This window comes from Ectothiorhodospira mobilis, assembly GCF_016584115.1.
In the GTDB taxonomy this organism is placed as follows: Bacteria; Pseudomonadota; Gammaproteobacteria; order Ectothiorhodospirales; family Ectothiorhodospiraceae; genus Ectothiorhodospira; species Ectothiorhodospira mobilis.
In genome coordinates this window covers 1-57,671 of sequence record NZ_NRSK01000013.1, presented here as the reverse complement: position 1 = coordinate 57,671, position 57,671 = coordinate 1, and the positions used below count along the sequence as shown (strand labels likewise).

Below are 57,671 nucleotides of genomic sequence, written 5' to 3'. Positions count from 1 at the left end.
CATAGCCGTCCATGGCGGCGTTGTCATGCCCCGGGACGGCGATGGGGGAGGGGATGTCCCGGGCCGTAACCCGCCCCAGGGCGTCCATGAGGGGCACGGACGTCTCCTCCCGGAGGGGGTGAACGTCGTCCAGGATGCGTTCCCGGGCCTGTTCCAGGGTGAGGGCTTCGGGAGCGCAGTCGTCGGGGTTCCGGATCCCTGCAGGGATGGCGTTGGTGTGGGTCATGGCAGTGGTGTCCTTTCGGATTAAGCGGAGTGGAAATCATCCCCCCGTGCGGTTCATGCGATGCAGGATGCGGGTCTCCCCCGGGGCGTGGAACCCATGGTCCCGGGGCTTGTGGCGCAGCGCTCCCAGGATGGCCTTCTCCAGGGCCTGCCGATCCCCGGGGCGGTTGCGCAGGACCCGTTTCAGGTCCACGGCCCCGGAATGGCCCAGGCAGGGCAGCAGCCGGCCGTCCGCCGTGAGACGCACGCGGTTGCAGCCGGCACAGAAGTCGTGGCTCATGGGGGCGATGAATCCCACCCGGGTGGGATGCCCCCCCAGGCGGAAGTAGCGCGCAGGCCCGCCCGTGTCCTCCAGGGTGGGCAGCAGCGGGAAGTGCGCCTCCACCCGGGCGCGCACCGCGTCCGCCGTCAGCGCATCGCCGCCGCCGGCACCGCCCCCCAGGGGCATGCGCTCGATAAAGGCGATGTCCATGGTCCGGTCCCGGGCAAAGGCCACCAGCTCCGGGATCTCGTCCGCGTTGACCCCGTGCTGGATGACGCAGTTGAGCCGCAGGCCCTTAAAGCCCACCCCCCGGGCGGCCTCGATGCCGGCCAGTACCCGCTCCAGGCAGCCGCCGCGGGTGATCTCCCGGAAGCGATCCGGGCGCAGGGTGTCCAGGCTGATGTTGAGCCGCCGCACCCCGGCCACCCGCAGGGGCAGGGCCTGGTGCACCAGCTGCGTCCCGTTGGTGGTGAGTACCAGTTCCCGCAGTCCCGGCAGCAGGGCCAGGTCCCCCAAAAGCCCCAGGGCCCCGCGGCGCACCAGGGGCTCACCGCCGGTGACGCGGATCTTGTCCACTCCCAGGTCGGCGAAGGCCGCCGCCACGGTGTGGATCTCCTCCAGGGTGAGGATCTCCTGGCGGCGCAGAAAACGGGTGCCCTCGTCCATGCAGTAGCCGCAACGCAGGTCGCAGCGGTCGGTGATGGACAGGCGCAGATAGCGGATGCGACGGCCGAAGGGGTCCTGCAGCGATGCGGTCATGGGGGCGGACTCGCTTCAGGCTCCGGGGTTGGCTGGGGGCGGTCCCCGGCGGATGGGGGGGGATTCACCCGCGGCATCTGCGAATGATGTGCTGCTGAGGCGGGGGGATCCCGCAGCACCGCCTCCAGATGCCGGCGGTCCGCCTCGGTGTTGATGTTGTCAAAGGCCCGGGGATGGTGCGAGAAATCCGCCATCACGGCCCCCTGGGCCAGGAGCCACTCCCCGGCCCGGCGCCCGCCCCGGTGCAGGTGTTCCTGCAGGTCGGGGTGCAGGGCCGAGGCCAGCAGGGCGAACAGGGGTTGCAGGCGCGTGCCGTCGTGGGCCACCGCCGCCGGCGCCCCGGTTCGGCGCCGGGCGGCCTCCAGCCGGGCCACCAGGTCCCGGGGGGGGCGCGGGCAGTCGCAGGGGCAGGTGATCACCCAGGGGGTGTCCGCAAGGGCCAGGGCGGCACTCAACCCGGCCAGGGGGCCGGCGTGGCCGGTGACGGCATCCCCCACCACCGGGTGGCCGAAGGCCGCATAGGCCGGTCCGTGGCGGTTGGCGCTGATGAGCACCCGGTCCACCTGGGGGGTGAGGCGGTCCAGGGCCCAGGCGGCCATGGGCCGGCCCGCCACGGACACCAGTCCCTTGTCGCGACCGTCCATGCGCAGGCCCCGACCGCCGGCCAGGAGGATGCCGGTGAGGGCGTGAGGGGGGAGAGGCATTGGGGTTTCGATATCCGGAATAAGGTTATGCCGGATTGTAACCTGTTTTGTGTCCTTGCGGAATCGCAAGAGGCCGGGCGGTGTGGACGGGACGCAGCCCGGGCCCGGGGATTCAGGGCAGGAGGGTGAGCCAGAGGGGCAGGGTGAGGGTGGCCCCCAGGGTGGTGGCGGCGATAAGGGCGGCGACGATGCGGCCGTCCCCGCCCATGCGTACCGCCAGGATGTAGGCCGAGGAGGCGGTGGGCAGGGCCGCCAGCACCAGGGCGGCGGCGAAATAGGGCCCCTGGAGCCCGGTCCAGGTGGCGCTGGCAAAGGCCACGGCGGGAACGGCCATCAACTTCACCAGGCCCAGGTAGAGCACGGCGGGCACGTGCCCCCCGAGGCCGGACAGATGCAGCCCGGCGCCGGCGGCGATGAGCCCCATGGGCAGGGCGGCCTGGCCGAGGAAGTCCAGGGTGGTGGCGGCCATCTGCGGCAGGGGCCAGCCCGCCAGGGACCAGGCCAGACCGGCGAAGGTGGAGAGCACCAGGGGGTTACGCGCCAGTTCCCGCAGCAGCCCCTGCTGCCCGTGGCGGGCCAGGGCCCATACGGCCCCCAGGTTGGCCAGGGGGACCATGAACCCCGCCAGGATGGCGAAGGCAGCCACACCCCGGTCGCCGTACAGCCCGCCGAGGATGGCGAAGCCGATGTAGGAGTTGAAGCGGAAGGCACACTGGAAGGCGGAGGCGAAGTCCTGCCGCGAGAGCCCCGTCCAGCCCCTGCCCAGCCAGGCCAGCAGCATCCCCGCCGCCAGGGACAGGGCCCCGGTCTGGATCATGCCTGCGGCGTTGCCCAGTTCCAGGGGGCGACCCGCCAGGGAGCCGAACAGCAGGGCCGGGAAGAGGATATGGTAGATGAGCCATTCCAGGTCCGACCAGAAGCCCTGCCCCAGCCCCGCCCAGCGCCGCAGGACGGCCCCGGCGGCCAGGAGCAGGAAGGTGGGGACAAGCAGGGCGAGGGCGGTCAATAGGCCGTCTCCGCGCGGGTGTCCCCGGGGGCCTCGATGCCCCGGCGCAGCAGCAGGGTGCCGCTCTGCCGGTACAGGTCGGTGAGGGCCTGGCGGTGGCGGATGATGGCCTCCATCTCGTCCAGGCGGCTCTCCAGCAGGTCCCGCTGGGCCTGGGCCACGGCCAGGGCGGTGCCGCTGCCCACGCGAAAGCGGGTCTGTTCCGTCTCCAGCACCTGCTCCTGCAGGATGCGGGTCTGGCGGGTGGCGGCGATCTGCTCCCGGGTGCGGTTGGCCTCGTACCAGGCGTTCTGCACGTCCAGGGCCGTCAGCTGCTCCATGTGGTACAGGGATTCCCGGGCCTGCTCCCGGGACAGCCGGGCGCGGCGGGCGTCGGCCTCCCCGGCGCGATTGCCCAGGGGGTGGGAGAACTGCAGGCCCAGGCTGTAGTCGTAGCCCTCGTCGTCCACGGCGCGCCAGGCGGAGCCGAAGCTGTCGGCGTAGCCGCTCTGGCCCAGGGTGATGAACAGGTCCAGCCGGGGCAGGAGCCCCTGGCGGGTGCGCACCACCTCCAGCTCCCCCCGCTGCAGCTGCAGCCGGGCCTCGTTCAGGTCCGGACGCAGGTCCATGGCCAGCTGGAGATGGGCCGCCATGGGTTCCAGGGGGGGGACGTCGGGGGTCGGGGTGTCCTCGGCCTGGATGCGGCTGTCCCAGCGGGCCGCCGGCGGGTTGATGAGCTGCAGCAGACGGATGCGGGCCCGGGCCCGCTGGGAACGGGCATCGATGAGCCCCTGGCGGCGCAGGGCCACCTCCGCCAGGGCCGAGGTCTCCTCGGTCTCGGGGCGGTCGCCCACGCGGATGCGCTGGCGGGTCTCCTCCAGTTGCCGGCGGGCCACCTCCAGGGATTCCTCGAAGATGGCGGTGTTGCGGCTGGCCAGGACGTAGTCCCAGTAGGCCTGCTCCACGTCCGCCACCAGGGATTCGGCGAAGCCCCGGAAGGCATAGCGGGAGATGGCGGTGTCCACCCGGGCCTGGCGCAGGCTGGCCAGGTTGGACTCGATGCGCGCCCCTTGCAGCAGGGCCTGGGTGAGGGTGAGTCCGGCGCGGGAGGTGAACTGCTCGGTGGTGCTGATCTGGTCCCGGCGCTCGCTGCGGCTGGCGCTCAGGGTCAGTTCGATGTCGGTGCCCGTGGGCAGGGTCTGGCGCAGACCCGCCTCGGCCTGTTCCCGCTGCGAGAGGCTCACCGCCGGCGGCCGGTTCACCTCGCTGAACTGGCGTACCGATTCCTCCCGGGAGGCACTCATCTCGGCGAAGAGTTCCGCATCGAAGACGGCCCGCTCCACCGCCTCGAAGGTGCCGGTGATGGCGGGCTGGAGCTGTTCCGCGGCCAGGGAGCGGTTGTGCCGCAGGGCCAGGAGCACGGCGTCTTCCACGGACAGGGTCAGCCCCTCACCGGATGCGGCGGACGGGGGGTCCCCGTCCGGCAGGCCCAGCTCCACCGCCTCCCCGGCCGGGCGGGGCGCCTGTCCCTCCGGTTCCAGTGGGGCGTCCAGGGAGGGTGGCGCCGGGACCGTGTCCTGTTCTGCCGGGGCCGTCACGGGGATCAGCAGGAGCAGGCCGAGCCCAAGGGCCGTGGGGCCACCGGACGGGGTCCTGCGAGGTCTTGCGGGGATGCGGGTACGGGTCATGGGCGTTCGCCGTCGGGCCGGGGAGGGCCAGGATCGGGATGGAACAGGGTGTAGAGCACCGGCATCAGCAGCAGGGTGATGGCGGTGGAACTGATCAGCCCGCCGATGACGGCCCGCGCCATGGGGGCCTGGGTCTCGCCCCCCTCGCCGGCACCGATGGCCAGGGGGATGAGGGCGAGGATGGTGGTGAGGGCGGTCATGAGGATGGGGCGCAGGCGCCGCCGTCCGGCCTCCCGCACCGCGTCCATGGATCGCAGCCCCTCCACCCGGTGCAGGCGGGCGCTCTGGTCCACCAGCAGGATGGCGTTGTTCACCGAGATCCCCGCCAGCATGATGATGCCGATGAGGGACTGCACGTTCAGGGTGGTGCCGGTGAGCAGCAACAGGGCCACCACGCCGATGAGGCTCAGGGGCACGGAGAACATGACGATGAAGGGATCCCGCAGGGACTCGTAGAGGCTGGCCATGACCATGTACACCAGGGCGATGGCCACCACCAGGGCCAGCCCCAGTTCCCGGAAGGCCTTTTGCTGCTCCTCGAAGTCCCCGGCGAAGGTGATCTCCACGTTGCGCGGCAGGGGGATGCCGTCCACGGCCGTGCGCACGTCCGCGACGATGGAGCCCAGGTCGCGGCCGGCGATGTTGGCGTAGACGGTGTTGGTGCGCTGCTGTTCCTTGCGCTCGATCTCCAGCGGCGCCCGGTCCGGTTCCAGATGCACCAGGGCGCGCAGGGCCACGGGGTCGCCGTCGGGTCCGGGCAGGGTGATGTCCAGCACCTCCTCCAGGTCCATGGCCTCGGCGTCCTCCAGTTGCACCCAGATGCGGGTCTCCGTGCCCCGGTCCCGGTACTGTCCGGCGCTGCTGCCGCTGAGGGCGGTCTCCAGGGTGCGGGCCACCTGGGAGACGCTCACCCCCAGGTCCGCCGCCCGCTGCCGGTCGATGCGCACCAGGCGCTGCTCCCGGGTCTCATCCCGGCTCAGGCGCACATCGGTGATGCCGTCGATGGGCCGGATGCGGGTGCGGATCTCCTCCGCCACCCGGTCGATGGCCTCCAGGTCCAGTCCGCGCACCTCCAGGCTCAGGCGTTCGTCATCGCCGCCCCCGCCCATGCGCAGCATCATCCCCTGGCTGGCCCGCACCCGCACCACGGCGCCGGGGATGCCCGCCAACTCCCGGCGCAGCAGGGCGGCGATCTGGCCGGTGGACCGGGATCGCTGTGCCTCGGACACCAGGGAGATGCGCAGTTGCGCGGTGGAGGGGGAGGTGGAGCGGTAGCTGGAGGCGCCGACGCTGGTGACCAGGTTCTCCACCTCGGGGACGTTGCGTTCCACGATCGCCTCCATGCGCCGCACGGCGGCGTCCAGGATCTCCAGGCGCGTGCCGGGCTCCATCTCCACGCTGATGCGCAGTTCCCCCTCGTCCGAAGGGGGCATGAATTCCGTACCCAGGGTGGGGATCAGGGCCAGGGAGCCCAGAAAGAGCCCGGCGCTGGCGACGATGATGGACCAGCGCCGGGCCAGCACCCGGTCCAGGGCGCGCAGATAGCCCCGTTCCAGGGCAGAGAGGATCCTCCCCGCCCGATCGCTCAGGCGCCGGGCGGTGCCGGAGAGGGGGCGCGGACGCACCGTGGCCCGGCGCCCCATGAGCATGGGCACCAGGGTGAGGGCCACCAGCAGGGAGCAGAACAGGGCGAAGGCCACCACGAAGGCCAGCTGCTTGAACAGCACCCCGGCCAGTTCCTGGGCGAAGAACATGGGGGTGAAGATGGCCAGGGTGGTGAGGGTGCTGGCGGTGACGGCGGCGGCCACGTCGCCGGTGCCGGCGGTGGCCGCCCGGTCCGGGGCCAGGTCCTCCTCGGCGCGGCGCCGGGCGATGTTCTCGATGACCACGATGGCGTTGTCCACCATCAGACCCACCCCCAGGGCCAGCCCCCCCAGGGTCATGAGGTTGAGGGTGAAGCCGCCGAAGTGGATCAGGCCGAAGGTGGCGATCACCGACACGGGGATGGCGGTGGCGGCCACCAGGGTGTAGCGCAGGTGGCGCAGGAAGAAGAGCAGCACCAGCACCGCCAGGCTGCCGCCGTAGAGGATGGAGCGGCTGACGTTGGCGATGGAGCGTTCGATGAAACGCGAGCTGTCGATGGCCACGTCGATGGCCAGCTGGGGAAAGTCCCGGTTCAGGCGCTCCACCGCCGCGCGCATGGCCCGGGCCACCTCCACGGTGTTGGCGTCGGACTGCTTGCGCACCGCCAGGCGCACCCCGGGGGTGCCGTTGATGCGGATCAGGCGGGTGATGCGCTGGTGGGTGTCGTGCACCTGGGCCACCTGGCGCAGGCGCACCGGGGCCCCGTCCCGGTACTGGATCACCAGGTCGCGGATCTGCTCCAGGTTTTCGAACTCCCCCGGGGTCTGCAGCCTCAGGTCCATGTCCCCGCGGCTGATCTGCCCCGCCGGGACGGTGACGTTGGCGTCCCGCAGGGCCTGGCGGAGGGTCTCCAGGCCCAGTTCCAGGGCCCGCAGCCGTTGCGGGTCCACCTCCACACGGATCTCCCGTTCCAGTCCCCCCCAGACGTCCACGGCAGCCACACCGGGTACCCGCTCCATGCGGGGACGGATGAGATCGTCGATGATCTGGCGCAGTTCGATGGGGTCCAGGTCCGCCGCCACCCCCACCAGCATCACCGGGATATCGGAGCTGTCGAAGCGGCGGATCTGCGGCCGCTGGGCGTCCTCGGGCAGATTGTCCAGGATGCGCTCCAGGCGGTCGCGCACGTCGTTGGCGGCGGTATCCAGGTCCGTGCCCCAGCCAAAGGAGACCCGTACGCTGCTGCTGCCCTCCGACGAGGTGGAGGTGACCTCCTCCACCCCGGGGACGGCGGAGACCGCCTCCTCCACCGGGCGGGTGATGAGCTCTTCCATCTCCTCGGGCCCGGCGTTCTCGTAGCTGGTGACCACCGACAGGGTGGGGAAGCTGAGATCCGGCAGCAGATCGATGGGCAGACGCAGCAGGGACATGAGCCCCAGGGTGACCACGATGGCGGTCACCATGGAGGTGAAGACGGGGCGGGGGACGGTGAAGCGGGCGGGATTCATCAGCGCACGCCCTCGATGAGCACCTCATCCAGTTCCCCCAGGCGCAGGCGGGTGCCATCGGTGAGCAGATGCCGTCCCAGGGTCACCACCCGGCCTTCCAGTCCGGGGGAGCGGATCTGCACGCGACCCTGCGTCTCGATGCCCGTCTCCACGGGGACGAAGCGGGCCACCGGTCCCGCATCCATCTCCTCCACCCGGAACACCCCGCGGCGCCCGTCCCGTTCCACCAGGGCCTCCACCGGCACCACCGTGGCCCGCTCCACCGTGCGCGTGCGCACCTGCACCTCGGCGAACATCCCGGGGCGCAGGCGCTCGTCGTCATTGGGCACGTGGATCTCCACCAGGGCCTGGCGCGAGGTCTCGCTGAACTCGGGGGCGATACGGGCCACCTCCCCGGCAACGCCCATCCCGGGGTGGGCGGCCACGGTGATCTCTGCCGGCTGGCCCACCGCCAGCCGGGCGTAGTCCCGTTCGGTGACGTGGATCCGCGCAATCAGGGACTGCAGGTTCACCAGGGTGAGGATGGGGGTATTGGCCTGCAACAGGCTGCCCGGGTCCACCAGGCGTTCCCCCACGCGCCACGGGCCGGCCCCCGCCTCCACGTCGGCGTGGATGCGGGTGTAGCCCAGGCGGATGCGGGCGTTACGCAGGGCCGCCTGGCGCTGCTGCACCTGGGCCCGGGCCAGCATCACCTGGGCCTCCTTGGCCTCCACCTCGGTGGCGGCTGTCTCCAGTTCCGCCTCCGAGGCGATGCGCTGCGCCCGCAGCTCCCGGGTGCGGGCCAGTTCCTTGCGCGCCAGGGCCAGGGCCGCCTCGCTCTCCTGCAGGGTGGCCCGGGACACGGCCAGCTCCGCCTGGGCCTGTTCCAGTTCCTGCTGGAACTCGTCGTCGTCCAGCTCCGCCAGCAACATCCCCGGGGTGATCACATCGCCGATGTCCCCATGCAGGCGTTCCAGTTCCCCGGTGACCCGGGTGGCGATCTCCACGCGATGGGCGGCCCGCAAGGTGCCGGTGAAATGCAATCGCTCCGTGATGTCCGTCTGCTGCACCGTTGCGGCGGCCACGGTGACCGTCTGGCTGCCGCCTCCGGTGCCGGCCCCCGTGTCCGGGTCCGGACGCCCCATCCACCACAGGAACAGGGCCAGGATCGCCAGGGCAGTGGGGATGACGAGGAGTGCGCGTCGCATGGGCGGGTTCACGTCCGTTGAAGGGAATGGACCCCGGGGGACGTCCGTCGAGGAAACGGGGTCCGGCCGGGAGGGGACCGATGCATGGGAGAGATGAACGCACGAGGGCGGGCCCGGTTGACCCGGGATCCGCGGCGGGATGCCGTCCATCTGGAACGGATCGAAAGTATAGGGCGGCGACCGGGCCCGGGCCAAGGGGCCCGGCCGCCGCGACGGGCGGGATCAGCGCCGGCGGTAGCAGTCGAAGGCCCGTTCGATCTCCTCGGGGTCCAGATCGGCGCAGTTGGCCATGCCGTCCTGGGTGAGGATGGCCTCTTCCTCCTGCTGCCATTGGCGCACCTCCGCCTCGGTGGCCCGGGGCATGAACCAGCCGGTGGCGGCGAACAGCAGGCCGATGAGCGGCGAGATCCAGCAGATGAAGGCGAAGGGGGCATAGACCAGGGTGGGGATGCCCAGGGCCCCGGCGGTGAAGGCGGCACCGGCCCCCCAGGGGATCAGCGGGTTGATGAGGGTACCGCCTTCCTCCACGGAGCGGGACAGATTCAGGGTGGACAGCCCCTGGCCCCGGTAGACCGGCGCGAACATGCGCCCCGGCAGGGCGATGGAGAGATAGGGGTCGCCGGAGATGACGTTGGTGCCGGCGGCGGCGCCGGTGCTGGCCAACACCAGGGAGAAGCGGCCGCGCACGGCCCCGATGATGGCCTTGAGGATGGCCTCGACGCTGCGGGTCTGCTCCAGGATGCCGCCGAAGGCCAGGGCGATGAGCACCAGGGAGATGGTCCACATCATGGACTGGATGCCGCCGGTGGTGAGCAGGTTGTCCACCGAGTCCACGCCGGTCTGGCTGACGAAGCCGTCCTGCATGGCCATCACCGCCTCCACAGGCCCGACGCCCTGCACCAGCATGGCCATGAGGGCCCCGGTGACGGCCCCCAGAAAGAGGGTGGGCAGCACCGGGAAGCGGGTCACCGCCAGGGCCAGCACCAGCACCGGCGGCAGCAGCAGGACCGGATGCAGTACGAACTGGTTCTCCAGCCCCGTGAGGATGGCATTGATGCGGGTGGGGTCCAGGTCGCTGCCACTGAAGCCGGTACCGATGACCCCATAGAGGACACCGCCGATGAGCAGGGCGGGCAGGGAGGTGGCCATCATGTTGCGGATGTGGCTGAACAGATCGGTGGAGGTGACCGCGGGGGCCAGGTTGGTGGTGTCCGACAGCGGCGACATCTTGTCGCCGAAGAAGGCGCCGGAGACGATGGCGCCGCCGGTGAGGGCCATGGGGATGCCCAGGCCCTCGCCGATGCCCACCAGGGCCAGGCCCACGGTGCCCACGGTGCCCCAGGAGGTGCCCAGGGCGATGGAGATGACGGCGGTGAGCAGCATGGCGGTGAGCAGAAACAGTTCGGGGGTGATCAGCTGCAGGCCGTAATAGATCAGCAGCGGCACCGTGCCGGAGAGCACCCAGGTGCCGATGATCATGCCCACGGTGACCAGGATGGCCACCGACTGCAGGCCGATGTGCACCACATGGTAGAGGCCGTTTTCCATACGCCACCAGCGGATGCCGCGGGCCCAGCCCAGCAGTCCGGTGAAGGCGATGCCCAGGGTCAGGGGGACATGGGGCACGAAATCGTCGAAGGCGACGATCTGCAGCAGCATGAGGGTCATCGTGAAGACGATGGGGAGCAGGGCGATGGTGAGATTCGGGAGGGGGATGCGAGGCAGTTCAGTGTCTTGGGATGGGCAGGTCATGTGGACTCCATATGGCCAATGATTCGGTTATTATGCCCGAATGCTCGAAATTATGAAAATTTGACAACCAAAAGGCATAAAAACCGGCCGGAAGGTGCCCCCCACCCGGTCCGGCCGGTACAATGCCCTGCCGATCCCGAGAGCCGTCCCATGCCGTTTCATCCGTCCCTGCCACGCATTCGGCGCCTCCCCTATCCGGGGGACGGTGCCCGGTTGCTGGAGGCCATCGCTCATCGCCCCTGGTCCGTGCTGCTGGACAGCGGCGGCGCGGGTGCGGGGTTTCCCCGGGGACGCTACGATCTCCTCTGCGGCGATCCCTTCATGACGGTGGTGAGCCGCGGCGGGGTGACCCGGGTGCGCCGCCGGGACGGATCGGCATGGGAGAGCCGGGATGACCCCCTGCAGGTGCTGCGCCGTGTCCTGGGGGAGCCCCTGGCCCCGCTGGAGGGGCTGCCCTTTGCCGGCGGCGCCGTGGGCTATCTCGGCTATGAGCTGGGATACCGCCTGGAGGGGTTGCCCCTTGCGCCGGTCGAGCCCGGGACTCTGCCGGAGATGGCCCTGGGGATCCATGACTGGTGCGTGGTGGTGGACCACCGGGAGACCCGGGCCTATCTGGCCACGCGGGGGCGGGACCCGGCCACGGCGCGGGTCTGGCCGGACCTGGTGGAGCGTTTCTCCCGGCCCGCAGTGCCCCGGGAGAGCGCGCCCCTGCGGGCCCGCGCTCCCCTGATCACTGACCTGGAGCCGCAGGACTACGCGACCCGGTTCGCGCAGGTGCAGCGTTACATCCGCGACGGGGACTGCTACCAGGTGAATCTGGCGCGACGCCTGGAAGGGGCCACGGACGGGGACCCCTGGAGGGGGTACCTGGCCCTGCGGCGGCAGAGCCCGGCCCCCTTCGGGGCCTATCTCAACCTGCCCTGGGGGCAGATCCTGTGCAATTCCCCGGAGCGCTTCCTGCACCTGCGCCACGGGGCGGTGGAGACCTGTCCCATCAAGGGCACCCGGCCCCGTGGGGGGACCGCCGCCGAGGACGCCGATCTGCGCCGGGCGCTGTGGGAAAGCCCCAAGGACCGGGCGGAAAACGTCATGATCGTGGACCTGCTGCGCAACGACCTGGGACGCAACTGCGCCACCGGCAGTGTGGCGGTGCCCTCCCTGTTCCAGGTGGAGAGCTACGCCCGGGTGCATCACCTGGTAAGCACGGTCACCGGCTGCCTGGCCCCGGGGCGGGATGCCCTGGACCTGCTACGGGGCGGTTTTCCCGGCGGTTCCATCACCGGCGCCCCCAAGCGCCGCGCCATGGAGATCATCGCCCAACTGGAACCCCATCGGCGGGATGTGTACTGCGGTGCCATCGGCTACATCGGGTTCGACGGGGCCATGGACACCAACATCGCCATCCGCACCCTGGTGCATACCCGGGGCCGGATCCGCTTCTGGGCCGGCGGGGGGCTCACCCATGGCTCCGAGCAGGAGGCGGAATACCGGGAGACGGTGGACAAGGCGGCGGCCCTGCAGGCGCTGCTGCGCCCCGGCTGATCACACACTGCCCGGATGCGGGGTTCAAGGATGCCCCGTTTGCGGCCGATAACACGGAAAACGGGGTGCGCCCCGCGCCCTGACGCCGTTTTCACGAAGAGAATCGAGACCATGCTGCAGAACCTGAAGATACAGAGCCGGCTGATCCTGTTCGCCCTGCTGGGCCTGATCCTGGTGGGGGGCGGTCTCACCGTGGTGTCCTATCTCTCCGGCGCTGATACCGCCCGCACCCTGGTGAACCATACCCTGCTGAAGAAGGCGGACGGGGATCTGCGGGCGGCGCGGGTCTACCTGGAAAGGTACTACGGCGGGGTCGGGGTCTCCGGGGGGGCGTTGGTGGATGCGGAAGGCCGCCCCCTGGACGGTCGCCACGAGATGGCCGATGCCTTCAGCAGCGACCTGGGTCTGGTCTTCACCCTGTTCACCCGGGATGGACAGGATTTCCGCCGCGTGGTCACCAGTGTCGTCGGTGACAACGGCCGCCGGGCCGTGGGCACGGTCCTGGACCGGGACACCCGGGCCTATCAGGCCGTGATCGATGGCGAACGTTTCGTGGGGCATTCCAGTGTCCGCGGCGAACCCCATCTCACCGCCTACGAACCCCTGTTCGACGCCCGCAACCGCGTCATCGGCATCATGGGTCTGGGCATCCCCACCACGGAGGCCGAGGCCATCGTCAACAACGGCCTGGACAGCATGCTGCTGCGCATGCTGGGGGTGCTGATCCTGGTGCTGGCCCTGGGTGGTTTCGGGGCCTTCCTCTTCGCCCGCAGCCTGGTGAACCCCATCCGCAAACTGTCCCGGACCCTGCATGGCATGGCCACCGGCAGCGGCGATCTGACCCAGCGCCTCCAGGTCCAGGGCAACGACGAACTGTCGGATCTGGCCCGGGGCTTCAATGCCTTCGCCGAGCGGGTGCATGAACTGGTGAAGCAGGTGGCCGGCGCCACCGCCCAGCTCTCCAGCGCCGCGGAACAGCTCTCCGCCACCTCGGGGCAGACCCGGGAACAGGTGCAGCGCCAGCACTCGGAGACGGATCAGGTGGCCACGGCCATGAACGAGATGACCACCACCGTGCAGGAGGTGGCGCGCAACGCCTCCCAGGCGGCCCAGTCCGCCCAGGAGACGCAGCAGGAGACCCAGGCGGGGCGTCAGGTGGTGGACAAGACGGTGCACTCCATCGAGAACCTGGCCAAGGAGGTGGAGAACGCCGCCGAGGTGATCCACCGCCTCTCCGCCGACAGCGAGGAGATCGGCAAGGTGCTGGACGTGATCCGGGGCATCGCCGAGCAGACCAACCTGCTGGCCCTGAACGCCGCCATCGAGGCGGCCCGGGCCGGGGAGCAGGGGCGTGGCTTTGCCGTGGTGGCGGACGAGGTGCGCACCCTGGCCAGCCGCACCCAGGACTCCACCACGGAGATCCAGGAGATGATCGAGCGTCTGCAAAGCGGTGCCAGCGGCGCCGTGCAGGTGATGGAGCAGGGGCGCAACAAGGCCCGGGAGAGTGTGGATCAGGCCGGCAAGGCGGGGAGTTCACTGCAGACCATCGAGCAGGCCATCCACAACATCAACGACATGAACGCCCAGATCGCCAGTGCCGCCGAGGAGCAGTCTGCCGTGGCCGAGGAGATCAACCGCAACATCACCAGCATCAGTCAGGCCACGGAGCAGACCTCAGGCAGCGCCAACGAGATCAGTTCCGCCAGCGAGGAACTGGCGCGCCTGGCCACGGAGCTGCAGGGCCGGGTGTCCGGCTATCGGGTCTGAGGGGACTGCGGGGTATCCGCCGCGTCCATGAGCGTGGCGGTCAGTTCCGCCAGGGCCTGGGCCCGGGCGCGGGATTCCAGCCCGCCGGCCCCGGGGGTCAGGCGGGACCAGTCCGGGTGCAGCCGGGCGCGGCGCAGGGGGGGCGGGAGCCGGCCACGGCGCCAGGCATCGTCGGTGGGGGTGTCCAGTTCCAGTGCCTTTTCCGTGCCGTGGCCGCGGCGGGACAGGGCCCGGGCCAGCTGGCGGCCGCGCAGGGCCAACAGGCGCAGGGTGGCGTCGCCGGGACGCAGTTCCCGGCGACCCCGCAGGCGCTGGGCCAGGCGGCGGCCGAGTCCCGGGGTGTGCCCCGCCAGGGCGCCGGCGGTGGCCCCGGCGGCGGTGCCCGCGCCCAGGGTCGTGCCCAGGGCCAGGACGTCCACCGCCAGCCCCACGGCGGCCCCCACGGCCGCACCCTCGCCGGTGCGCAGGCCGTAATGGCCCAGGGCCTCGGGGGTGAACAGGTCCAGACCCCAGCGTCCGTCCTCCAGGGGGAGCTGCCGCGCCGCGTAATCGCCGGCCCGGAATCGGTACAGGGCCAGCAGGGCCTTGGCGCAGTCCTGTTCCCGCTGGCGGATGCGGGCCTGCAGGTCGGTCAGGGCGCTGCCGTCCTGCACCGCCTGCAGTGGGACCGCCAGGGTACAGGCGGCGGCATCGATGAGCAGGTCGGCCACCAGTTCCGCCGCCGCTTGCTCCAGCCACCGGGCCTCCCGGGCGCGGGCCTCCATGAGCCGGGTGAGGGGTTCCCGGAAGCGGTCCAGCAGGCTGCGCAGCTTCTCGTACAGGCGCAGCTCCTCCTGCAGGTCGTAGACCACCGAGTCGAAGCCGATCACGGCGTGCAGTCCCAGGCGCGCCAGGGCCTCCCGCCATTCGCTCTCGCGGGTGCCCGGGCCGGCCACGAAGTTGAGCACCGGTACCAGGGGTCGGGCGCACAGCCCGAGTACGCTCAGCTCATCCCGGTACTTGCCCAGCACCGGTTCGCGGGCATCGATGACGTAGAGGCCCACGTGGCTGGCGCGCAACTGGCGCAGCACCTTGCCCTCCTGTTCGAAGCGCCGGGCCGCCTCACCGGATTCCAGGAAGGCCTCCAGCGTCTCGGCCCCCGGGGCCCGGGGGCCGCGCCGGGCCTCCATCCAGTCCAGGATCCCGGGGGCATCCTCCAGCCCGGGGGTGTCGTAGAGGGCCATCACCGCTTCGCCGTCCACCAGGATGCGGGTGCCTTCCACATGCCGGGTGGTGGCCGGTGCATCGCACACCTCTCCGAAGTCCGTGTCCCGGGAGAGGGTGCGCAGCAGGGAGGTCTTGCCGGTATTGGTGTGGCCCACCACGGCCACCTGAAGCAGGTCTTCGTTCATGGCTGGGGTTCCTCCGGCGAGTCCAGTGCCCCGGGCAGGGCGCCGGCGCCTCTCAGGTCCGTCTCGGCAGCCCGCTCCGGGAGGCAGCGCTCGGCCCCGGCCCGCAGGGCCAGGTCCCGCCAGGCGGCGTGGCGTGCCCGCGGGTCGATGCCGCGCTCACGGGCCGTGCCCGCCTGATCCAGCAGCACCCAGAGGGGCACCCCGGCCCGGGCCTTCAGGGTGGACAGGAAGGTTTCGGCGCCGCGGTCGGGGGTGCGGGCCAGGGAGCAGACCGCCACCACGGCCGCGGGGGCCGGGTCCAGGGCGTCCAGGGCCGCCAGCACGTCCCGCCGGCTGGCCCGGTCGTCCACCTGTCCCAGGGACAGGTGGCGGCCATCGTCGACCCGCTGCAGCCAGTGATCCGGGGCATGTTCCAGTTCGTAACCCACCAGGGCCAGCGGGGCGCCCTGCGCCGGGGCCGGGCGGGAGCGGCGTCTTTGCCGTGGCACGGGGGGTTCCACGGGCCGCGGGTCGATGATGCCGATGCGCTGGTGGTCCTCCTGCAGTCTCGGGGCCAGGCGGGCGTAGCCCGGGGCGGTGATATCCAGGGACAGGCGCGCCGCCAGTCGGCGGGCCATCCCGGTGCAGAGCAGGGCCAGGAGCAGGCGCGGGATCACGCCATAGACCAGCAGGCAGCCCAGCAGGAAGCCGGACCACTGGATGCGGCCCCCTGCCGCCAGGGGTGCCCCCAGACGGCTGGCCCGGATGAGGGCCTCGTCGGGTACCGGGATGCCGAGTGCGGCGGGCAGGCCGCCCAGGGCGGTGACCAGGGAGACAAAATCGGCCTCGGACAGGAGGGTGGTGCCCCAGAGGAAGTCGTACTGGCGCACACTCAGGCTCCACAGGCAGGCCAGCAGGGCCCCGATACCGAAGGCGGTCCAGAGGGCGTGGGTGAGGGCCCCCGCCGTGTACAGACCCAGGCGCCTGCGGCCGAGGAGGCGCAGCAGGGCCCGCAGGGCGAGGATATGGGCCGGACGGCGCAGCAGACGCCGTCCCAGGGTGCCGGCGGCGTGAAGGGCGGCCCGTCCCAGGAGTCCGCCGCCCCCGGCGGGCAGCAGGAACGTCCCGGCCCAGGCCAACAGCATCAGGGTCTGCACCCCCAGGAGCCCGCCCAGGGCCCAGGCGATGTTCACCTGTCCGCCCCGGTCCGGCAGGGGGGCACCCAGGGCGGCCCCGGCGGCCCCGATGCCCAGCAGCAGGGCGACCACCAGGGCCGCCACCAGCATCCAGCGTGCGCCGGCGAGGATGCCGTCCGCCGCCTGCCGGATCTCCGCGCCGAGGCGGGTGGCCGTGGCCCGGGCGATGATGTGCCGTTCCAGGTCCCCGCCGCTGCGGCGGCCGGCATCCCAGGCCGCATCCTCGTCCAGGACGCGGCCGGTCTGGTCCTCGTGGATGCGCACCGCCTCCGCCGTCAGGCGGTCGGCGAAGGCCGGGCGGGGCAGGGCGGGTCGGGGGATGGTCCGGTTCATGGCGGCGTCACTATACGGCGCCCCCCGATCCGCGCCAAGCGGGCCGGGGATCGCCACGCGGTCCCTTTGCTGTCATCATGGGGATGAATCCACTTCGCGGAGGCCGTGCATCATGGACAACACCAACGGTATGACCCAGGCCCTGAAGAACTTCCAGTCCGGCATGGGCATGATGAAGACCGAGGCCCGGGACACCATGACCGCCTTCAACGGCTTCATGGACAAGGTCCTCGAGGACGACGTGCTGGACAAGAAGACCAAGGAGCTCATCGCCCTGGGCATGGCCATCACCGCCCGCTGCAAGTACTGCATCGGCATCCACGTGCAGAAGGTGCTGCAGGCGGGGGGCACCCGCGCGGAGATTGTGGATGTGTGCAAGGTGGCCATCCTCATGGGGGGCGGTCCGGCCATGACCTATATCGCCGAGGTGCATAACGCACTGGAAGCCTTCGATAAGTAAGGCCGGCCCATGCTCCGCTGGTTGCTGACTCTCCTGGGTGGCCTGCTCCTGCTGGGGCTGGCCGCCCTGGCCCTCGGCCCCTTCTGGATCTCCACAACCCCCATCCAGGGTCTGGAGACGGCCACCGATGTGGCCCCACCCCAGAGCCGGTTCGTGCATGTGGATTTCCCCGGCAGCGACGGCCTGGACCTCCACTACCTGGAGGCGGGTGCGGCGGGGGAGGGGCCCACCTTCGTGCTGCTGCACGGCTTCACCTTCAATGCCTTCACCTGGAACCGGGTTATGGACGACCTGGGCCGCCACGGCCGTGTGCTGGCCTATGATCAGGTGCCCTACGGCCTGAGCGCCAAGCCGGTGCCCGGGGACTGGTCCGGACCCAGTCCCTACACCAAGGCGGCGGCCCTGGATCACCTGTTCGCCTTTCTCGACGCCCGGGGGGTGGAACGGGCCGTGCTGGTGGGCAACTCCGCCGGTGGCACCCTGGCCCTGGAGGCCGCCCTGCGCCGGCCGCAGCGGGTACAGGGCCTGATCCTGGTGAACCCCTGGGTCTACGTGAACCGGCCCACCTTCCCGGAATGGGTGGCGGGGCTGCCGCAGATGGAGCGTCTGAGTCTGTTCCTGGCCCGCCAGATGGGCCGCCGCGCGCCACTGCTGGAGCTCTCCTATGCCGATCCGGCGCGCATCGACCCGCAGCGCCGGGACCTGACCCTGATCCACACCCGGGTCCGTCACTGGGACCTGGCCTGGGGCGAGCTCTTCCGTCAGTCCCTGACTCAGCCTGTGAACGTGAGCGATCACCTGGATGAGATCCGCCAGCCCGCCCTGGTGCTGGTGGGGGAGGCGGACCGGGTGGTGGACCCGCAGGACTCCCTGCGGGCGGCCGGGGCCCTGCCCCGGGCGCATACCGCGGTGCTCCCCGAGTGTGGCCATGTGCCTCAGGAGGAGTGCCCCCAGGCGGTCATGCGCGCGATGGAATCCTGGCTGGAGGAGACGGCATTCCCCTGAGAAGGGGGACTGCCGCCAACGGATCACGCCGGGGTGTGACGGATCACCCCCACGCCGATGCCCTCGATGGCCAGTTCCTCCCGCTGCAGGTCCACGTGGATGGGGTCATGGTCGGGGTGCTCCGGCAACAGCGCCACTTGGGGGCCCTGCCGCCGGAGGCGTTTGACGGTGACCTCGTCCCCGAGGCGCGCCACGACGATCTGGCCGTTGCGGGCCTCCGGAGTGCGGTGCACCACCAGCAGGTCGCCGTCCAGGATGCCCGCCCCGGTCATGCTCTCGCCACGCACCCGCAGCAGATAGTCGGGGCGGGGATGGAACAGGCGCGGATCCAGTTGGAAATGCTGCTCAATGTGGGCCTCAGCCAGGATGGGGGCCCCGGCGGCCACCCGCCCCACCAGGGGCAGTCCGGGCGGCTCCGGCAGGCGGATACCGCGGGACGTACCCGCCAGGATCTCCAGGGCCCCCTTGCGTGCCAGGGTGCGCAGATGGCATTCGGCGGCGTTGGGTGAGCGGAAGCCGAAGGCCCGCATGATGTCCTCACGGGTGGGGGGCATACCGTGGGACTGCATGTATTCGCGCACGAAGGCCAGGACCTCGGCCTGCCTGGGGGTCAGCTTCTCCATGGGAATCTCCGTCTCTATACCCATGCACAGTAGGCCAATGTATCCGCTGCGGCAAGGGGCGACCGGATGGGGGCGTGGCCGTGAAGGCGCTGTGCATTGCACCCGGCATCAGGGCCTGTCCCCGGGTTCCGGGCCGGGGGACCGGACGCGCTGACCAGGGGTCCTTCGGGATCGCCGGACGGCGGAACCCCCGGGCCGGACCGCCGATCCAATCCAAAAACGCGGGAGGACCCCGCTCAACCCAAAAGGAGCCCCCTTGCACCCCGAACCGGATCCCGATATCCCCTCCGTGGACCCCGCCGAGGTGGCCCGCTACACCCGGCTGGCCCAGCGCTGGTGGGACCCACAAGGCCCCTTCTGGCCGTTGCACACCCTCAACCGGCTGCGCAGCGCCTGGATCCGGGACCACCTCTGCCGGCGTCTGGGGCGGGATGCCCAGGCCCCCCGGCCCCTGGCGGGGCTTGCGGTGGTGGACATCGGCTGTGGCGGCGGTCTCCTCAGCGAGGCCATGGCGCGCATGGGGGCCCGGGTGCACGGGGTGGACGTGACCGCGGACAACATCGCCGTGGCCCGCCAACACGCCCGGGGCAGTGGTCTGGACCTGAGCTACGAGGTGGGGACCGCCGAGGCCCTGGCCCGGCGCGGCGCCTGCTACGACGTGGTGCTCAACATGGAGGTGGTGGAGCATGTGGCGGACCTGCCGGGCTTCATGGCGGCCTGTAACCGCCTGCTGCGCCCCGGGGGCCACGGCTTCATCGCCACCCTCAACCGCACACCGTCCGCCTTTGTCACCGCCATCCTCGGTGCGGAATACCTGCTGCGCTGGCTGCCCCGTGGGACCCACCAGTGGCGGCGGTTCCGCAAGCCCCGGGAGCTTCAGGCCCTGCTGGCCCGGGACGGGATCCGGGTGGTGGAGGCAACCGGCGTGCGCGTCAACCCCTTCACCCGCCGCATGACCCCGGGCCGCTCCATGGCGGTCAACTACATGCTCATGACCCATCGCCCCGAAGGAGATACCCCATGAACGATGCCCCCTTGCCCCCCACCGATGGCCGCCCGGAGGTCTTCTATGACGGCGGTTGCGGCCTCTGCCGACGGGAGATCCACCACTACCAGCGCCTGGACCGGGAGGGCCGGGTGCACTGGCTGGACATCCACGCCGATCCCGGGGTGCTGGAGCGCATCGGGGTGGACTGGGAGACGGCCATGCAGCGCATGCATGCCCGGGATGCCTCGGGGCGGGTGGTCACCGGGGCCCGGGTGTTCGTCCTCATCTGGAGCCATCTCCCGGGATACCGCTGGCTGGCCCGGGGGGTGCGCATCGTGCCGGGTGTGCTGCCCCTGATGGAACTGGGCTACAAGGGCTTTGCCCGCTGGCGCGGGCGGCGGCGGGGCGTCTGTCCGGTCTGAGCCGCTGGCGCTCCCGGGGGCGCGCCTTCAGTCCCCGTCCCCGGGCTTGCGGGGGCCGCCCCGGTCCCGGGAGGCCATCTCCTCCCGCAGCGCCTGGATCTCCTGGCGCAGGGCCTGCAGATCCTCCTGCAGGGGGACGTTCTCCTCCTTCACCACCCGGCCGATGGTCTCGTGCTCCTCGGCCAACTCCTGTTCGTGCATGGTCTGCATGGCGTTCACGATGATGGCGATGAACAGGTTCAGCACCGTGAAGGTCACGATCAGGATAAAGGGTACGAAGAAGATCCAGGCCCAGGGGAATTCCGCCATCACCGGCCGTGCGATGCCCATGGACCAGCTCTCCAGGGTCATGATCTGGAAGAGGGTGTACATGGACCGCCACAGGTTGCCGAACCATTCCGGAAAGGCGGCACCGAACAGGCCCGTGGCGATGACGGCGAAGACGTAGAACAGCAGGGTCAGCAGTCCGATGATGGACAGGATGCCCGGGATGGCCTTGAGCAGGGCCTCCACGATGAAACGCAGCCGGGGCATCATGGAGACCAGCCGCAACAGCCGCAGGACGCGCAGCACGGCCATGGGCCCGGAGGCGGGTACCAGGGCGATGGCCACCACGGTGAAATCAAAGACATCCCAGGGGCGGCGGAAGAAGCCGGGGCCGTGGGCCAGGAGTTTGAGCAGGATCTCCGCCACGAACACCGCCAGGATGGCCCGGTCGGCGAGCAGGAGCCAGTTGCCCGCCGCGTCCGCCGCCCGGGGCAGGGCCTCCAGCCCCAGGAGGACGGCGTTCACCAGGATCAGGGCGATGATCAGGCGCTGGACGCGGACGGATTCCACGAAACGGCCCGCGCGGGCGCGCAGGGAAACGGGGACGTTGTGCTCCATGGGCGGTTCGCTGTGACTCCGCGAAGGGGTTGGCGCGCGGATTATACCCGTTGCCCCCGCCGAATCCAGGGAATCAGCCGATCTCCATCCCCTCCAGGCTGTCCCGGAGGATGCGGGCGGAACGCACCATGCCCTGGTGTTCGGTGTCGCTGATCACCGGGGCCACCCGGCCCTCCATGCCGCCGGCGCCGATGATGCAGGGGATGCTCAGGCATACCTCCCGCAGGCCGTATTCCCCCTCCGGGTCCACGCTCACCGGCAGCACGCTCTTCTGGTCCTCCAGGATCACCCGCACGAGATAGGCGATCACCAGGCCGATGGCGGTGTTGGTGTAGCCCTTGCGGGAGATGATGTCGGCGGCGGCGGTGCGCACCCGCTGGAACAGGGCCTCCATGGCCTGTTCGTCAAAGGGCCGGCCGTGGACGGTCTGGCGGTACAGGCTCAGTCCGCCCACCTTGGCGGTGCTCCAGATGGGGACCTCGGAATCCCCGTGTTCGCCCATGATATAGGCGTGCACCGAGCGCGGGTTCACCCCGTAGTAGTCCCCCAGGGCCGCCCGGAAACGGGAGGTGTCCAGCATGGTGCCGGTGCCGATGATGCGTTCCGGCGGCCGCGCGCTGAGGCGCTGCATCACCCGGGTGAGGATGTCCACGGGGTTGGTGGCGATCACCAGCACCGCCTCCGGGGCGTGCCGGTCCAGTTGGGTGGCGATCTCCCGGAAGACGGCGGCGTTGCGGTTGAGCAGGTCCAGGCGGGATTCCCCGGGTTTCTGGTTCACCCCGGCGGTGACGACGATGACACGGCACCCCTTCAGGTCCGCATAGTCGCCGGCGCGGACGGTGACCCGGCCCACCAGGGACTGGCCGTGCATCAGGTCCATGGCCTCCCCCTCGGCGCGCCGGGGGTCCTTGTCCAGGAGCACCAGTTCCCCGGCGATCTGGCGCTGGAAGAGGGCATAGGCGGCGGCCACCCCCACGTTGCCCGTACCGATAATCCCCACCGCATGGCTGAAGCTGGTCATGGTGTCTCCCCTTGGGCCTGGCCGGCCGCGGTGGCGGCCGTGGATAAACTCCGGACGGGATCACAGAATGGCTCTGCGTCCGGCGTCATAATTCCCGACAGGCAGCGGAACGGTGATACCGTGGCACCCGCCACCTGCATTCCAGAGGATTGTGCGCAATGAAACCATCCCCGGGCAACGACCCCCATGCCGGGCAGGAGGACAACGCCCCCACCCAGCGGATCAGTGCGGAGGACGTGCGCAAGCTCTATGACCTCAACGCCCGCATGGGGTTCTCCTTCCATGGCAGGGAGACCGCCTTCACCGCCGCCGACCGGGTCTTCGTCATGGGGCGCAGCACCGACTGCGATCTGGTGGTGATGGTGCCCGTGGCCTCTCGTCACCACGCCCGGGTGATCTACCGCAAGGGCAAGTTCATCCTCATCGATCAGAGCACCAACGGCACCTACGTGAGTATCCACGGCTCCGAGCCCATCTGTCTGCTCAACGGGGAGGAGGTGCCCCTGGTGGGGGAGGGGGTGATCAGCCTGGGGCGGCCCATCCGCGAGGGGGACCCGGATCTGGTGGCCTTCCAGGTGCCCCACTGAGGGGCGATGACCCGGTCTGGGCCCTCTAGGCCAGTACGGGTCTTCCCGCCCGCTCCAGCATCTGCGTGAGCCGGATCAGGGGCAGGCCCACCAGGGCGGTGGGATCCTCCCCCTCCATGGCCTCGAACAGGGCGATCCCCAGGCCTTCCGAGCGGATGCTGCCGGCACAGCGGTAGGGTTGTTCCCGCTGCAGGTAGGTCTCGATCTGCGCCGCCGACAGGTTCCGGAAACGGATGGGGAAGGGGACCACCGCCTCCTGGATCCCGCCACTGCGCCCGTCCAGCAGGCACAACCCCGTATGGAAGACCACGCGGCGGCCGGAGAGGGCCGTGAGCTGTTCCACCGCCTGTTCGTGGCCCCCGGGCTTGCCCAGGATGCGCCCGTCGCAGGCGGCGCACTGGTCCGAGCCGATGACCAGGGCGCCGGGATGGAGCTTTGCCCCGGCGCGGGCCTTGGCCACCGCCAGGCGCCGCACCATCTCCTCGGGGGATTCCCCGGGGACAGGGGTCTCGTCCACCTGCGGGGCGCAGGTGGTAAAGGGCAGCATGAGCCGCTCCAGCAGTTCCCGCCGGAAGGGGGAGGTGGAGGCCAGGATCAGGGCGGGGGCGTCGTCGCGCATGGATGCCGTCTCAGGCCTCCTCGATCTCCACCAGGGCGTCGTCCGGGTTGACGCTGTCCCCCTTGGCCACGTGCACCGCGCGCACCACGCCGCCCACCGGGGCCTGGACCTCGGTCTCCATCTTCATGGCCTCCAGGATCAGCACCCCGTCCCCGGGCTTCACCTCGTCCCCCTCCTTCACCAGCACGTCGATGATGGTGCCGGGCATGGAGGTGCTCACGTGGCCGGGCTTGGTGGCGCGGGGCCGGCCGCTGCCCTGGGGGCCGCCGCGGCGGGCGCCGGCGCTGCCGTCCACCTCCAGTTCATCCAGGGTCTCCACCACGATCTCCTCGGGCATGCCGTCCACGGTGACGTAGAAGGGGCGTTCGTGGTCCCGCTTGTGCCCGGTGCCGGTGACCTGGATGTGGTAGGTCTCGCCGTGCAGGGTGGCCTTGAATTCCACCGGGGCGGTCTTGTCCTCCTTGGAGGTGCCCACGGGTTCCAGGGGTTCGGGTACCAGCTTGCCGTCGCGGCGGTGCTCCAGGTATTCGCGGCCCAGTTCCGGGAACATGGCGTAGATGAGCACATCCTCCTCGCTGCCCGCCAGGTCACCCACCTCGTTGCGCAGGGTGTCCATCTCCTGGCCCAGCAGGTCCGCCGGGCGGCACTCGATCACCTCGGCGTCGCCGATGGCCTTGCGCCGCACCACGGCGTTCACCTGGCCGGGGGTGCGGCCGTAGCGGCCCTGGAGGTAGCTCTTCACCTCGTTGGTGATGGTCTGGTAGCGCTCCCCGGTGAGCACGTTCATCACCGCCTGGGTGCCCACAATCTGGGAGGTGGGGGTCACCAGGGGCGGGTAGCCCAGGTCCTCGCGCACCCGCGGGATCTCCTCCATGACGGCGCTCACCTTGTCCAGGGCCCCCTGGGCCTTGAGCTGGCTGATGAGGTTGGAGATCATGCCGCCGGGCACCTGGGAGGTCTGCACCCGGGTGTCCACGCCGGTGAATTCGCTCTCGAACTGGTGGTATTTCTTGCGCACCTCCCGGAAGTAGAAGCCGATCTCCTGCAGGGCCGCCAGGTCCAGGCCGGTGTCATGCTCGGTGCCCCGCAGGGCCGCCACCATGCTCTCGGTGGGGGCATGGCTGGTGCCGCCGGCAAAGGCGGACATGCAGGTGTTGATGTTGCTGGCGCCGTGCTCCACGGCCTTGAGATGGCACATCTCCGCCAGGCCGGCGGTGGCGTGGGTGTGCAGGTGGATGGGCACGTCCACCGCGTCCACCAGGGCCGAGACCAGTTCGCCGGTGGCATAGGGGGTGAGCAGGCCGGCCATGTCCTTGATGGCGATGCTGTCGCAGCCCATCTCCACCATCTCCCGGGCCATGGCCACGAACTGCTCCGGTGTGTGCACGGGGCTGGTGGTGTAGCTGATGGCCCCCTGGGCGTGCCGGTTCTCCTTCTTCACCGCCTCGATGGCCACGCGCACGTTGCGGGTGTCGTTCATGGCGTCGAAGATGCGGAAGACGTCCATGCCGTTGTCGGCGCAGCGGGCCACGAAGGCGCGCACCACGTCGTCGGCGTAGTGGCGGTAGCCCAGCAGGTTCTGGCCCCGCAGCAGCATCTGCAGGCGGGTGTTGGGCAGGGCCTCGCGCAGCTGGCGCAGGCGTTCCCAGGGGTCCTCCTTGAGAAACCGCAGGCAGGCATCGAAGGTGGCGCCGCCCCAGACCTCCAGGGACCAGAAGCCCGCCGCGTCCATCCTGTCGCAGATGGGCAGCATGTCCTCCGTGCGCATGCGCGTGGCGATCAGGCTCTGGTGGCCGTCTCTCAGGGTCAGGTCGGTGATCGTTACCTTGGACATGATTCGGGATACCTTCTGGTCTTAAAGACCCTTGTGAGCGGAAATCGCGGCGGCGATCACGGCCGCCAGCTCCCGGGTGGGACGGCGGACGGAGTATCCGGTGAGTTCCGGATGGGCGTCCACGTAGCCGGTGTCGAAGGCCCCCCGGCGGAAGGCCTCGCTGTCCAGGATCTCCAGGTGATAGGGGATGGTGGTCTTCACGCCGTAGACCCCGATGTCATGGAGGGCGCGGCGGGCGCGCCGGATCAGCGATTCCCAGTCCAGGGCCCAGACGATGAGTTTGGCGCACATGGAGTCGTAATGGGGCGGGATGTGGTAGCCGGTGTAGATGGCCCCGTCGGTGCGCACACCGGGCCCGCCGGGGGCGAAATAGCGGGTGATGCGTCCGAAGCTGGGCAGGAAGTCGTTCTTCGGGTCCTCGGCGTTGATGCGGAATTCCACGGCAAAGCCCCGCCGGGTCACCTGGTCCTGGCGCTGGCTCAGGGGCTCGCCGGCGGCGATGCGGATCTGCTCCTGCACGATGTCGATGCCGGTGATCATCTCCGTCACCGGATGCTCCACCTGCAGGCGGGTGTTCATCTCCATGAAGTAGAAGCTGCCATCGGCATCCATGAGGAATTCCACCGTGCCGGCGTTCTCATAGCCCACCGCACGGGCGGCGCGGATGGCCAGCTCGCCCACGTACTCGCGCTGGGCGTCGTCCAGCTGGGGGGAGGGGGCGATCTCCACCAGCTTCTGGTGACGGCGCTGGATGGAGCAGTCCCGCTCGTAGAGGTGGATGACGTTGCCGTGGCGGTCGGCCAGGACCTGCGCCTCGATGTGGCGCGGGTTGAGGATGGCCTTCTCCATGAAGATCTCGGTGCTGCCGAAGGCCTTGGTGGCCTCGGAGCGCACCCGCTCGTAGTTGCGCCGCAGGCTGGGCTCGTCGTCGCAGCGGCGGATACCGCGTCCGCCGCCGCCGCTGGTGGCCTTGAGCATCACCGGGTAGCCGATCTCCGCGGCCAGGGCCACGGCCTGTTCCACGTCCTCCAGGTTGCCCTCGCTTCCCGGGACCACGGGGACACCGGCGCCGATCATGGCCTCGCGGGCGGCCACCTTGTCCCCCATGCGCTGGATGACCCCGGCGTCGGGCCCCACGAAACGGATGCCGTTCTGGGCGCATACCCGGGCGAATTCGGGATTCTCCGAGAGGAATCCGTAGCCGGGGTGGATGGCATCGCAGCCGGCGGTGCGGGCGACATTGACCAGGCGGTGCACGTTCAGATACCCGGACAGGGAATCGGGACCGAGGGAGTAGGACTCGTCGGCCTTCTTCACGTGCAGTGCATGGCGGTCCGCGTCGGTGTACACGGCCACGGAGGTGATGCCCATCTCCGCGCAGGCGCGGATGATGCGCACGGCGATCTCACCGCGGTTGGCGATCAGCAGCTTCTTTATCACGTGCTCGTCTCGCGCCCATGAATCCGGGCGGTTGGGTGGTCGGACGCCCCGGGGCGGGAACCGGTCCCGCCCATCGGCACACGGGCCGTGGGGGCAGGTGCCCGCACGGCCCGTGGGAGGCAAACCAACAGTATCCGTGAACCCAGGCGGGATTTTCAAGACAGGGCCCGCGACTTGTTTTGACACTCTCTATGGAAGGCCTCTAGAATTGCGCGCTTATGTCCGAGCATCCCTTGCCTGAACGGGTCGATCCCCTGCGCCTGGCAAACCGGGACGGCGCGCTGCAGGGCGTGCTGGGCCTGGAGTCCATGCCGCGTCTGCGCGAGGCGGTGCAGGCCATGGAGCAGCCGGCCCATGTGGGGCTGCGGTGCGTGCGCGAATACGGCCGCATGCGTGTGGAAGGGGAGGTGCGGGCCCAGGTGGAGCTGCTCTGTCAGCGCTGTCTGCAGCCCGTGTCCTGCAGCGTGGCGAGCACCTTTCAGGTGGTGCCCGCGGCGGATATGAACGAGGCCTGCGCCCTGGAGGCGGATGCGGAACCGGTGCTGCTGGACCACGGTCTGCTGCCGGTGCATGCCCTGGTGGAGGAGGAGATCCTGCTGGCGCTGCCCGCCGTGCCCCTGCACGCGGACGGGGCCTGCACGGGCCGGTCCGGCCGGGAGTTCACCGCCGGCGAGGTGGAGGCCGCACAAAAGGAAGAACGCGGCAACCCCTTTGCGGTCCTCGGCCGCCTCAAGGGAGACCCCGGGGACGGGGATTGATGTGTACAATGGGCCGCCGCCCCCGGGCCGGCGGCCTTATGGTTGGTTTGAACGTCATCGGAGAGAGATCATGGCAGTTGCACAAGGTCGTACCACCCGCTCCAAGCGGGGCATGCGCCGTTCCCACGACGGCCTCAAGGCCCCGACCCTGTCGGTGGAGCCCACCACCGGCGAACTCCACCGCCGCCATCACGTCAGCGCCGACGGCTTCTACCGCGGCCGCCAGGTGATCAAGCCCAAGGACGTGGAGGACGACGAGGAATAAGCCGGTTGCCCCGGCCCCTGCGCAAGGAGAGGCGGGGACATCGCGGTGATCCGGACCGGGCCTCGCCGGGGGGCCGGGCCGGTCCCGCCCTCCCGTTGTGCCCCGATCAGAGACGAGTCTACCCATGAGCGGTCTGTTCACCATCGCACTGGATGCCATGGGCGGCGACCACGGCCCCCAGGTGGTCGTGCCGGCGGCCCTCAAGGCCCTGGCGGAGTTTTCCGACATCCATCTCATCCTCGTGGGGGACAAGGAGCGGCTGACCCGTGAACTGTCCGCCAGCGGCGGGGCCCCTTCCAACCGCCTGCGCATCCACCATGCCGCCCAGGTGGTGGGCATGGACGAACCCCCCAGCCAGGCCCTGCGCACCAAGAAGGATTCCTCCATGCGCGTGGCCGTCAACCTGGTCAAGCACCAGCAGGCGGACGCCTGCGTCAGCGCCGGCAACACGGGCGCCCTCATGGCCACGGCCCGCTACGTGCTCAAGACCCTGCCGGGGATCGACCGTCCCGCCATCATCACCGCCATCCCGGCCCTGAACGGCCACACCCACATGCTGGACCTGGGTGCCAATGTGGATTCCACCGCCAACCATCTCTATCAGTTCGCCGTCATGGGTTCGGAGCTGGCCAGCGCCGTGGACAACCTGGATGCCCCCCGGGTGGGCCTGCTCAACATCGGCGAGGAGGACATCAAGGGCAACGATCAGGTGAAGGAGGCGGCCCACATGCTGGAGCACAGCCACCTGAACTACGTGGGCTTTGTCGAGGGCAACGACATCTACTGCGGCGAGGTGGATGTGGTGGTGTGCGACGGCTTCGTCGGCAATGTGGCCCTCAAGACCAGCGAGGGGGTGGCCCGCATGGTCTCCCACTACGTGCGCAGCCAGTTCACCAGCGGCCTCTACGCCAAGATGGCCGGGCTGGTGGCCATGCCAGTGCTCAAGGCCCTGCGCCGGCGCATCGATCCCCGCGCCTACAACGGCGCCAGCCTTTTGGGGCTGCAGGGGATCGTCATCAAGAGCCACGGCGGCGCCGATGCCGTGGCCTTCCTCAACGCCATCCGCATCGCCCGCATCGAGGCCGAGAAGAAGGTCCCGCAGCGCATCGACAAGCGGCTGGAGGAACTGCTCAGTAAAGAGGAAATTGCGCCGTGACCTACTCCCGGATTACGGGTACCGGGGGTTATCTTCCGGAAAAGATCCTCACCAACCACGATCTGGAGAAGATCGTGGAGACCTCCGATGCCTGGATCCGGGAACGCACCGGCATCGGCCAGCGCCATGTGGTGGGGCCCGAGGAGACCACCTGCGACCTGGCGGAAAAGGCCGCCCGGGGCGCCCTGGAGATGTCGGGACGAAGCGCCGAAGAGATCGACCTGATCATCGTGGCCACCACCACGCCCGATCAGGTCTTCCCCAGCACCGCCTGCCTGCTGCAGCAGCGCCTGGGCATCCACAACGGCTGCCCGGCATTCGATGTGCAGGCGGTGTGCACCGGCTTTGTCTACGCCCTGGGGGTGGCGGATCAGTTCATCCGCGCCGGTTCCGCCCGCTGTGCCCTGGTGGTGGGGGCGGAGAGCATCTCCCGCATCCTGGACTGGACCGACCGGGGCACCTGCGTGCTCTTCGGGGACGGCGCCGGGGCGGTGGTGCTGGAGGCCTCGGACACCCCGGGCATCCTGGCCACGCATCTGCACGCCGACGGCCGTTACGAGAGTCTGCTCAGCGTCCCCGCCGGGGTGGGCAAGGGCTATCCGGCGGTGATCGCCGGGGAGGCCTATCTGCAGATGAAGGGCAATGAGGTCTTCAAGTGGGCGGTGAACACCCTCGGGCAGATCGTCCAGCAGACCCTGGAGCAGGCGGGCGTGGACCAGTCGCAGCTGGACTGGCTCATCCCCCATCAGGCCAATATCCGCATCATCCAGGGCATCGCCCGCAAGGTGAAGCTGCCCATGGAGCGGGTGGTGGTGACGGTGGAGGAACACGGCAACACCTCCGCCGCCTCCGTGCCCCTGGCCCTGGACGCAGCCGTGCGCGACGGACGCATCCGCCCCGGCCAGCTGCTGCTGCTGGAGGCCTTCGGCGGGGGCTTCACCTGGGGGTCGGCCCTGGTGCGGTTCTGACGGCCCCGCCCCCCCCGGGAAACGTGTTACGATCCCGGGCATCCGTGCAGAATCCCAAGCTCCCGAGGCCCGATGGCACAAGAGATCGAGAAGAAATTCCTTGTCGTATCCGATGCCTGGCAGGATCAGGTGACCCATAGCGTGTCGTTGCGGCAGGGCTACCTCTGCGGCAACACACAGGCCTCGGTGCGGGTGCGCCTGGCCGGGGAGAAGGCCGACATCAACATCAAGAGCGCCACCCTCGGGGTGGAGCGGCAGGAATTCGAGTACGCCATCCCGCCCCAGGAGGCGAGGGAGCTGCTGGATGGCCTGTGCATGCGCCCCATGATCGAAAAGACCCGCCACTACGTCCCCCACGCCGGTCATCTCTGGGAGGTGGATGTCTTCGAGGGAGACAACGCCGGCCTGGTGGTGGCCGAGGTGGAACTGAACGCGCCCACGGATGAGCCGCAGCTGCCCTCCTGGGTGGGACAGGAAGTCTCCCACGACCCCAGGTACTACAACACCAGCCTGGTGCAGCACCCGTTCAAGAACTGGTGAGGCCCGTTGAGCCGGGAGGTTTCCGCCGTGCCCGATAGCGCCGGTCCGGCCCCGCTGATGATCGATATCCTGTTGGTGGACGACCACGAGCTGGTGCGCACCGGTGTGCGCGGGCTCCTGGAGCGCCATGGCGAGCCGGCCGGGATCCGTGTGGCGGGGGAGGCCGCCTCCGGCGAGGAGGCCCTGGAACTGCTGCCCCGCCTGCGGCCCGATGTCATCCTCATGGATCTGAACATGCCCGGACTCGGCGGCCTGGAGAGCACCCGCCGCGTACTGGAGTCCGATCCCCGGGTGAAGGTGATCGTCCTCACCGTCCAGGACGAGGGCCCCTATCCCCGCTGGCTCCTGGACAGCGGGGCCGCCGGTTACCTCACCAAGGGCTGCCCGGTGGAGGAGCTGATCCACGCCGTGACCACCGCCATGCGGGGGGATCGCCACGTCAGTCCCCGTTTCCATGAGCAGCTGGATTCCCAGGCCCTCCCGCCCGGCCCCCTGGACCGGCTCTCGCCGCGGGAACGGCAGATCCTCCTGCTTCTGGTGCAGGGCCTGCGCCAGCAGGAGATCGCCGCCGAACTGGGGGTGAACGTGAAGACGGTGAGCACCTACAAGGCCCGCCTGCGGGAGAAGCTGGGCTGCGAGAGCGACATGGACCTGCTGCGCCTGGCCATGGAACAGGGCATCACCCGAAGTCATTCCCCTGTGCATCCCTGAGCCCATGGCCGGAACGTCCTTCGACCCCGGGTGCCGCCGTTGCCCGCGCCTCGTGGACCTGCGGTCCCGGGTGCGCGCCGCCCATCCCGACTACCACGCCGCCCCGGTGCCCCCCTTCGGCGACCCTCGGGGGCGCCTGCTCATCGTCGGCCTGGCCCCGGGGATGCATGGGGCCAACGCCAGCGGGCGTCCCTTCACCGGGGACCATGCCGGCATCCTGCTCTTTCGTACTCTGTACGAGATGGGGCTGAGCAACCGGCCCGAGGTGTCGGGGGCGGAGGACGGCCTCGTCCTGCAGGGTTGTCGCATCACCAATGCCGTCAAGTGCCTGCCCCCGGAGAACCGCCCCACCACGGCGGAGATCCGCCAGTGCAACGGCTACCTGGCGGCAGAACTGGAGGCCCTGCCGGAACGGCCCCTGGTGCTGGCCCTGGGCACGGTGGCCCACCAGGCGGTGCTGCGGGCCCGGGGGCTGACCCTGTCCGCCCACCCCTTCGCCCACGGCCGGGCGCACGAACTGCCGGGCGGATTCACCCTGGTGGATTGCTACCACTGCAGCCGCTACAACACCCAGACGGGGCGCCTCACGCCGGAGATGTTCCGGGCGGTGTTCGCCGAACTGACCCTGCGTCTGCAGCGGGGGTGAGCATGGGCAAAGAGGACGCACACACCCCCGCAACGCCGTTCGATCCGCGGGCCCTGATCGCCGATCTCACCACCCGGCCCGGGGTCTACCGCATGATCGGCGAGGGCGGCGAGGTGCTCTATGTGGGCAAGGCCCGCAACCTGCGCCGCCGGGTGTCCAGCTATTTCCGCAGCAACCTCTCCAGTCCCCGCATCCGCGCCATGGTGGCCCAGATCCGGGACATCCAGGTGGCGGTCACCGCCACGGAGGCGGAGGCCCTGCTGCTGGAGAACAATCTCATCAAGGAGCACCGCCCCCGCTACAACGTGCTCCTGCGGGACGACAAGGGCTATCCCTATATCTTCCTGTCCCAGCACACCTACCCCCGCATCGCCCTGCACCGGGGGGCGCGCCGCCAGCCCGGGCGGTACTTCGGTCCCTATCCGTCCTCGCCGGCGGTGCGCGAGACCCTGAACCTGTTGCAGAAGCTCTTCCTCATCCGCCCCTGCCGGGACAGCTTCTTCGAGAACCGCACCCGCCCCTGCCTGCAGTATCAGATCCAGCGCTGCAGCGCCCCCTGCGTGGGCCTCATCAACCCCGAGGCCTACGCCCGGGACGTGGCCCATGCCGTGGATTTCCTGGAGGGGCGCAGCGCCCGCGTCATCGAGGACCGGGTGCGGGAGATGGAGGCCGCCTCCGCCCGCCTGGATTTTGAACAGGCCGCGGTCCTGCGGGACCAGATCGCCCGCCTGCAGGAGGTGACCCAGCGCCAGTACGTCAGCGGCGAGGGGGGCGACGTGGACATCATCGCCGCCGCCACCGCCGGTGGGGAGACCTGCGTGCAGGTCTTTTCCATCCGCGGCGGCCTGAACCTGGGCAACCGGGCCTATTTCCCCCAGGGCCCCGGGGAGGACGATCCCCGGCCCGGGGCCCTGCTCACCGCCTTTTTGGGCCAGTACTACCTGGCCCGGGAGGTGCCGCCGCAGATCATCCTCAGCCACGCCCCCCAGGACCGCACTGTGCTGGAGGAGATGCTGGCCCTGCGCCGCGGTCAGAAGGTGACCCTGTCCTGGAACGTGCGCGGGGAGCGCGCCCGCTGGCTGCAGATGGCCCTGCACAACGCCCAGCTCTCCCTGGAGACCCGCCTGGCGGGACGCAGCGGCATGCGCGCGCGCCTGGAGGCCCTGCGCCAGGCCCTGGGGCTGCAGGCCCCGCCCACGCGCATGGAGTGCTTCGACATCAGCCATGCCCGGGGGGAGGCCACCGTCGCCTCCTGCGTGGTCTTCAACCAGGACGGTCCGCTGAAGTCCGATTACCGGCGCTTCAATATCCGCGACATCACCCCGGGGGATGACTATGCCGCCATGCGCCAGGCCCTGGAGCGGCGCTACGCCCGCCTCAAGCGCGGTGAGGCGCGGCTGCCAGACGTGCTCTTCATCGACGGCGGCCGCGGCCAGGTGCGCCAGGCCCTGGAGGTGCTGGAGGCCCTGGAGATCCAGGGGGTCCTGGTGGTGGGTGTGGCCAAGGGGGAGTCGCGGCGTGCGGGCATGGAGACCCTCGTATTGAGCGACACCACGGCACCGACTATACTGCCGCCGGGCTCCAAGGCGCTGCATCTGATCCAGCAGATCCGCGACGAGGCCCACCGCTTCGCCATCACGGGCCACCGCCAGCGCCGGGCCAGAAGCCGCAACACCTCCCCGCTGGAACAGATCCCCGGCATGGGTCCGAAACGCCGCCAGCAACTGCTCAAGCACTTCGGCGGCCTCAGGGGCGTCAGCCGTGCCGGCGTGGAGGATCTGGCCCGGGTGCCCGGCATCAGTCGCAAGCTGGCGCAACAGGTATTCGACTCGCTACACGACGACTGAGCCATGACCTTCTCCATTCCCAATCTGCTCACCTGGCTGCGCATCGCCCTGATCCCCCTGATCGTGGTGGCCTTCTACTATCCCCACCCCTGGGCGGGCCCGGCCAGCGCCCTGATCTTCGCCCTGGCGGGGGTCACCGACTGGCTGGATGGTTACCTGGCGCGGCGTCTGGGGCAGACCTCCCACTTCGGCGCCTTCCTGGATCCGGTGGCCGACAAGCTTATGGTGGCCACGGCCCTGGTGCTGCTGGTGGACGAGCCCGGCGGCATTGCCCTGGCCCTGGCCGCGGTGGTGATCATCGGCCGCGAGATCGCCATCTCCGCCCTGCGGGAGTGGATGGCCAAGATCGGCCAGTCCGGCGCCGTGGCCGTCTCCTGGATCGGCAAGTTCAAGACCACGGCACAGATGATCGCCATCTTCCTCCTGCTCTACGGACTGCCCCTGCTGGGCCTGCCCAGTGTCGCCATCGGCCTGGCGCTGCTCTACGTGGCCGCCGTGCTCACCCTGTGGTCCATGTTCCATTACCTGCGGGCCGCCCTGGAGTGGGCCGAGGACTGAGGGCGTACTGGCCCGCTTCCGGGGAAGGGCCCGTTCCCGCCGCGCGGCCGTGACCCGGGGCGACATTGTCCCCATGCCGTGCAGAGGGTAGTCTGGCGCTACGGTACCCGCGTGCAGGCCCGCCCCATGCCCCTCTATCCCATCGACCTGGAACGGGACACGGTGACCCCGGCCCACGGCAGCGGCGGCCGGGCCATGACCCAGCTGGTGCGCCAGCTCTTCGCCCGGGCCTTCGATAACCCCTGGCTGGAGCGGGGGGAGGACGCCGCCGTGCTGGACCCGCCCGCGGGACGCCTGGTGACCGCCACCGACGGTCATGTGGTCACGCCGCTGTTCTTCCCCGGTGGCGACATCGGCCGCCTGGCGGTGAACGGCAGCGTCAACGACGTGGCCATGGCCGGGGCGGTGCCGCTGGCCCTCACCGCCGGGTTCATCCTGGAGGAGGGGCTGGCCCTGACTACCCTTGCCCGCATCGTCGACTCCATGGCCGGGGCCGCGGCGGCGGTGGGCATCCCCGTGGTGGCGGGCGACACCAAGGTGGTCCCCCGGGGCCGGGGGGACGGGGTCTATATCACCACCACGGCCCTGGGTGTGGTGTCCGAGGGGGTGGAACTCGCCGGGGACCGGGCACGCCCCGGGGATGCCATCCTGGTGAGCGGACCCCTGGGGGACCACGGCATGGCCGTGATGGCGGCCCGGGAGGGGCTGGACCTGGACCCGCCCATCCGCTCCGATTGCGCCCCGCTGCACGACCTGGTGGCCCACCTGCTGGCGGCGGTGCCCGGGGTGCGCTGCCTGCGCGATCCCACCCGGGGCGGTCTGGCCTGTGCCCTGCACGAGTGGGCGGGGCAGTCCGGGGTGGGTATGCTCCTGGAGGAGGCGGATCTGCCGGTGCGCCCCGGGGTGCGCGCCGCCTGCGAACTGCTGGGCCTGGATCCCCTGCATGTGGCCTGTGAGGGACGCCTTGTGGCCATCTGTCCCCGGGCCCATGGGCCGCGCCTGCTGCAGGCCCTGAAGGCCCACCCCCTGGGCCGGGAGGCGGCGGTGGTGGGGCAGGTGGTGGCGGATCCGGATGCCTTCGTGCAGGTGCGCACCCCCTACGGCGGCCTGCGCAACCTGGACTGGCCCGCCGGGGAGCTCCTGCCCCGGATCTGCTGATGCCCCTGGGGGCACCGGCATTGTGCACGGCGCCCGGGTCGGTTAGCGTTTCCCCCATACAGGACTTTGCTACGACAGGGACCATGGCCACCCCCGCGCAGACAACGGACACGGACATCACCCCCGGCTTCATGGCGGTGCACGGCAACCACCTGGAGGATCTGCGGGCGGTGGCGGTGGCATGGATGCGGCGCTATCCCCTGGCCCCGCTGGAGAACGAGGTGATCCTGGTGCAGAGCAACGGGATCGCCCAATGGCTGCGCCTGGCCCTGGCCCGTCATCCCGGGGACGGGGAGGGGGGGGCGGGCATCGCCGCCGCCCTGGAAATGGATCTGCCGGCGCGCTTCCTCTGGCGGGCCTACCGCGCGGTGCTGGGGGATGCGGCGGTACCGGAGACCTCCCCGTTTGCCCGTGACCCGCTCCTCTGGCGGCTCATGCGCCTGCTGCCCGACTGCCTGCGCCAGCCCGCCTTTGCCCCCCTGCGGCGTTTCCTCGAGGACGACCATGACCTGCGCAAGCGCCACCAGCTGGCCCAGCGCCTGGCGGACCTGCTGGACCAGTATCAGGTCTACCGCGCCGACTGGCTGGACGACTGGGCCCGGGGGCAGGACCACCTGCGGGATGCCCGCGGCGGCCTGCACCCCCTGGAGGAGGATGAGAACCTGTGGCAGCCCGCCCTGTGGCGCGCCCTCATCGCGGACCTGGGGCCCGGGGCCGATGCCGGCAGCCGCGCCGGCATCCACACCCGCTTCATGGAGCGGCTCCCCCGATTGCAGACACGCCCGCCGGGATTGCCCCGGCGGGTCCTGGTGTTCGGGGTCTCCAGCCTTCCGGCGCAGATGCTGGAGGCCCTGGCGGGGATCTCCCGCTTCACCCAGGTGCTGCTGTGCGTGCACAACCCCTGCCGCCACTACTGGGCCGATATCATCGCCGACAAGGACCTGCTGCGGGCCCCGCGCCGGCGCCAGGCCCCCAAGGCGGGGATGCCCGGTGATCTTCCCGAGGAGGACCTGCATCACCATGCCCACCCGCTGCTGGCGGCCTGGGGGCGGCAGGGGCGGGACTACATCCGCATGCTGGACGCCCACGACGATCCGGGCCGCTACCGGGGACTCTTCGCGGACCTGCCCTGGGAGCGCATCGACCTGTTCGAGCCCCATGGCGGGCACACCCTGCTGCAGCAGCTCCAGGACGACATCCTGGAGCTGCGCCCCCTGGCGGAGACCCGGGAACAATGGCCCCCGGTGGATCCGGCGGGGGACGATTCCCTGCGCTTCCACGTGGCCCACAGCCCCCAGCGGGAGGTGGAGATCCTGCACGACCGGCTGCTGGACCGCTTCTCCCGGGACCCCTCCCTGCGTCCCCGGGATGTCATCGTCATGGTGCCGGACATCCACCGTTATGCCCCCCATTTCCAGGCGGTCTTCGGCCAGATACCCCCGGAGGATGCCCGCCACATCCCCTTCACCCTGGCGGATCTGGGGCAGCGGGGCCAGGATCCGGTGCTGGTGGCCCTGGAGCAATTGCTGCATCTGCCCGAATCCCGCCTGGGGGTGAGCGAACTGCTGGATCTGCTGGATCTGCCGGCGGTGCGGTCGCGCTTTGGTCTCACCCGGGGGCAGGTGCCGCAGCTGCATGACTGGATCCGCGGTGCGGGCATCCGCTGGGGGCTGCATGCCCGCCAGCGGGCCGCCCTGGATCTGCCCGGGGACCTGGAGCAGAACACCTGGCGCTTCGGCTGGCGGCGCATGCTCCTGGGGTATGCCGCCGGTGGTGAGGGGCCCTGGTGCGGCGTCCAGCCCTATGACGAGGTGGCCGGGCTGGACGCCGCCCTGGCGGGCCCTTTGACGGACCTGCTGGAGGCCCTGGAACGCTGGTGGGCGATCCTCTCCCGCCCGGCTTCGCCCGCCGAATGGGGGCGTCGTCTGCGGGAGCTGATGGCGGACTTCTTCGCCCCCGGGGAGGAGGCCGGGCGCATCACCCTGATGCGGGCGGACGAGGCCCTGGAACAATGGGAGACGGACTGCGCCGCGGCGGCCATGGACGCGCCCCTGCCCCTGGGGGTGGTGCGGGAGCACTGGCTCGGGTCCCTGGAGGGGCCGCGCCTGTCCCAGCGCTTCCTTACTGGTGGCGTCACCGTCTGCACCCTCATGCCCATGCGGGCCATCCCGTTCCGCGTCGTCTGCCTGCTGGGGATGAATGACGGTGATTATCCGCGCTCGCGCCCGCCCCTGGACTTCGACCTCATGGCCCGGGATCCGCGCCCCGGGGACCGTTCCCGGCGGGAGGATGACCGTTACCTGTTCCTGGAGGCCCTGCTCTCGGCCCGGGACCACTGCCATGTGAGCTGGGTGGGCCGGAATGCCCGGGACAACGCCGAGCGTCCCCCCTCGGTACTGGTGGGCCAGCTGCGCGAGCATTTGGCCGCGGGCTGGACGCCGGCGCAGCCGGGCACGGACCTGCTGACCTGCCTCACCACGGTACACCCCCTGCAACCCTTCGCCCGGAGCCTCTTCGAGGCCTCGGAGGGACAGTTCACCTACGCCCGGGAATGGGAGGGGATGCACGCCCCGGCGCCGGAAGGGCCCGCGTCCACACCCGCCCCGCTGCCCTGGCGGCCTCCGGAGGAACCCCTGGATACGGATACCCTGGGGGATTTCCTCAAGGATCCGGTAGGGTTCTTCTTCGCTCATCGCCTGCGGGTCCGCTTCGACCAGGACCCGGACGTGGCCGAGGACCAGGAGCCCTTCGCCCTGGACGGCCTGGGGCATTGGCAGGCGGTCTCCCATCTGGTGGAGGCGGCCCTGTACCCCCCGCCGGGACCGGACACCCCACAGGAGGTCATCGAGACCCTCCTGGAACAGGCCCTGGCGGCCTGGTGGCGGGCCGGACATCTGCCCCCCGGGGGGATGGGCGGCTATGTGGCGGAGCAGGTACGCGACTCGGCCCGGGATCTGCTGATGCGTCACCAGGCCCTGGTGCGCACCCATGGGCGTATCCTCAGGACCCCGCAGCGCCTGCGGCTGCACTGGGAGGATCTGGTCCTGGAAGACTGGCTGCCTCCGCTGCGGGCGGATGCAGACGGCAGGCGTCTGTGCCTGCGCCACGAGCCGGGGCGCCTGCGCACGAAGCAGACCCCCTTTCTCCGCCTGGACAAATGCTGCCGCCCCTGGGTGCTGCACCTGCTGGCCCAGGCCGGGGGGGTGGCCATGGACACCATCCTGGTGGGGGTCGACGCCACCCTGCATATGCCGGCCCTGGACGCAGGGACCGCCCGGGGGCATCTGCAGGCGCTGCTGCGGGGCTGGCGCGAGGGGCAGACCCGTCCCCTCCCGGCCTACTGCCAGGGCACGGCCGCCTGGCTGCGGGCCGAGGAAAAGGGTCCGGCCAAACAGGAGAATGAGTTGCGCCGGGTCCACGAGGGCGAGGGGAAACGGGCCGGTGAGCGGGACCGCAACCCCGCCCTGGCCCGGGCCTGGCCCCGGGTGGATGATCTCCTCTCGGCCCCGGATTTCCAGGACTGGGCCAGGGCCCTCTACGCCCCCCTCCGGGAAGGCGTGAAACCCCACTCCGTGCCGGAGGACGGGCAATGAACCGGCCCCGCATCCTGGATCCCCTGACCTTCCCCCTGCACGGCAGCCGGCTCATCGAGGCCAGTGCCGGCACCGGCAAGACCTTCACCATCGCCGCCCTCTATGTGCGCCTGGTGCTGGGCCACGGTGACGCGGGTACGGGGCCCGCCGCGCCGCTGCTGCCGCCGCAGATCCTGGTGGTGACCTTCACCGATGCCGCCACCCGGGAACTGCGCGAGCGCATCCACACCCGCCTCATGGAGGCCGCACGGCACTTCCGCGGAGAGGCGGAGCAGCCCCCCGATCCCTTCCTGGAGGCCCTGCTGGCGGCGTATCCGGAGCCGGCGCAGCGGGCCCGCTGCGCCTGGCGTCTGGATCTGGCGGCGCAGTGGATGGACGAGGCGGCGGTGTCCACCATCCATGGCTGGTGCTACCGCGTGCTGCGGGAACACGCCTTCGACAGCGGCAGCCTCTTCACCCAGGAACTGGAAGCGGATCCCTCGGAGGCGATGCTGGAAGCGGTGCGGGACTACTGGCGCACGCTGGTGCATCCCCTGGCGCCGGGGCGACTGGGGCTGGTGCTGCCCGTGCTGGGGCAGGATCCCCAGTCCCTGTACCTGCGCCTGAGGCCCCTGCTGCAGGGAGACGCCCCGGTGCCGGATCCGGGCGATCTGGAGGCGGTGCTGGCCCCGGTGGAGGCCCGTCTGGAGGCCCTCAAGGCCCCCTGGCGGGACGACTTCGAGGCCGTGGTGGCCAGCTTCCAGGCGGCCCGGCCCAGCCTCAACGGCAGCACCTACCGCAGCGCCGATCAGAACCTGGAGCGCATGCGCCAATGGGCCTGCACCCCGGGCATGCTCCACCCCGAGCCGGTCTCCGACAAGTCCCGCTCCCCCCTGGAGCTGTTCAGCCGCGCCTTCATGGAGACGGCGCTGAAGAAGAACGCCACTCTGCCGGAAGATCTGCATCAGGCCTTTGCCCTGCTGGACGGGCACGGGGATCTGGATGCCGGCCTGAGCGGCGGACTGCTGTCCCATGCCGTGATCTGGATCCGCCGCCGCTTCGACCGCGCCCAGCGCAGCCGCGCCCGCCTGGGCTACGATGACCTGCTCACCCGGGTGCGGGACGCCCTGGAGGGGCCGGCCGGGGAGCGCCTGGCGACGACGCTGCGGGGACGCTTCCCGGTGGCCCTGATCGATGAATTCCAGGATACGGATCCGGTGCAGTACCGCATCTTCGAACGGGTGTATCAGGTGGAGGCGGGCACCCCGGAGGGGGGATTGTTCCTCATCGGGGACCCGAAACAGTCCATCTACGGTTTCCGCGGGGCCGATATCCACACCTACCTGCAGGCCCGCCGGGCCACCGCCGGGCGGCATTACACCCTGGGCACCAACTACCGTTCCACCCAGGCCATGGTGGCGGCGGTGAACCGCCTGTTCCAGCACGGCGAGGAACACCATCCCCGGGGGGCCTTCCTCTTCGCCCGGGAAGGGGAGGGGGACCATCCCGTGCCCTTCATCCCCATGCAGGCCCGGGGCCGCACGGACCCCTTCCACCTGGACGGGGAGACGGTGCCGGCCCTGCAGTTCTGGTGCCTGGATCCCGGCAAGCCCATGGCCCGGGGGGACTATATCGCACGCATGGCGGACCATTGCGCCGGTTTCATGGCGGGCCTGTTGCAGGCGGGGCGGGAGGGCCGCGCCGGATTCGCCGACCCCCCGGGGGAGGCGGGGCGGTCCCTGCTGCCCCGGGACATGGCCGTGCTGGTGCGTGACCGCCAGGAGGCCCGGGCCATACAGTCGGCCCTGGGGGCGCGGGGGGTGCGCAGTGTCTACCTCTCCGACCGGGAATCGGTCTATGCCACCCCGGAGGCGGAGGATGTGCTGCGCTGGATGCGTGCCGCGGCCGAGCCCGCCTCCGACCGCCTGCTGCGGGCCGCCCTGGCCACGCCGCTGCTGGATCTGCCCCTGGAGGCACTGGATCGCCTGGGCAGCGATGAGATCCATTGGGAGGAACGGGTGGAACAATTCCGGGGCTACGGTGAGCTCTGGCGCGGCCAGGGCATCCTGCCCATGCTGCGGCGGCTGATGCACGACTTCCACCTGCCCCGGCGCCTCTCCGGCAGCGCCGATGGCGAACGCCGGCTCACCAACCTCCTGCACCTGAGCGAACTGCTGCAGTCCGCGGCCACGGCGCTGGACGGGGAACATGCCCTCATCCGCTTCCTCGCCGAACACCGGGCGCAGCAGCGCCCGTCCTCGGACGAGCAGATCCTGCGCCTGGAGAGCGACGGCGACCGGGTGCAGGTGATCACCATGCACAAGGCCAAGGGATTGCAGTATCCCCTGGTGTTCCTGCCCTTCGCCGCCGACTATCGCGAGGTGACGGAAGAGGCCTGCCCCCTGGTGCTCAACCGGGGGGATGGCCGGCGGGAGGTGCACTTCGAGACGGACGCCACCCTGCTGGCGATGGTGGACGACAACCGCCTGGCGGAGGATGTGCGCCTGCTGTACGTGGCCCTGACCCGGGCCTGTCATGCCTGCTGGGTGGGGGTGGCCCCGGTGACCCCGGGGAGAAGTAAGGAATCCCGCATGCACCGCGGTGCCCTGGGCTGCCTGCTGGGGGGCGGCGAGCCCATACCGGACGGCCGCCTGGAGACGACCCTGCGGGCCCTGGAGGACCCCGGGGAGGACGGGGACGTGGCCATCCGGGTAACGCAGCCGCCCGGGGGGGACGGAGCGCCCCTGCCCCTCGGGGAGGGTCCCGCATGCCCGCCCCGGGGCGGTGCCCGCACCCCCCTGCGACCGGCCCGGGAGCACTGGTGGATCGCCAGCTACAGTGCCCTGCGCCTGGGGGGTGTGGAGACCGCCCGGGTGCCGGAGACGGTGCGGGACGAGGTGGCCGGGGAGATGGGCGCGGAGGCGGAGGAGGCGGCCGCCCGGGATCCCGGGGCGGCCGCCGGGGGGGGCGGTGGACTCCTGGCCGGTTTCCCGCGGGGCCCGGAACCGGGGACCTTTCTGCACGGGATCCTGGAATGGGCGGCGCTGCAGGGCTTCGCCCGGGTGGCCTCGGACCCCGCCGCCCTGCGGGAGACCCTGGCGCGCCGCTGCCGCCGGCGTGGCTGGGAGCCCTGGATCGATCCCCTGGCGCAATGGCTGCATCGGCTCCTGCAGACACCGCTGCCCCTGGGGCCTTCGGCGGCGCTGCGGCTCGCGGACCTGGAGACCTATCAGGCGGAGATGGAGTTCTGGTTCGAGGCCTCGCAGGTGGATACCCGCACCCTGGATGCCCGGGTGACGGCGGCCACCCTGGACGGGGCCCCACGGCCACCGCTGCAGGCCGATCGCCTCAATGGCATGCTCAAGGGCTTCATGGACCTGGTCTTCCTCCACGAGGGGCGTTACTACGTGGCCGACTACAAATCCAACTGGCTGGGGCCGGCGGCGGCGGACTACGGCGCCGGGGCCCTGCGCGCGGCGGTGCTGCACCGGCGCTACGAGATGCAGGCAGTGCTCTACGTGCTGGCCCTGCACCGCCTGCTGCGCTCCCGAATGCCGGATTATGACTACGACCACCATCTGGGCGGGGCCGCCGTGGTCTTCCTCCGCGGCCTGGAGGCGGACACCTGCGGGGTGCACTTCGAACGCCCGCCGGCGGATCTCGTGCACGGTCTGGACCGCCTCTTCGGCGGTGAAGGGGAGGTGGAATCGTGAAGGCCGCAGGTGCAGGCGAGGCCCCGCTGGCCGGGCAGGAGGGCCTGCAGGGGCTGTTGCAGGGCTGGGTGGAACGGGGCTGGCTGCGCCCCCTGGACCGGGCCCTGGTGGTGTTCCTGCAGGAACAGCTGCCTGCGGCGTCCCCTCCGGCGCTGCTGCTGGCGGCCCTGGCCAGCCACCAGGTGGGACGTGGGCATGTCTGCCTGGATCTGGAGGCGACCCTTGCGGACCCGGACCGGACCCTGTCCCTGCCTCCGGAGGGGGAGACGCCCGTGGACGGGACCCCGCCGCCGCGACCCTCCCAATGTCTGGCGGGCCTGGGGATGGCGGACCTGGTTTCGGCCCTGGAGGATCCCGATCTGGTGGGTGCGGGGCCGGGGTGCACCCCGCTGGTGCTGCAGGGGCGGCGCCTCTACCTGCGCCGCTACTGGGCCTGTGAGCAGCGGGTGGCCGGGGCACTGGCGGAGCGTCTCCTGGGGGGTGCGGCGGTGCGCGAGGCCATGGCCCCGGAGCGGTTGCATCCCTGGCTGGAGCGGCTCTTCGGTCCCCCGGATGCGCAAGGGATCGACTGGCAGCGTGCCGCCTGTGCCCTGGCGGCCTCCGGCGCCTTCGCCGTCATCACCGGCGGGCCGGGCACGGGCAAGACCACCACCGTGGTGCGGCTGCTGGCCCTGCTGCAGGCCCTGCACCTGGAGACAGGGGCGGATGTCCCCCTGCGCATCCGCATGGCGGCCCCCACGGGCAAGGCGGCGGCGCGTCTCAACGCGGCCGTCGCCGGGGCCCTGGGGGGGCTGGCCCTGCCCCGGGATGCCTTCGGCCAGGCGGTGCGGGACGCCATCCCCGCGCGGGTGACCACCCTGCACCGGCTGCTGGGGAGCCGCCCCGGATCCCGTCATTTCCGACACGATGCGCGCCGTCCCCTGGCGGTGGATGCCCTGGTGGTGGACGAGGCCTCCATGATCGATCTGGAGCTCATGGACGCCCTGCTGCAGGCCCTGCCCCCGGAGGCGCGCCTGATCCTGTTGGGGGACCGGGACCAGTTGGCTTCGGTGGAGGCGGGGGCGGTGCTGGGGGAGCTGTGCGCCCGCGCCGGGGAAGGGCACTACACCCCGGAGCGCGCGGCCTGGCTACAGGCGGTCACCGGACAGCCCCTGCCCCCGGAGCGGCAGGACCCTTCCGGGAACGCCCTGGATCAGCATGTGGTCATGCTCCGCCACAGCCACCGCTTCGGCGCCGACAGCGGCATCGGCCGGCTCGCCCGCGCCGTGAATGCCGGGGATGCGCAGGCGGTGGCCGCCGTCTGGGCGGAGCCGGGCCGGGATCTGATGCGCCGGGGGCTGAAGGGCCCCGAAGATCCGGCACTGCCGGCGGTGGCCGTGGATGGTGGCGCCGGGGACCGACCGCCCCGGGCGGACGGGGCGCATCCCGAGGGCTACGGCCGGTACCTGCAGGTCATGGCCACGGCGGACCCGGGCCCCGGGGCCGAAGCCCCGGAACGGGATGCCTGGGCCCGGGAGGTGCTGGCGGCCCTGGAGGGGTTTCAGGTGCTGTGCGCCCTGCGACGGGGGCCCTGGGGCGTGGAGGGGATGAACCATCGCATCGCCGCTTTCCTGCGGGAGCGGGGGCTGCTGGATCCCCAGGGGATCTGGTACGCGGGGCGGCCGGTGATCGTCACCGGCAACGACTATGGTCTGGGTCTCATGAACGGGGACATGGGGGTGACCCTGAGGGTCGCGGACGCCGCCGGGAACCCGGTCCTGCGGGTGGCCTTCCCGGCGGGGGATGGCAGTGACCGCATCCGGTGGGTACTGCCCAGCCGCCTGACGGCGGTGGAGACGGCCTTCGCCCTGACGGTGCACAAGTCCCAGGGTTCGGAGTTCCGCCATACGGCCCTGGTATTGCCGGACCGGGCGGGGCCGCTGTTGACGCGGGAGCTGGTCTATACCGCCATCACCCGGGCCAGCCGCTGGTTCACCCTGCTGGAGCCCCGCCGTGGGATCCTGGAGGAGGCGGTGATGCGGCGGGTGCTGCGCAGCAGCGGTCTGCAGGCGGCCCTGGAGGGGCGGCTGGAACGGGGGGAGTGAGTCTCGCCATGGTCAGGGCCGGTGCGGGGCATGCAGGTAGTCCCGGGTGCGCATCTCCTGCAGGCGGCTGACACAGCGCCCGTATTCAAAACGCAGCCGTTGCCCCCGGTAGAGCCCCTCCGGCGGGGCCTCGGCCGTGAGCAGCAGGTTCACCCCCCGGTCGTAGAGGGTGTCCACCAGGGCCAGGAAGCGCCGGGCGGTGTCCTCCCGGCCCGCGTCCATCACCGCCACCCCGGAGACCAGCAGGGTATGGAAGCGGCGGGCCAGCGCCACGTAGTCCGCCGTGCCCCGGCCGTCCCCGCACAGGACCCGGAAATCGAACCATGCCGCCTCCCGTGCCAGGCCCCGCACCGGGATGGGACGTCCCTCCACCTCCACGCTGCCGGTCCCCGGGGCGTCTTCCCCGGCCAGGGCGCGGAAGGTGTCCGCCATCCGGGTCTCGGCGGCGGTGTCCGCCGGCACCTGATAGACCCCTTCCTCGGGCAGGGCCCGCAGCCGGTAATCGCAGCCGTCCGCCAGGTGGAAGACCGTGAGCTGCTCCTGGATGAGGCGGATGGCGGGCAGGAAGCGTTCCCGTTGCAGCCCGTCCTGATACAGGGCCTCCGGCGGCAGATTGGAGGTGGTCACCAGGGTGACCCCCTGGGCCAGCAGCCCGTACAGCAGGCGGTCCAGGATCATGGCATCGGTGATGTCCGAGACGAAGAACTCGTCCAGGCACAGCACCCGCGCCCGGGCCATGCGGCGGGTGACCAGTGCCAACGGGTCCGGCTGGTCCTTCAGGGTGGCCAGCTCTGCGTGGACTTGCTGCATGAAGCGGTAGAAATGCAGCCGCAGCTTGTCCTCGAAGGGCAATTGCTCAAAGAAACGGTCCATCAGCAGGGTCTTGCCCCGGCCCACGCCACCCCAGAGGTAGAGCCCGCGCACCGCCGGGGCGGGGGTCTCCCGCGTGAACCAGCGGCCGATGCCGCGCCGCGGCGCCTGCCTCTCCCCGCACAGGGCATCGCGGATCCGCTGCAGCTGCCCCCAGGCCCGTTCCTGGGCCGGATCCAGGATCCGCTGCGGATGGGTCGCGGGGGGGCGGTGTTGCGGGCTGGATGATGACATATAGCGGCGTTTTCAACCGGTTGGTGTGGGGTGATCAGTCCTAAGCATAACCCGATCCGTGCGTCATTTCCGACCCCGGTGCGGGGATGAGTGTCGACGGTTTTGCCCCGCAGCAGCATCCATCCCGGTGTGCCGGTGTTGATCCGGGGCACTGTTCAGGGCCGGGCCCGCGGGGGTAGCATTGGTTACATCGCCTCTTTTCAGTCCAACGAGCCACGCACCATGACGCAACGCCCGGAATCCGAACTGCGCACCCTGCTGGAACAGCCCATGCCCGATGCCGAGGGGCATTTCGGCCCCTATGGCGGGCAGGCGGTGCCGCCGCAACTCAAGGCCATCATGGACGACATCGCCCGGGCCTATCTCGCCATCCGCGAGACCCGGGCCTATCAGGAGGAGCTGGCGGAGCTGCACCGCCACTACGTGGGCCGGCCGAGCCCCATCTACCACGCGCGGCGCCTGAGCGCCCACTGCGGCGGCCGGGCGGAGATCCATCTCAAGCGCGAGGACCTGAACCACACCGGCGCCCACAAGATCAATCACGCCCTGGGGGAGGCCCTGCTGGCCAAGCACATGGGCAAGACCAAGGTCATCGCCGAAACCGGCGCGGGGCAGCACGGCGTGGCCATGGCCACTGCCTGTGCCCTGGTGGGGCTGCCCTGTGAGATCCATATGGGCGAGGTGGATATCGAAAAGGAACATCCCAATGTCACCAAGATGAAGATCCTGGGGGCGGATCTCATCCCCGTGGACCGGGGCACCCGCACCCTGAAGGACGCCGTGGACAGCGCCTTCGAGGAGTACATGAAGGATCCGGATCATTTCTTCTATGCCATCGGCTCTGTGGTGGGTCCCCATCCCTTCCCCATGATGGTGCGGGACTTCCAGTCGGTGGTGGGCCGGGAGGCCCGGGCGCAGTTCCTGGAGGCCCACGGGCGGCTGCCGGATTGCGTGGTGGCCTGCGTGGGGGGCGGCTCCAATGCCCTGGGCCTGTTCAGCGGCTTTCTCACGGACCTGGAGGTGGAACTGGTGGGGGTGGAGCCCTGCGGCCGCGGCCTGGGTCTGGGGGATCATGCCGCCACCCTGACCTACGGTCAGCCGGGGACCATGCACGGCTTCCATTCCTACATGCTCCAGGACGAGGGGGGCGAGCCGCAGCCGGTGTACTCCATCGCCTCGGGCCTGGACTATCCCTCCGTGGGGCCGCAGCACGCCTATCTCAAGGATATCGGCCGCGCCCGCTACCATGCGGTGGACGACAACGCCTGCCTGGAGGCCTTCCTGGAGCTCTCGCGCCTGGAGGGGATCATCCCCGCCCTGGAGTCGGCCCATGCCCTGGCCTGGGTCATGCGCGCGGCGGAGAAGGCCGACCCCGGTACCCGTTTCCTGGTGAACCTCTCCGGGCGGGGGGACAAGGATGCCGATTTCGTGGCCCGGCGGCTCAAGCTCTGAGCCCCGGACCGGGGTGGCGCCGCCGCCCCGGTCCTAGAGCCGACCCTGGCGCTGGCGCCGGGTGCGCAGGCGGTCGATGTCGGCGTAGTGGCGGCCGGCGCAGTAGTCGATCTTCCAGAAGTGCAGGAGATTGAGCAGGCGGCGCAACAGGCAATGGCCCCGGTGTCCCTCGATGCACAGGCGGTAGGCCCTGCCCGCCAGGGATTCCTTCCATTCCGGGGTGTCTGGGGCTTCCTGGGACATGTCGGGCGGCTCGGGATGGGGCGTCGGCTGGGGTTGCCAGGCTAATCCCCGCCCCCCGCGGGGTCAAGCGCGGGGGGCGGGGAGGGCCGGGATCAGGCGGTGGTCAGGGCCTGCAGCAGCCGGTCCATGCGTTCCTGGAAACGCGCCTGCTGCTCCGTGGATGCATCCCGGAAGCGGCTGTCCTGTTCATTCAGGGTCTGCAGCAGCCGGCCCGCGGATGCCCGGGCCTGTTCCAGGAACTGCACCTCCGGGCGGTCGAAGCGTTCCGCCAGGGTCTCCAGGTATTGCCCCAGCCGCTGTCCCGGGGCCTGGGGGGTCTCCAGCTGCCGGGTCTGCTCATAGCGGCTGGCCAGGCTGTACTGCTCCGTGCGGGTCATATCCAGGCGCATCCCGGCGAGTTCACCGCCGTCGAAACGCAGATCGTCCACCCGGGCGAAGGCGGCCTGGATGTCGCCGTTGAAGAACTCCCCGGCCAGGCCGGTCACGTCCTGCACCAGGGCCTGGATGGCCTGGCGTTCCCCCTCGTCCAGTTCCCCCTGTACGGAGAAGCGGTAGCCGGTCTCCTGATAGCGGCTCACGTCCAGCCAGGCGGCGGAATCCCCGCCCCGGGCCATGGCCCCGGCCTGGAGCTGGCTCCCCTCCTGGTGGCGGAAACGGATGCGCACCTGGTCCCCGTCCCGGGTGGTGAGGGCCAGGTCCAGGCTGCGGGCCTGTTGATAGCGTTCCGCCATCTGCAGGGTGGTGGCGGCGGCCGGGGCCGGGGACTCCGGCATCCGGGGGAGGGCATCCAGGGCCTCAAGGGTGAGGCGTTCGGTCCGGTCCACGTCCCCGGCGATGCGGCCGTTGAGCAGGTCCAGTCCGGCGAGGATCTCCCGGGCGTCGGCGAATCCCTTCTCCACACCCCGCAGGGCAGCTTCGCGCAGGGATTGGATGTCCGCCTCCGAGGCCCCGCGGGAACGGGCGCTGACGAGCCCCGTCTCGACAAATCCGGCGATGCGCCGGGAGACCTTTTCCGGCGTGAAGTCGTCCGGGTTCAGGCGTTTGAGCCCGGCGGTGTCCATTTGCGGGATCTCTGCCGCGAGCTGATTCAGGATGCGGTTCTGGACCAGGGGAAGACCGTGTTTCGCACCGTTTCCGGGGGCGGGATCGGGGCCTTTCGGTCCACCGCGAAGGCCCGGAAGGCCGGTGTCCAGCAGTGAGGAGGGGAGGGAGGGGATCATGGCGGCGACTCCTGCACGGGGGGCGTGGGCAGGATATCGGCCGGCCTGAAACCTTTTTGAGGGGGTCCCGACGGACGGTACGGCCGGGACCCGGCCCTCAGGGCATGAGCCGCTGGATATCCCAGCCGTCCTGGTTGCGGGTATAGAGGAAACGGTCGTGCAGGCGGTTCTCCCGCCCCTGCCAGAACTCCAGGCGCCGGGGCACCAGGCGGTAGCCGATCCAGTGGGGGGGACGGGGTACCGGCCCCTCGGGATACTGCCGGCGCACCGTCTCCAGGCGCTGCTCCAGGGCCTCCCGGCTGTCGATGGGGGCGCTCTGCCAGGAGGCGGCGGCCGCCAGCCGGCTCTCCCGGGGGCGGCTGTGGAAATAGGCCTCCGCATCCGCCTCCGGCAGGCGCTCCACCTGGCCCTCCACCCGGATCTGGCGCTCCAGGGGGGCCCAGAAGAAGAGCAGGGTGGCGGCGGGGTTCTCCGCCAGCTGTCGCCCCTTGGGGCTGTCATCGCTGGAGTACCAGCACAGGCCGCGGGTGTCCACGTGCTTGAGCAGCACGGCCCGGGCATGGGGCTGGCCCTGGGCATCGGCGGTGGCCAGCACCATGGCGGTGGCATCCGGCAGGTGGGCGGCATCCTCCAGCCAGCGGCCCAGCTGCTCCAGGGGATCGGCGGAAAGCGCCGCCCTGCGCAGGCTGCCACGGGTGTAGCTGCGGCGGGTCTGGCGGTGGTCGATGTCCGCCATGGCCTCAGGCCCCCCGGCCCAGGATCTGGTCGGCGGCGATGACCCCGGAGAGGATGGAGGGGGGCACGCCGGGTCCCGGCACCGTGAGCTGGCCGGCGTAGAGGAGGTTTTCCACCTTGCGGTTGCGCATGCGCGGCTTGAGCACGGCGGTCTGGGTGAGGATGTTGGCCAGGCCGTAGGCGTTGCCCTTGAAGGCGTGGTATTCCTCGTCAAAATTGCGGTGGGCATAGGAGCGGGAGAAGACCAGGTGATCCCGGATGGGCTGGTCCAGCACCGCCTCCAGCCGGTCCAGCACCTGATCCTGGTAATGACGCCGCACCTCCGGGGTGTCCTCCAGGCCGGTGGCCACCGGGATCAGCACCATGAGGTTCTCCTGGCCCTCGGGGGCCACGGAGGGATCGGTCTTGGAGGTGGCGCTGACGTAGAGGCAGGGATCGCTGGGCCAGCGCGGGTTGCCGTAGATCTCCCCGGCGTGGGTCTCGAAGTCGGTGTCAAACAGCAGGGTATGGTGGCGCAGTCCCTCCACGGGCCGGTCCACCCCCATGTAGTAGATCAGGGAGGAGGGGGACAGGGTGCGTTTCTCCCAGTAGCGGCGGCTGTAGTTGCGCGCCGCCTCGGGCAGCAGATCCTGCTCCACGTGGTGATAGTCCCCGGCGCCGATGACCTGGTCCGCCTCCAGGCGGCCCTGATCGGTGTCCACGGCCACGGCACGGTCGCCCTGGAGCTGGATGCCGGTGGCCTCGGTGCCGAAGAGGAAGCGGGCCCCCATCTCCTCGGCCAGCTGCTGCATGGCCTTCACCAGTTCGTACATGCCCCCCATGGGGTACCAGGTGCCCAGCTTCAGGTCGCCGTAGTTCATGAGGCTGTACAGGGCCGGGGTGGTCTTGCCGGTGCCCCCCAGAAAGAGGATGGGGAATTCCAGCATGCGGTGCAGCCGGGGGTTCTTGAAAAAGCGCTGCACATGGCTGCGGTAGGAACGCAGCAGGTGCATGGACGTGAGATAGCGCAGCAGCCGGGGCTGGGCGAATTCCGCCAGGGACAGGCAGGGCTTGTTGGCGAACTCGCCGATGCCCACCTTGTACTTGATCTCCGCTTCCGCCAGGAAGCGCTCCAGCTGGAAGCCGGCGCCAGGTTCCATGGATTCGAACAGCCGCACCGTGTCCTCCACCCGGGCGGGGATCTCCACGTGGTCGTCCCGGCCGAAGTAGATGCGGTAGGCGGGATCCAGGCGTTCCAGCTGGAAATAGTCCGTGGCCTTGCGGCCGAAGTCGGCGAAGAAGCGGTCGATAACATCGGGCATCCAGTACCAGCTGGGCCCCATGTCGTAGGTGAAGCCCCTGGCGGAGAACTGGCGCGCCCGCCCCCCGGGGCCGTCGTGGCGTTCCACCACGGTCACGTCCATGCCCTCCCGGGCCAGGGTGGCGGCGGCGGCCAGGCCGGCGAAGCCGGCACCGATGATGACGATCTTGTGGTTTTTCATGGGAATGTTGGGAAAGCGGTCGGTGAGCGAGCAAATTACTCTGGTATCGCCGCCCCTGGCAAGCAGGGTCGGCGGGACTGGCATCCGCCCCGGGATGCGGGCACAATCCGCTGCGCCTGGATCCGAACCGTGCGATGCCCATGCCCGATATTGTGGTGATGTTCTTCCTGCTCGGCCTGGTGGCCGGTCTGCTCAAGTCCGACCTGACCATCCCCCGTGCCGCTTACGACACCCTGAGCCTCCTGCTGATGCTCACCATCGGCCTCAAGGGGGGCATGGCGCTGCATGGCAATGTCAGTCTGTCGGTGATCCTGGAGCTTCTGGCCGTGGCGGCCCTGGGGGGGCTGATCCCGCTGCTGCTGATGCCGGTGCTGCGCCGCGTGGTCCGGCTGCCGGCGGCGGACAGCGCCAGCCTGGCGGCCCATTACGGCTCGGTGAGTGCCGGGACCTTCGCCGTGGCCCTGGCCTTTGCCGAGGGGCTGGATCTGTCCATCGGTCCCGAGGTCACTTTGTATCTGGTGATGATGGAGCTGCCGGCCATCGTAGTGGCCATCATCCTCCACCGGGTGTACAGCGGGGACCGTGCCGGCGGCAGCCTGCGGGGGCTGTGGCACGAGACCCTCACCAATCGCGGGGTGATCCTGCTGGTGGGGGGGGTCATCATCGGCCTGCTCTACGGCCCCATGGAGGGATCGAAGGTGACCGATCTCTTTACCGGTGCCTTCAAGGGGGTGCTGGCCCTGTTCCTGCTGGAGATGGGGCTGACCGCCGCCGAGACCCTGCGCCCGTTCCCCTGGCGTCGCTGGCGGCTGGTGGCCTTCGCCCTGACGGCCCCCTTTGTGCTGGCAACCCTGGGGTTGGTGACGGGCCTGCTGCTGGGGCTGCCCGCGGGCTCCCTGCTCATCCTCACGGCCCTGGCCGCCAGTGCCTCCTATATCGCCGCCCCGGCGGCCATCCGCGCCGCCATCCCCGACGCCGATATCGGCCTGGCCATGCTGGCCTCCCTGGGGCTCACCTTCCCCCTGAACGTGATCCTGGGGATCCCGCTGTATCACCGGGTGATGCAGGCCCTGGGGGTGGGTTGAGGGGTCGGGGCGTGCCCATCCGGGGCGTCATCCCGGTCGGCCTCCTGGATGGGGTATGATGCCCCCATCATCCAAATCCCGCTGAAGACATGAACACCCTCTCGCAATGCATCGCCCGGGAACTGGGCGTGAACGCCGCCCAGGTGGAGGCGGCCGTGGGGCTTTTGGACGACGGCGCCACCGTGCCCTTCGTGGCCCGCTATCGCAAGGAGGCCACCGGCGGCCTGGACGATGCCCAGTTGCGGCATCTGGAGGAGCGCCTCACCTACCTGCGGGAGCTGGAGGCGCGGCGACAGGTGGTGCTCAAGGCCATCGAGGAGCAGGGCAAGCTCACCCCGGAGCTGGCCGAGGCCATCCGCGGGGCGGAGACCAAGACCCGGCTGGAGGATCTCTACCGCCCCTACATGAAAAAGCGCCGCACCAAGGCGCAGATCGCCCGGGAACAGGGACTGGAACCCCTGCTGGATGCCCTGCTGGAGGATCCCTCCCGGGATCCCCAGACCCTGGCGATGGACTACGTCCGGGACGATCTGGATGGGGATGCGGCCATGGAGGGTGCGGGCCAGATCTTCATGGAGCGCATCGGCGAGGATGCGGATCTCATCGCCGAGCTGCGGGACTACGGCTGGGAGCACGGCCACCTGGTGAGCCGGGTGGTGGAGGGTAAGGAGCAGGAGGGGGCCCGCTTCCGGGACTACTTCGACCATGCCGAACCCCTGAAGGGGGTTCCGTCCCACCGGGCCCTGGCCATGTTCCGCGGCCAGGCCGAGGAGGTGCTGCGCCTGGAGGTGGTGTGGAGTGCGGCCCAGGCCCGGGGGGAGACCTCCGATGCCCCGTCCCCGGGGGAGGCGGCCATCGCCCGGCGCTTCGCCCTGGCGGACCAGGGACGCCCGGCGGATGCCTGGCTTGCCCGCTATGCCCGCCTGGCCTGGCGGGCCAAGCTCTCCGTCCATCTGGATGTGGCCCTCAAGCGCCACCTGCGGGAGCGTGCGGAGGAGGAGGGCATCCGGGTCTTTGGCGCCAATCTCCAGGACCTGCTGCTGGCGGCCCCGGCCGGGGGCCGGCCCACCCTGGGGCTGGATCCGGGCCTGCGCACCGGGGTGAAGGTGGTGGTGGTGGACGCCGCCGGGGCGGTGGCGGCCACGGACACCGTCCACCCCTTCGCGCCGAAGAAACGCTACGACGAGGCCATCCACACCCTGGCGCAGCTGGCCGCCCGCCACCGGGTGGAGCTGGTGGCCATCGGCAATGGCACCGCCTCGCGGGAGACCGACGCCCTGGTGGCGGAGCTGATGCGCCGTCATCCGGAACTGGGCCTGACCCGGGTGATGGTGTCCGAGGCGGGGGCCTCGGTGTACTCCGCCTCGGAGGCCGCCTCCCGGGAGCTGCCGGAACTGGACGTCTCCCTGCGCGGGGCGGTGTCCATCGCCCGGCGCCTGCAGGACCCCCTGGCGGAGCTGGTGAAGATCGAACCCAAGGCCATCGGCGTGGGCCAGTACCAGCACGACGTGAACCAGACCCATCTGGCGCGCAAGCTGGATGCGGTGGTGGAGGACTGCGTCAACGCCGTGGGGGTGGATGTGAACACCGCCTCGGTCCCCCTGCTGGCCCGGGTCTCCGGCCTGGGCCCGGGGCTGGCGGAGAACATCGTGCGCCATCGCAGCGAGCAGGGTCGCTTTTGCACCCGGGCCGACCTGCGGGCGGTGCCGCGCCTGGGGGACAAGGCCTTCGAACAGGCGGCGGGGTTTTTGCGCATCCCCGCCGGGGACGATCCCCTGGATGCCTCCGCCGTGCACCCGGAGGCCTATCCGGTGGTGCGGCGTATCATGGAGCGCACCGGACGCGGCGTGCGCGAGCTCATCGGCGACGAATCCTTCCTGGCCACCCTGGACCCGGCCGCCTTCACCGACGACCACTTCGGCGAGCCCACGGTGCGGGACATCCTCTCCGAACTGGCCAAGCCGGGCCGGGATCCCCGGCCGGAGTTCCGCACCGCCGCCTTCCGCGAGGGGGTGGAGACCCTGGAGGACCTGAGCCCCGGCATGGTCCTGGAGGGGACGGTGACCAACGTGGCCAACTTCGGGGCCTTTGTGGACATCGGCGTGCATCAGGACGGCCTGGTGCACATCTCCGCCCTGGCCGAGCGCTTCGTGCGGGATCCCCGGGACGTGGTGCGGGCCGGCGACGTGGTGAAGGTGAAGGTCATGGAGGTGGATCTGGAGCGCCGCCGCATCGCCCTGACCATGCGCCTGGGGGATGAGCCGGGGGCGCGCGGGGCGTCCTCCGGTCCCGCTGCCGGGAAGCGGAATCAGGGGGATTCCCGCCGGGATCAGGGCAAGGCCTCAGGCAAGGGGGGGCGGCACCGGAAATCCCGGGAGGAGCCCCGCCCCGAGGGGGCCCTGGCCGCGGCCCTGAAGGCGGCGGTGGACAAGGGCTGAGGGGGCGTCCGGGGGCGGCATGCACGAGGTGTCGCTGGCCCGGGAGATCCTCCGCATCCTCCAGGAACAGGCCCGGATGCAGGGATTCGGGCGGGTCCACCGGGTGCACCTGGAGTTGGGGCCCCTGAGCTGCGTCGACCCCGAGGCCCTGATCTTCGCCTTCGAGGCCGTCACCGCCGACACCCTGGCGCGGGGGGCGCGCCTGGAGCTGCACCGTCCGCCGGCCCGGGGGACTTGTCGCCACTGCGGTCACGGGTACACCATGGATTCCCTCGTGACCCCCTGTCCCCGCTGCGGCGGGCCGGGCCGGATCCTGAGCGGTCTGGAGATGCGGGTGCGGGACCTGGAGGTGAGCGGGGGACATGCGGGGACATCGAGGGAGGGCTGAAGCATGTGCACCACCTGTGGCTGTGACGATCATTCCCCCCTTCGCATCGACGGGGGGTCCCTCCATCCCCACGGGCAGGGACAGGCCCACGCTGCCGGGCAGCGGGAGAGGCGCAGCATCCCCGTGGAGGCGGATCTGCTGGCGCGCAACGACGCCCATGCCCGGGCCAACCGGGAACGCTTCGACAGCGCGCGGGTGCGGGCCCTGAACCTGGTGTCCAGCCCCGGCTCCGGCAAGACGGCCCTGCTGGTGGCCACCCTGGAGCGCCTTTCAGGAGAGATCCCGCTGGCGGTGATCGAGGGGGATCAGGAGACCCAGCGGGATGCCGACCGCATCCGCGCCACCGGCGTGGCGGCGGTGCAGATCAATACCGGCAAGGGCTGCCATCTGGACGCCCACGGCGTGGGGCATGCCTGCGATCACCTGGACCTGCGCGAGGACGGCCTGCTGTTCATCGAGAACGTGGGCAACCTGGTCTGTCCCGCCGCCTTCGATCTGGGGGCCCATCATCGTGTGCTGGTGCTCTCGGTCACCGAGGGGGACGACAAGCCCTTCAAGTATCCGGATATGTTCCGCACGGCCGACGCCCTGGTGATCAACAAGCTGGACCTGCTGCCCCACGTGGATTTTGACTTGGCGGCCTGTGAGGCCCAGGCCCTGCGCCTGAACCCGGACATGGTCATCTTCCGCCTCTCGGCGCGCACGGGGGAGGGGCTGGAGGCCTGGATGGACTGGCTGTGTGCCGGTCGGCCGCAGGCGCAGCAGGCCGACGACCGGGACGAAGACGAACTGGAGACCCTGCGCCGCCGTGTCGCCGAACTGGAGGCCCGCCTGCAGCGGGCCGGCCTCATGTCCTCCTGAGGGTGCTGTCATGGCAGCGAGCGGCGAGCGCCTGCAGCTGATCCTCCAGGGACGGGTCCAGGGGGTGGGGCTGCGCCCCTTCGTGCAGGCCCTGGCCCGGGAACTGAGACTCTCGGGCTGGGCGCGCAACCGCGGGGATCAGGTGGAACTGGAGGTGCAGGGGCCGCGGCCGGCCCTGGAGACCTTCATCCAGCGTCTGCTGCAGCACCCGCCCCCGGGGGCGCGGGTGGAGACCCTGCTGCGCCGCAGCGTGCCTCCCGGGGGGGATCCGTCCGGTTTCCGCCTTCTGGAGAGTGCCCCCGGGGCCATCACCCGGGGGGCCGGTGTGGACCGGGCCGTGTGCGGGGACTGCCTGGCGGAACTCTTCGATCCGGGGAACCGGCGCTATCGCCATCCCTTCATCCACTGCACCCGCTGTGGTCCGCGCTATACCCTGATCACCGGCCTGCCCTACGACCGTGTCCGCACCACCCAGGTGGACTTCCCGCCCTGTGCGGCCTGTGCAGCGGAATACGCCGATCCCGGGGACCGGCGCTGCCATGCCCAGACCCTGGCCTGTCCCGGCTGCGGTCCGCAGCTGCAGCTGTACGATGCCCATGGTCAGGCCATCCCCTGTGAGGACCCCGTGGGGGCAGCGGTGGCGCGGCTTGCGGAGGGGGCGATCCTGGCCCTCAAGGGGGTGGGGGGATACCAGCTGCTGTGCAACGCCCGGGACGCCGGGGCGGTGGCGCGCCTGCGCCAGCGCAAACAGCGTCCCGTCCAGCCCATGGCGCTGATGGCGGCGGGCAGCGCCTCCCTGGAGGCGGTGGCGGACGTGGGCCCGGCGCGGATGCGGGGGCTGCTGGAGGATCCGGCCCGGCCCATCGTGCTGCTGGAGAAGGCACCGGGGGCGGATACGGCCCTGCCGGGGGTGGCACCGGGGGTGCCCTGGCTGGGGGCCATGCTCCCCGCCAGCCCCCTGCATTATCTGCTGTTCCACGAGGCGGCGGGCCGGCCCGCGGGCACGGACTGGCTGCAGGCAGCGCAGGGGCTGCTGCTGGTGTACACCTCCGGCAACCCCCACGGGGAGCCCCCGCTGCTGGAGGATGGGGCGGCCCGGGAACGCCTGGGGGGGGTGGCGGATCTCTTCCTCGGCCATGACCGACCCATCCGCCACCGGGCCGACGACAGTGTCGTGCAGTTGCGGGGGGCCCAGCGGGTGATGGTGCGCCGCGCCCGGGGCTACGCCCCGGAGCCGCTGCGGCTGCCGGCGGAGGGGCCCTCGGTGCTGGCCCTGGGGGGGGCGCTGAAGAACACCTTCTGCCTGACCCGGGGCGACCGGGCCTTTGTTTCCCCCCATCAGGGGGATCTGGATACCCCGGAGGCCTGCCGGGCCCTGGAACGGGCGGTACGGGACACCCTGGACCTGCTGCAGGGGGTCCCCGGGCTCATCGCCTGCGATCTGCATCCGGATTTCTTCAGCACACGCCTGGCGGTGCGCCTGGCCAACGAACGGGGCGTGCCGCTGCTGGCGGTACAGCATCATCATGCCCATCTGGCGGCGGTGCAGGCGGAGCACCATCTGGACGGGCCCCTGCTGGGGCTGGCCCTGGACGGTTACGGGATGGGCACCGACGGCGGCGCCTGGGGGGGTGAACTCCTGTGGCTGGGGGGTGCGGACTTCCGGCGCCTGGGGCATCTGCGTCCCCTGGCCCTGCCCGGTGGGGACCGGGCCGCCAGCCAGCCCTGGCGCATGGGGGCCTCGGCCCTGCACGCCCTGGGCCGGGGCGGGGAGATCCCGGGGCGCTTCAGCGGCCAGCACCTGGCGCCTGAGATCCGCCGGCTCCTGCATCGGGGCGTGGGGTATCCCGAGACCACCAGCCTGGGGCGGCTCTTCGATGCCGCAGCGGGGCTTTTGGGGGTGCTGGAGGTCTCCGGGTACGAGGGGGAGGCGGCCCTGCGC

47 protein-coding genes (1 of these 47 running past the window's edge) are annotated in these 57,671 nt (G+C 70.6%); 26 read left to right on the top strand and 21 right to left on the bottom strand.

Going from position 1 to position 57,671, the window contains the following annotated elements:
* The 8 genes from moeA to nhaC all read right to left on the bottom strand — a co-directional run.
* Positions 1-226 carry the beginning of a molybdopterin molybdotransferase MoeA gene (gene moeA, locus CKO33_RS07125; protein ID WP_200180844.1) on the bottom strand. It extends 1,055 nt beyond the left edge of the window, so the window shows 226 of its 1,281 coding nt (coding positions 1-226); the start codon lies at positions 224-226; the stop codon falls past the left edge of the window.
* A gap of 36 nt (positions 227-262) precedes the next feature.
* On the bottom strand, positions 263-1,246 hold the full coding sequence (gene moaA / locus CKO33_RS07120; protein ID WP_200180842.1) for a GTP 3',8-cyclase MoaA: 984 nt from the start codon (positions 1,244-1,246) through the stop codon (positions 263-265).
* Positions 1,243-1,950, bottom strand: coding sequence for a molybdenum cofactor guanylyltransferase MobA (mobA, locus tag CKO33_RS07115; RefSeq protein ID WP_200180840.1), 708 nt, complete (start codon positions 1,948-1,950; stop codon positions 1,243-1,245). Before mobA ends, moaA begins: the two co-directional genes overlap by 4 nt.
* A 112-nt stretch (positions 1,951-2,062) precedes the next feature.
* Positions 2,063-2,956 carry an AEC family transporter gene (locus CKO33_RS07110; protein ID WP_200180838.1) on the bottom strand — a complete coding sequence of 298 codons (894 nt, stop codon included), beginning with the start codon at positions 2,954-2,956 and terminating at the stop codon, positions 2,063-2,065.
* The gene (locus tag CKO33_RS07105) at positions 2,953-4,623 is read right to left on the bottom strand and encodes a TolC family protein (protein ID WP_200180836.1); all 1,671 of its coding nucleotides are present in this window, start codon (positions 4,621-4,623) and stop codon (positions 2,953-2,955) included. The genes CKO33_RS07110 and CKO33_RS07105 overlap by 4 nt, the downstream gene beginning before the upstream one ends.
* Positions 4,620-7,715: an efflux RND transporter permease subunit gene (locus CKO33_RS07100; protein WP_200180834.1), complete on the bottom strand. Its 3,096-nt coding sequence runs from the start codon at positions 7,713-7,715 to the stop codon at positions 4,620-4,622. The genes CKO33_RS07105 and CKO33_RS07100 overlap by 4 nt, the downstream gene beginning before the upstream one ends.
* The gene (locus CKO33_RS07095) at positions 7,715-8,902 is read right to left on the bottom strand and encodes an efflux RND transporter periplasmic adaptor subunit (protein ID WP_200180832.1); all 1,188 of its coding nucleotides are present in this window, start codon (positions 8,900-8,902) and stop codon (positions 7,715-7,717) included. Before CKO33_RS07095 ends, CKO33_RS07100 begins: the two co-directional genes overlap by 1 nt.
* 222 nt (positions 8,903-9,124) lie before the next feature.
* Positions 9,125-10,654, bottom strand: coding sequence for a Na+/H+ antiporter NhaC (gene nhaC, locus CKO33_RS07090; RefSeq protein WP_200180830.1), 1,530 nt, complete (start codon positions 10,652-10,654; stop codon positions 9,125-9,127).
* A gap of 150 nt (positions 10,655-10,804) precedes the next feature.
* Here nhaC and pabB point away from each other — a divergent pair, with 150 nt between their 5' ends.
* Together pabB and CKO33_RS07080 are read left to right on the top strand one after the other, a co-directional pair.
* The gene (gene pabB, locus CKO33_RS07085; RefSeq protein ID WP_200180828.1) at positions 10,805-12,196 is read left to right on the top strand and encodes an aminodeoxychorismate synthase component I; all 1,392 of its coding nucleotides are present in this window, start codon (positions 10,805-10,807) and stop codon (positions 12,194-12,196) included.
* 111 nt (positions 12,197-12,307) lie between these two features.
* Entirely contained in the window at positions 12,308-13,963 is a 1,656-nt protein-coding gene (locus tag CKO33_RS07080; protein ID WP_200180826.1) for a methyl-accepting chemotaxis protein, read from the top strand.
* Here CKO33_RS07080 and CKO33_RS07075 read toward each other — a convergent pair.
* Both CKO33_RS07075 and CKO33_RS07070 read right to left on the bottom strand, forming a co-directional pair.
* Positions 13,951-15,354, bottom strand: coding sequence for a GTPase/DUF3482 domain-containing protein (locus CKO33_RS07075; protein WP_200180824.1), 1,404 nt, complete (start codon positions 15,352-15,354; stop codon positions 13,951-13,953). The two genes, CKO33_RS07080 and CKO33_RS07075, sit on opposite strands and share 13 nt — an antisense overlap.
* Positions 15,351-16,862, bottom strand: coding sequence for a DUF2868 domain-containing protein (locus tag CKO33_RS07070; protein ID WP_200180823.1), 1,512 nt, complete (start codon positions 16,860-16,862; stop codon positions 15,351-15,353). Before CKO33_RS07070 ends, CKO33_RS07075 begins: the two co-directional genes overlap by 4 nt.
* 112 nt (positions 16,863-16,974) lie before the next feature.
* On the opposite strand from CKO33_RS07070, the gene CKO33_RS07065 reads away from it, so the two are divergent.
* Both CKO33_RS07065 and CKO33_RS07060 read left to right on the top strand, forming a co-directional pair.
* Positions 16,975-17,322 (top strand): carboxymuconolactone decarboxylase family protein, encoded by a 348-nt coding sequence (locus tag CKO33_RS07065; RefSeq protein ID WP_200180821.1) that lies wholly within the window; start codon positions 16,975-16,977, stop codon positions 17,320-17,322.
* 9 nt (positions 17,323-17,331) lie between these two features.
* Complete coding sequence (locus tag CKO33_RS07060) at positions 17,332-18,327, top strand: alpha/beta fold hydrolase (RefSeq protein ID WP_200180819.1); 996 nt, start codon at positions 17,332-17,334, stop codon at positions 18,325-18,327.
* Positions 18,328-18,350: 23 nt separating this feature from the next.
* On the opposite strand, the gene lexA is transcribed toward CKO33_RS07060, so the two are convergent.
* The gene (lexA, locus tag CKO33_RS07055; protein WP_200180817.1) at positions 18,351-18,950 is read right to left on the bottom strand and encodes a transcriptional repressor LexA; all 600 of its coding nucleotides are present in this window, start codon (positions 18,948-18,950) and stop codon (positions 18,351-18,353) included.
* Between the two features lie 256 nt (positions 18,951-19,206).
* Between lexA and ubiG the strand changes: the two genes are divergently transcribed.
* Together ubiG and CKO33_RS07045 are read left to right on the top strand one after the other, a co-directional pair.
* Positions 19,207-19,974: a bifunctional 2-polyprenyl-6-hydroxyphenol methylase/3-demethylubiquinol 3-O-methyltransferase UbiG gene (ubiG, locus tag CKO33_RS07050; protein ID WP_200180815.1), complete on the top strand. Its 768-nt coding sequence runs from the start codon at positions 19,207-19,209 to the stop codon at positions 19,972-19,974.
* Complete coding sequence (locus tag CKO33_RS07045; RefSeq protein ID WP_200180813.1) at positions 19,971-20,360, top strand: thiol-disulfide oxidoreductase DCC family protein; 390 nt, start codon at positions 19,971-19,973, stop codon at positions 20,358-20,360. Before ubiG ends, CKO33_RS07045 begins: the two co-directional genes overlap by 4 nt.
* 27 nt (positions 20,361-20,387) lie before the next feature.
* Here CKO33_RS07045 and CKO33_RS07040 read toward each other — a convergent pair whose 3' ends face one another.
* Together CKO33_RS07040 and CKO33_RS07035 are read right to left on the bottom strand one after the other, a co-directional pair.
* Positions 20,388-21,245, bottom strand: coding sequence for an ion transporter (locus tag CKO33_RS07040; protein ID WP_200180811.1), 858 nt, complete (start codon positions 21,243-21,245; stop codon positions 20,388-20,390).
* Between the two features lie 73 nt (positions 21,246-21,318).
* On the bottom strand, positions 21,319-22,266 hold the full coding sequence (locus CKO33_RS07035; protein ID WP_200180809.1) for an L-lactate dehydrogenase: 948 nt from the start codon (positions 22,264-22,266) through the stop codon (positions 21,319-21,321).
* 158 nt (positions 22,267-22,424) lie between these two features.
* Between CKO33_RS07035 and CKO33_RS07030 the strand changes: the two genes are divergently transcribed.
* Positions 22,425-22,853, top strand: coding sequence for an FHA domain-containing protein (locus CKO33_RS07030; RefSeq protein WP_200180807.1), 429 nt, complete (start codon positions 22,425-22,427; stop codon positions 22,851-22,853).
* A 25-nt stretch (positions 22,854-22,878) separates the two neighbouring features.
* On the opposite strand, the gene CKO33_RS07025 is transcribed toward CKO33_RS07030, so the two are convergent.
* From CKO33_RS07025 to CKO33_RS07015, 3 genes are read right to left on the bottom strand one after another with little or no spacing between them, the layout of a single operon-like run.
* Complete coding sequence (locus CKO33_RS07025; RefSeq protein WP_200180801.1) at positions 22,879-23,472, bottom strand: Maf family protein; 594 nt, start codon at positions 23,470-23,472, stop codon at positions 22,879-22,881.
* 10 nt (positions 23,473-23,482) lie between these two features.
* Positions 23,483-25,306, bottom strand: coding sequence for a sodium-extruding oxaloacetate decarboxylase subunit alpha (gene oadA, locus CKO33_RS07020; protein ID WP_200180799.1), 1,824 nt, complete (start codon positions 25,304-25,306; stop codon positions 23,483-23,485).
* Positions 25,307-25,327: 21 nt separating this feature from the next.
* Positions 25,328-26,746 carry an acetyl-CoA carboxylase biotin carboxylase subunit gene (locus CKO33_RS07015; RefSeq protein ID WP_200180798.1) on the bottom strand — a complete coding sequence of 473 codons (1,419 nt, stop codon included), beginning with the start codon at positions 26,744-26,746 and terminating at the stop codon, positions 25,328-25,330.
* Positions 26,747-26,979: 233 nt separating this feature from the next.
* On the opposite strand from CKO33_RS07015, the gene CKO33_RS07010 reads away from it, so the two are divergent.
* From CKO33_RS07010 to recD, 13 genes are all read left to right on the top strand, one after another.
* Positions 26,980-27,504 carry a YceD family protein gene (locus tag CKO33_RS07010; RefSeq protein ID WP_200180796.1) on the top strand — a complete coding sequence of 175 codons (525 nt, stop codon included), beginning with the start codon at positions 26,980-26,982 and terminating at the stop codon, positions 27,502-27,504.
* A gap of 70 nt (positions 27,505-27,574) precedes the next feature.
* Positions 27,575-27,769 carry a 50S ribosomal protein L32 gene (gene rpmF / locus CKO33_RS07005; RefSeq protein WP_200180794.1) on the top strand — a complete coding sequence of 65 codons (195 nt, stop codon included), beginning with the start codon at positions 27,575-27,577 and terminating at the stop codon, positions 27,767-27,769.
* A 124-nt stretch (positions 27,770-27,893) separates the two neighbouring features.
* Positions 27,894-28,925 carry a phosphate acyltransferase PlsX gene (gene plsX / locus CKO33_RS07000; RefSeq protein ID WP_200180792.1) on the top strand — a complete coding sequence of 344 codons (1,032 nt, stop codon included), beginning with the start codon at positions 27,894-27,896 and terminating at the stop codon, positions 28,923-28,925.
* A complete protein-coding gene (locus CKO33_RS06995) occupies positions 28,922-29,893 on the top strand; it encodes a beta-ketoacyl-ACP synthase 3 (protein ID WP_200180791.1) in 972 nt (323 codons plus the stop codon). Before plsX ends, CKO33_RS06995 begins: the two co-directional genes overlap by 4 nt.
* Before the next feature lie 72 nt (positions 29,894-29,965).
* A complete protein-coding gene (locus tag CKO33_RS06990) occupies positions 29,966-30,433 on the top strand; it encodes a CYTH domain-containing protein (protein WP_200180789.1) in 468 nt (155 codons plus the stop codon).
* Between the two features lie 27 nt (positions 30,434-30,460).
* Positions 30,461-31,144 carry a response regulator gene (locus tag CKO33_RS06985; RefSeq protein WP_338081747.1) on the top strand — a complete coding sequence of 228 codons (684 nt, stop codon included), beginning with the start codon at positions 30,461-30,463 and terminating at the stop codon, positions 31,142-31,144.
* Between the two features lie 4 nt (positions 31,145-31,148).
* The gene (locus CKO33_RS06980) at positions 31,149-31,790 is read left to right on the top strand and encodes a uracil-DNA glycosylase (protein WP_200180787.1); all 642 of its coding nucleotides are present in this window, start codon (positions 31,149-31,151) and stop codon (positions 31,788-31,790) included.
* Positions 31,791-31,792: 2 nt separating this feature from the next.
* Entirely contained in the window at positions 31,793-33,637 is a 1,845-nt protein-coding gene (gene uvrC / locus CKO33_RS06975; RefSeq protein ID WP_200180786.1) for an excinuclease ABC subunit UvrC, read from the top strand.
* A 3-nt stretch (positions 33,638-33,640) separates the two neighbouring features.
* Positions 33,641-34,195 (top strand): CDP-diacylglycerol--glycerol-3-phosphate 3-phosphatidyltransferase, encoded by a 555-nt coding sequence (pgsA, locus tag CKO33_RS06970; RefSeq protein WP_200180784.1) that lies wholly within the window; start codon positions 33,641-33,643, stop codon positions 34,193-34,195.
* Between the two features lie 126 nt (positions 34,196-34,321).
* On the top strand, positions 34,322-35,353 hold the full coding sequence (gene hypE, locus CKO33_RS06965) for a hydrogenase expression/formation protein HypE (RefSeq protein WP_200180782.1): 1,032 nt from the start codon (positions 34,322-34,324) through the stop codon (positions 35,351-35,353).
* An 83-nt stretch (positions 35,354-35,436) separates the two neighbouring features.
* Positions 35,437-38,946 carry an exodeoxyribonuclease V subunit gamma gene (gene recC / locus CKO33_RS06960; protein WP_200180781.1) on the top strand — a complete coding sequence of 1,170 codons (3,510 nt, stop codon included), beginning with the start codon at positions 35,437-35,439 and terminating at the stop codon, positions 38,944-38,946.
* On the top strand, positions 38,943-42,638 hold the full coding sequence (recB, locus tag CKO33_RS06955) for an exodeoxyribonuclease V subunit beta (protein ID WP_200180779.1): 3,696 nt from the start codon (positions 38,943-38,945) through the stop codon (positions 42,636-42,638). Before recC ends, recB begins: the two co-directional genes overlap by 4 nt.
* Positions 42,635-44,722 (top strand): exodeoxyribonuclease V subunit alpha, encoded by a 2,088-nt coding sequence (gene recD, locus CKO33_RS06950; protein WP_200180777.1) that lies wholly within the window; start codon positions 42,635-42,637, stop codon positions 44,720-44,722. Before recB ends, recD begins: the two co-directional genes overlap by 4 nt.
* A 12-nt stretch (positions 44,723-44,734) precedes the next feature.
* Here the strand turns inward: recD and zapE are convergent, their stop codons facing one another.
* Positions 44,735-45,826: a cell division protein ZapE gene (zapE, locus tag CKO33_RS06945; protein ID WP_200180771.1), complete on the bottom strand. Its 1,092-nt coding sequence runs from the start codon at positions 45,824-45,826 to the stop codon at positions 44,735-44,737.
* A gap of 222 nt (positions 45,827-46,048) precedes the next feature.
* Here zapE and trpB point away from each other — a divergent pair, with 222 nt between their 5' ends.
* Entirely contained in the window at positions 46,049-47,278 is a 1,230-nt protein-coding gene (gene trpB, locus CKO33_RS06940) for a tryptophan synthase subunit beta (RefSeq protein ID WP_200180769.1), read from the top strand.
* Positions 47,279-47,311: 33 nt separating this feature from the next.
* Here the strand turns inward: trpB and CKO33_RS06935 are convergent, their stop codons facing one another.
* The 4 genes from CKO33_RS06935 to crtID form a co-directional block, all read right to left on the bottom strand.
* Positions 47,312-47,521: a hypothetical protein gene (locus CKO33_RS06935; protein WP_200180767.1), complete on the bottom strand. Its 210-nt coding sequence runs from the start codon at positions 47,519-47,521 to the stop codon at positions 47,312-47,314.
* A gap of 92 nt (positions 47,522-47,613) precedes the next feature.
* The gene (locus CKO33_RS13840) at positions 47,614-48,741 is read right to left on the bottom strand and encodes a DUF5610 domain-containing protein (RefSeq protein WP_200180765.1); all 1,128 of its coding nucleotides are present in this window, start codon (positions 48,739-48,741) and stop codon (positions 47,614-47,616) included.
* Positions 48,742-48,838: 97 nt separating this feature from the next.
* Positions 48,839-49,477, bottom strand: coding sequence for a pyridoxamine 5'-phosphate oxidase (gene pdxH, locus CKO33_RS06925; protein ID WP_200180763.1), 639 nt, complete (start codon positions 49,475-49,477; stop codon positions 48,839-48,841).
* Positions 49,478-49,481: 4 nt separating this feature from the next.
* Entirely contained in the window at positions 49,482-50,957 is a 1,476-nt protein-coding gene (crtID, locus tag CKO33_RS06920) for a bifunctional phytoene desaturase/3,4-desaturase (protein ID WP_200180761.1), read from the bottom strand.
* Positions 50,958-51,097: 140 nt separating this feature from the next.
* On the opposite strand from crtID, the gene CKO33_RS06915 reads away from it, so the two are divergent.
* The 5 genes from CKO33_RS06915 to hypF form a co-directional block, all read left to right on the top strand.
* The gene (locus CKO33_RS06915; protein WP_200180759.1) at positions 51,098-52,042 is read left to right on the top strand and encodes a sodium-dependent bicarbonate transport family permease; all 945 of its coding nucleotides are present in this window, start codon (positions 51,098-51,100) and stop codon (positions 52,040-52,042) included.
* Positions 52,043-52,131: 89 nt separating this feature from the next.
* On the top strand, positions 52,132-54,480 hold the full coding sequence (locus CKO33_RS06910) for a Tex family protein (RefSeq protein WP_200180758.1): 2,349 nt from the start codon (positions 52,132-52,134) through the stop codon (positions 54,478-54,480).
* Between the two features lie 19 nt (positions 54,481-54,499).
* Positions 54,500-54,868: a hydrogenase maturation nickel metallochaperone HypA gene (hypA, locus tag CKO33_RS06905; protein WP_200180756.1), complete on the top strand. Its 369-nt coding sequence runs from the start codon at positions 54,500-54,502 to the stop codon at positions 54,866-54,868.
* A gap of 3 nt (positions 54,869-54,871) precedes the next feature.
* On the top strand, positions 54,872-55,729 hold the full coding sequence (gene hypB / locus CKO33_RS06900; RefSeq protein WP_200180754.1) for a hydrogenase nickel incorporation protein HypB: 858 nt from the start codon (positions 54,872-54,874) through the stop codon (positions 55,727-55,729).
* Positions 55,730-55,739: 10 nt separating this feature from the next.
* Positions 55,740-57,671 (top strand): carbamoyltransferase HypF (gene hypF / locus CKO33_RS06895; RefSeq protein ID WP_200180752.1); only part of this gene is annotated, 1,932 nt, incomplete at its 3' end.

Coding starts and splice junctions, on each gene's coding strand:
- moaA (WP_200180842.1), bottom strand. CDS start 1,246: ATGACCGCATCGCTGCAGGACCCCTTCGGCCGTCGCATCCGCTATCTG.
- mobA (WP_200180840.1), bottom strand. CDS start 1,950: ATGCCTCTCCCCCCTCACGCCCTCACCGGCATCCTCCTGGCCGGCGGT.
- CKO33_RS07105 (WP_200180836.1), bottom strand. CDS start 4,623: ATGACCCGTACCCGCATCCCCGCAAGACCTCGCAGGACCCCGTCCGGT.
- CKO33_RS07100 (WP_200180834.1), bottom strand. CDS start 7,715: ATGAATCCCGCCCGCTTCACCGTCCCCCGCCCCGTCTTCACCTCCATG.
- CKO33_RS07095 (WP_200180832.1), bottom strand. CDS start 8,902: ATGCGACGCGCACTCCTCGTCATCCCCACTGCCCTGGCGATCCTGGCC.
- nhaC (WP_200180830.1), bottom strand. CDS start 10,654: ATGACCTGCCCATCCCAAGACACTGAACTGCCTCGCATCCCCCTCCCG.
- pabB (WP_200180828.1), top strand. CDS start 10,805: ATGCCGTTTCATCCGTCCCTGCCACGCATTCGGCGCCTCCCCTATCCG.
- CKO33_RS07080 (WP_200180826.1), top strand. CDS start 12,308: ATGCTGCAGAACCTGAAGATACAGAGCCGGCTGATCCTGTTCGCCCTG.
- CKO33_RS07075 (WP_200180824.1), bottom strand. CDS start 15,354: ATGAACGAAGACCTGCTTCAGGTGGCCGTGGTGGGCCACACCAATACC.
- CKO33_RS07070 (WP_200180823.1), bottom strand. CDS start 16,862: ATGAACCGGACCATCCCCCGACCCGCCCTGCCCCGCCCGGCCTTCGCC.
- CKO33_RS07065 (WP_200180821.1), top strand. CDS start 16,975: ATGGACAACACCAACGGTATGACCCAGGCCCTGAAGAACTTCCAGTCC.
- CKO33_RS07060 (WP_200180819.1), top strand. CDS start 17,332: ATGCTCCGCTGGTTGCTGACTCTCCTGGGTGGCCTGCTCCTGCTGGGG.
- lexA (WP_200180817.1), bottom strand. CDS start 18,950: ATGGAGAAGCTGACCCCCAGGCAGGCCGAGGTCCTGGCCTTCGTGCGC.
- CKO33_RS07045 (WP_200180813.1), top strand. CDS start 19,971: ATGAACGATGCCCCCTTGCCCCCCACCGATGGCCGCCCGGAGGTCTTC.
- CKO33_RS07040 (WP_200180811.1), bottom strand. CDS start 21,245: ATGGAGCACAACGTCCCCGTTTCCCTGCGCGCCCGCGCGGGCCGTTTC.
- CKO33_RS07035 (WP_200180809.1), bottom strand. CDS start 22,266: ATGACCAGCTTCAGCCATGCGGTGGGGATTATCGGTACGGGCAACGTG.
- CKO33_RS07030 (WP_200180807.1), top strand. CDS start 22,425: ATGAAACCATCCCCGGGCAACGACCCCCATGCCGGGCAGGAGGACAAC.
- CKO33_RS07025 (WP_200180801.1), bottom strand. CDS start 23,472: ATGCGCGACGACGCCCCCGCCCTGATCCTGGCCTCCACCTCCCCCTTC.
- oadA (WP_200180799.1), bottom strand. CDS start 25,306: ATGTCCAAGGTAACGATCACCGACCTGACCCTGAGAGACGGCCACCAG.
- rpmF (WP_200180794.1), top strand. CDS start 27,575: ATGGCAGTTGCACAAGGTCGTACCACCCGCTCCAAGCGGGGCATGCGC.
- plsX (WP_200180792.1), top strand. CDS start 27,894: ATGAGCGGTCTGTTCACCATCGCACTGGATGCCATGGGCGGCGACCAC.
- CKO33_RS06990 (WP_200180789.1), top strand. CDS start 29,966: ATGGCACAAGAGATCGAGAAGAAATTCCTTGTCGTATCCGATGCCTGG.
- CKO33_RS06980 (WP_200180787.1), top strand. CDS start 31,149: ATGGCCGGAACGTCCTTCGACCCCGGGTGCCGCCGTTGCCCGCGCCTC.
- uvrC (WP_200180786.1), top strand. CDS start 31,793: ATGGGCAAAGAGGACGCACACACCCCCGCAACGCCGTTCGATCCGCGG.
- pgsA (WP_200180784.1), top strand. CDS start 33,641: ATGACCTTCTCCATTCCCAATCTGCTCACCTGGCTGCGCATCGCCCTG.
- hypE (WP_200180782.1), top strand. CDS start 34,322: ATGCCCCTCTATCCCATCGACCTGGAACGGGACACGGTGACCCCGGCC.
- recC (WP_200180781.1), top strand. CDS start 35,437: ATGGCCACCCCCGCGCAGACAACGGACACGGACATCACCCCCGGCTTC.
- recB (WP_200180779.1), top strand. CDS start 38,943: ATGAACCGGCCCCGCATCCTGGATCCCCTGACCTTCCCCCTGCACGGC.
- zapE (WP_200180771.1), bottom strand. CDS start 45,826: ATGTCATCATCCAGCCCGCAACACCGCCCCCCCGCGACCCATCCGCAG.
- trpB (WP_200180769.1), top strand. CDS start 46,049: ATGACGCAACGCCCGGAATCCGAACTGCGCACCCTGCTGGAACAGCCC.
- CKO33_RS06935 (WP_200180767.1), bottom strand. CDS start 47,521: ATGTCCCAGGAAGCCCCAGACACCCCGGAATGGAAGGAATCCCTGGCG.
- CKO33_RS13840 (WP_200180765.1), bottom strand. CDS start 48,741: ATGATCCCCTCCCTCCCCTCCTCACTGCTGGACACCGGCCTTCCGGGC.
- pdxH (WP_200180763.1), bottom strand. CDS start 49,477: ATGGCGGACATCGACCACCGCCAGACCCGCCGCAGCTACACCCGTGGC.
- crtID (WP_200180761.1), bottom strand. CDS start 50,957: ATGAAAAACCACAAGATCGTCATCATCGGTGCCGGCTTCGCCGGCCTG.
- CKO33_RS06915 (WP_200180759.1), top strand. CDS start 51,098: ATGCCCGATATTGTGGTGATGTTCTTCCTGCTCGGCCTGGTGGCCGGT.
- CKO33_RS06910 (WP_200180758.1), top strand. CDS start 52,132: ATGAACACCCTCTCGCAATGCATCGCCCGGGAACTGGGCGTGAACGCC.
- hypA (WP_200180756.1), top strand. CDS start 54,500: ATGCACGAGGTGTCGCTGGCCCGGGAGATCCTCCGCATCCTCCAGGAA.
- hypB (WP_200180754.1), top strand. CDS start 54,872: ATGTGCACCACCTGTGGCTGTGACGATCATTCCCCCCTTCGCATCGAC.